We start from the raw sequence: 54964 nt of genomic DNA, 5'->3' as shown, positions 1-54964 counted from the left end.
AGCACTTGGCCGCCATCATGGAAAGCGAGGCGCGCATGACCTTCGCGCAAGAGATTTCCGGCGTGGTCACGTGGGAGTGGAATCTGCTGACGGATGCGGTCGCCTACTCGCCCAACGCCGCACGCCTGTTCGGCCGACCGATCCGCACACTGGAAGATTTTTGGCAGTGCGTGCTTCCCGAAGATGTACCTGGCGTGCAGGCGGCCATTGCGCAGAACCTGGCGACAGGCGGCGTCTACGCGCATGAATTTCGCATTGCGGTGGCGCCGGATGCGGTGCGCTGGATCGTCTCGCGCGCCACGCTCGTGCGAGATGCGCAGGATCGGCCCGTCAAGATGATCGGCCTGAGCCTGGACACCACCGAGCGCCACACGGCCGAGGCCGCGTTGCGTGATTCGGAAGCGCTGCTCGCCAAGGCACAGCAGATCGCCCGCTTGGGAAGCTGGGTCTGGGAACCCGGCAGCGACGCCTGCCGCTGGACGGACGAGGCTTACCGCATCTTCGGGTGGGCGCCGCAGGCCACGCCAGTGACCATGGCGCGCTATCTCGACGCCATCGTGCCCGCCGATCGCGCCCGCGTGCAGGCGGTGCTGGACCGGGCCGTCGTCACGCGCCAGCCGTATCGCGTGGAATACACCATTACCCTGCCCGACGGCACGCGTCGCCATCTTCGTGAGGAAGGCGAGGCGCAGGACCCGACAGCGGCGACGCCCACGATGATTGGCGCGGCCCAGGACATCACCGCCGAGGTGGAAGCGCAAGCCGCCTTCCGCGACAGCGAAGCCAAGCTGCGCACGCTGTTCGAGCAGGCGCCGGTCGGCATCGCGCAGGTCAGCCTGGAGGGCCGTTGCCTGCGCGCCAACCCGTGGCTGTGCAAGCTGCTTGGCCAGCCGGAAACAGCGCTGCAGCAGCGCACGCTGCTCGACCTCACGCACCGCGATGACCTCGCCCGCCACCTGCGCCAATACGGCGAATTGCTTGCTGGAACGATGCCCGCGTATGCGCTCACGCTGCAATTGGTACGCGGCGATGGGTCGGCCGTGCCGGTGCGCGTCACCACCTCCTTGGCGCGCGATCCTGCCACCGAGGCGCCGCTGCATCTGATTACCGTGGTCGACACGGTGCCCGAAGCGGGCGCGTCCTAGTCGTCATCGTCACCTGACGTCACAGACGTCAACTTCTGACAATCCCGTCAATCGTTGCGACTTTTTCCGGCACGTCTGGAGTGCCGGCGTAGACTCCGAAGAACTATTAGTTAATTTATACACCTCCAGTAACTTAAGCGTCACCAGGTTTCGCCTGCGGCGCACAGAACAAGGAGATCGGTTTGGCGTCTTCCTCCGCCGCTCGCGCGGCACATCACAAACACACGCTCCAGTGGGGCTACCGCTGGGCACTGTGGGCGGCCATCCTGTGGGGCGCCTGGTACGTGCCGGGCACCGCTGTCTGGCACGAGTCGCCATTCGCTTCGCTCAACCTGTCCGATCCGCATGTGTTCCTGGTTTGCGCTGCCGTCATTACGGCGTTCAACAGCGCGCTGGTGATGCTGTTCCAGTGGGTATGGCTGGCTGCGCTCGGCAAGCTGGGCGACTACTTCCGCACCATGGGGCAGTTCCGCAAGATTTCGCGCTGGTACTTCATTGCCGCGATTGCCGGCGGGCTGATGGCCAACTTCGGCTCGTATCTGGCCATGGGCTACGTGGGTGCGGTGTTCGCGGCTGTCGCAGGCCTGCTGTATCCGGTGGTGGGCGCCACGGTGGCCAAGCTTTGGTACAACGAGCGCATCAGCGCACGGGCGGCGGTGGGCATTCTCATCATCATCGGCGGCGGCGTGGCGATCTATGCCCCGGCACTGATGACCGAATCGCATACCAGCAGCCACCAGTGGATCGGCTACCTGGGCGGCGCCATGGCGGCCATCGGCTGGGGGCTGGAAGGCGCCATCGTCGGCCGCGCCATGGACGTGACCGACCCCGATTGCGGTGTGTCGATCCGCTACACGGCCGAGGCCATCTTCTGGGTCATCTTCGTGCTGCCGGCCATCGCGCTGTTTGCGCACGTGCCGGTGCCGGTGATGGACATCGTCTCCGGCGTGGCGCACAGCAAGGCGCTGCTGTGGCTGGCTGCGGGCGGGCTCACCTTCGCGTTCTGCGCGGTGGCCTGGTACAAGTCGTTCCCGCTGATCGGCGTGGGGCGTGGGCAGGCGCTGGGCGCGTTCTATGCGATGTTCGCCACCCTCTTCACGGCCCTCTTCACGTTGCAGTTTCCGCAGTGGTACTTCCTCATCGGGCTGGCGCTGGTGATCTTTGGCGGCTTCGTGATGGTGTCGGAAAGCTCGGAAAACATGGAAGTGATTCGCGGCGCCACCCCCGCTGCCACAACCACGGAGACACCCGCATGAATCTGCACATGAAGGGCTTCATCCTGCAACTGCTCGCCAACGGCGATGCCCTGTGGGACAGCGAGATCGCCCACCGCACCTGTATCGCCTACGGCAAACCCGAAAGCGATTACTGGATGGGCAGCATCCGCGCCACCCTTGCCGACTTGTACTCCGGCGGCCTCGTGCAAGCGCCCGAAGACACGCTCGACGACGCCACCGGCAAGGTGCACTTCCGCTACGTCCTCACCGATTTCGGCCGTCAGCGTATGGCCGAAACCGGGTTGATCTGACCCACCACCGAAGGAGAGCAAGCAATGAGCAGCTTCTGGGGCTATCCGTATGCAGACGTGCTGGCGACGGTGATGATCGTCGCGTTGAGCGCGCTGGCGCTGTATCAGGCGCGCACCTACGTGCGGCACATCTGACGCCGCATCGGCATCATCGATAAGAAAACGGCCCGCTGACGTTGTCGTCAGCGGGCCGTTTTGCTCGGGTGCCGCTTATGCGCCCAGTGCCGGGTCCGACACGCTCGGGCGATCCGTCTCCACGTGGCCGGCCAGGCGGCGCTGGAAGCCGGCATCCGTGCTGGCCGTGATGGTCAGGTCATACCAGGCGTGCTGGCGGCGCAGGTCCAGGTACACCGAGGCATCATCCCCGCCACGCACTTCGCGCTGCACGCTCTCGCCCGTGTAGGCGCTCTTGATCGTGAACGTCGTGTGCGCGCGACCGTGGTTGATCAGGCGCAGCTCCAGGTTGCCGTTGGCCACGTCGTAGCCTTCCTTCACCTCCAGTGCACGGCGGCCTTGCGGATGCAGCAGGCCCGACAGCGCGAGCTTGCCGGCAAAGCGACGCAGGAAGCCATTCGGGCCGTGCACCGTAAAGTCGTAGGCGCCGCCGGCACCCACCGGCAGCTTGTCCGACAGGCGCTTGCCGGCTTCCACCGTGTAGGTGCGCGGTGCATCCACGCTGCCAGCGGTGTAGACGAGGAAGGCCGCGCCCACGTCGCCCGTGTTGACGAAATCGAGCTGGAACTTGGCAGCGGCCTCGTCGTGGCGGCCACGCACGAACAGTTCGTATGGCAGCGCACGCGCCGGGCGCACGCCGCTCTCCTGCTTGGGCACAGCCTGCAGCAGCGGCGGCAGCGGGATGTAGTCAGCGTGGCGCAGCTTGTCCTTGGGCACATAGGCAGCCGTGCTCGGCAGCGCCGGCACCACCTCGTTGGGCGTGGCGAAGTTGAACGCCGAAGTCAGGTCACCACACACCGCGCGGCGCCACTTCGAGATGTTCGGCGACTTGACGTTGTGCGTGCGCGCGTAGCGCTGCTCGATAAAGCGGATGATCGACGTGTGGTCGAACGTTTCCGAGCAGACGAAGCCGCCCTTGGACCACGGCGACACCACCAGCATCGGCACACGCACGCCCAGGCCGTAGCTGCCGGCGCCGTATTTGCTGTTGCCCCGGAAGTACTCGCCCGTGGTGTCGACGGTCGACAGGCCATTGCTGCCCGACGAGGCGAACGGCGGCACGAGGTGGTCGAAGAAGCCGTCGTTCTCGTCGTAGGTGATGAACACGGCGGTCTTGCTCCACACCTCGGGGTTGGAGGTCAGGATCTGCAGGACCTGGTCGATGTACCACGCGCCGTAGTTGGCCGGCCAGTTCGGGTGCTCGGAAAAGGCCTCCGGTGCGGCAATCCACGACACCTGCGGCAGCGTACCGTTTTGCACGTCGCGCTTGAGCACGTCGAAATAGCCGTCGCCGGCCGACACGTTGGTGCCGGTGCGGGCCTTGTCGTACAGCGGGGTGCCCGGCTGCGCGCTCTGATATTGCTTGAAGTACAGCAGCGAGTTGTCACCGTAGTTGCCGATGTAGGCGTCGCTGGTCCAGCCCCACGAGCCGGCGGCGTTCAGGCCGGTGCCGATGTCCTGATAGATCTTCCACGAGATGCCGGCAGCTTCGAGCACCTCCGGATAGGTGGACCAGCCGTAGCCGGCTTCCGCGTTGTCGATCACCGGGCCGCCGCCGACGTTGTCGTTGCCGACATAGCCCGTCCACATGTAGTAGCGGTTCGGGTCGGTCGAGGTGGGCGTGGCGCAGTGGTAGGCGTCGCAGATGGTGAAGGCGTCGGCCAGCGCGTAGTGGAACGGAATGTCCTGGCGCGTGAGGTAGGCCATCGTGGTGGTGCCCTTGTGCGGGACCCAGCCGTCGTAGCGGCCGCCGTTGACGGCAGCGTGCGTGTCGTTCCAGCCGTGCGGCAGGTCTTGCAGGAACTGCAGGCCGAGGTCCGGCGCGCTCGGGCGGAACGGCAGCACCTCGCCCACACCGGCGGCCAGCGGCTGGTGCCACACGCTCTTGCCGGTGGGCAGCGTGACGGTGCGCGTATCGCCATACCCGCGCACGCCCCTGAGCGTGCCGAAGTAGTGGTCGAACGAGCGGTTTTCCTGCATGAGGATCACGATGTGCTGCACATCCTCGATGTTGCGGTGCGCGTTATGGGCGGGAATCGCCAATGCCTGGCGAATGCCTTCGGGCACCGCACCCATGGCTGCAGAAGCGGCAGCCAGTTGGGCGGCGGAACGGAGAAAACCACGGCGGCTCTTAGAGGTCATGTTCTCTACCTGTTGTCTGTGTTGGGGGGGTTGGGGGGGGAACAACACGGGGTAGCGCCTGACTGATCGGGGCGTCAGTCGACGGTATGCATCACGGGCGGCGCCAGGCCATCGCGCGCAATGGTGGGCAAAGCGGCAGCCTGCGTAGAAGACGGGGACAGAGACAACGTCGATGCCGGCGCCCGCACGACAGCGGGCACATGCGGGTCGGCGGCATCGCAGCCGACCAGTGCAAAGTTGAGCGCCACCGCAACGAGAATCGCAGGGCGAAAAAACGGTCGACTGGCAGCACGGTTTGCATACACGGATGACCTCCAGATGACACCGGCGGCCTGCGCATGCAGCGCGCGCCCGTCACTCAACAGGCGCTAAGGTAGAAAGGAATCGTGTCGGCTACGTGACGGCGACGCACGCCATCAGGCAAACGGGTGGCGGGTCAGTCTGCGGGCCGGTTGGCACGCCGCTCGAGCTGGGTCTGCTCGGCCCGCCAGGCAAGGTAGCCAAGGCCGAGGAAAGGCCACAGCCAGCCGATCCATTGCGACAGGCTGTTGAAATGGACAAAGCGCCCAAGCCGCCAGCTCTGTGCCGACACCCACGAGTACGGGCTCGGCGGCAACACGTTGGACAGAAGAATCAGCGCAATCAGCAGCGTCATCGCCAGCGCGCCGCGCAGCCAGCGCGGCAGGCGCACCAGCAGCACCAGCACCAGCGAGCCCACCACCAGCCCGAAGCGCGCGCCCGACGAGAGCCAATCCCAAGCGCCGGCCAGCGGAAACTGCAGCAGCGTCGCCCCGGCCTTCAACAGCAGCGCGCTCGCCAGCAGTGCTGCCAGCAGACGCAGCAGCGGTGCCCCACGGCGCATGGCCACGGTAGCCAGCAGCCCGGTGCCGATCCAGCTGCAGGCGGTGATGAGCGCTTCCAGCAGTTCCTGGCGCTGCAGCGCCTCGGGGTGTGCCTGCAGGCGGTCATGCCAGTCGAACAGTTCCGGAAACCAGCTGTTGATGACGCTGGTGAGAAACGCATCCGGCGATGGGTCCAGCACGATGCTGCGGATCACCCCGCCCATGCTGAAGAGGAATTCCTGCGGAAAGATCTGCGCAAACGGCCACAGCAACAGCAGCAGGATCGCAAAGGTGGCATGCGGCTCGAACCATCGGCGGCGCAGGCGGCGCAGCCCGCCCCGGTCGATCAACCGCGCAGAGAACGGCAGCATGACGATCGCCCCAAGCAGTGCCCCCAGCGTATTGGTCGCTAGGTCGACGTTGGACGACACGCGCGTCGGCAGATAGGTCTGGATGGCCTCCATCGCGCCCGAAAGCAGCAGCCCGGCCACTAGCCCGATCAGCACCGCGCGCCAGCCGGTGATGCGCGGGTGGAGCGCCAACACCGTCAGCATGCCCAGCGGCATGTAGCCCCAGACGTTCGTGACCACATCGAAGACGGTGTTGTAGCGCGGCAGCGGCGCGCTCAGATAGGCAAACGGCGAGACCCCGGTATCCGTCCATCCCGCGAACGGATACAAACTCGCATAGACCACCAGGAAGACGAAACAGGCCAGCCCGGCGCGCGCGAGCGGCGAGTGGCGATGCGGGATGGGCGTGGAAGGTTGTGTGTGGAGGTCCGGCACCGGCGGGAGCTGCAGTCAAACTTGGGCGCAAGGCCCATGATACCGTCCGACGCCGCCGGACGCGGACGGTTCCCTCTGACGGTGGAGGGCTAGCGAGCGCGCACGGTCGGTTGCGATGCCGCTGTGGGCGTGCGGGCAGTCAGCTGCAGCCCCGCCACCCAGTCGAGCACCTCGCCGATGGCACGATCGGATGCCTGCGTGAGCGCCGCCACGCCGCCGGCCGCATCGGCGCTTGGGGCAGGTGCATCGGCCTGCACCACGCGCTGGTCGACTACCTCGCGCGACTTGAACACGGTCGCCCGCAGGCGTACCACCCCCCGGCTCGCGCCCGGCTGGTCAAACACCTGCGAGAAGTCGACCAGTTCGACACGCAGCATCGGCACCTCCTGCCCGGCATAGCCGACCACCTGGCCGCGTGCGGCGGCGGCGTTGCGCAGGCGGGCGTCGAACAGGCTCACGGGCGACTCAACCCAGCGGCTGTTGGCATAGGCGTCAGTACGCTGGCTCTGCGCATAGGCGAGGCGGTAGTAGATGGCATTGCCGTCCATCCAGCTCGGACCGGCCACATCGGCCACGCGCAGTGCGGTAGGCAGGCGAACACCGCTGGCAGCGGCAGGAGCGAGACCGAAATCGTAGAGTGCAGCCGGCGCAACGGGTGCGCTGGAGCACCCAGTCAGCGCCGTCACGAGCAACAGCGGGGCAGACAGCGCAAGCGCGCGGCTGCGTGTGGGACGCAAGACAGCAGACAACATCGGCATGGATTCTCCTCAGGGCTGGCGGGCAGCGGGCGCCGTGAAACCGGTCTCACCGGGGCCGGGCGCTCCGGGTGCCGGGCCAAACAGCACGCTTTGCGGTCGGGCGTTGAAGCTCGTCACGGCGTTGTCGAAGCCGCGCACGGCCTGACGGGCCTCACGCGCAAAGCCATTGAGCTGCGGCAGTGTTTCGTACGTCAGCACGTTGGCGGCCGACTGCATCGACTGCGTGGCGGTCGCCAGGTCCGAGCCCGCACCAGAAATCGTCGTCAGCAGCGGGCCCTTGGGGTCGGACAGCGTTTGCGACAGCTTGCGCGTAGACGTGATCGTCGCATCCAGGTTGTCGGCAATCTGCGGCAACTTGCGCAGGGTCGGCTCGGCCTGTTTCGCGAGTGTGCTGTAGGCGTCCATGGTCTTCTGGAACGACTGCATCGTGTTGGTGAGCTGCTGGCGGTGCTCGTCGTCAAACATGATCGACAGCGAGTTCAGCGTCTGATCCAGTTTGGAGAGCATCTGGTCGCCGCGCTTGTCCAGTTCATCCAGGAAACCCGCTTCCATGCGGATGCGGGCCGGTTCCTTGGCCGAGGTTTCAAGATGTGTCGGGTTGGGCGTGCGCTTGCTGTTGTCGAAGCCGCGATCGTCCAGCTGCACGTAGGCAAGACCGGTCACGCCCTGGTACGCCAGCCGACCGTAGGTGGTGGTGGTGATGGGCGCATCCTTGTCGACCAGCACGCGCACTACGATCTGCCCCGGCACCTTGTCGTCAAAGCGAATGCTGTCGACCTTGCCGACATCCAGGCCGCGGTATTTCACGGCAGCCTGCGGGTTCAGCCCGTTAACCGTCGAGCGGGTGACCACGTCGTACGGCACGCGCACGGTCTGGTCACGGTTGAACCACGTCACGGCCAGCGCAACAAAAATCACCAGCCCGATCGTGAACAGCCCGGCCAGGAATGCGTGGGCTTTGTTTTCCATCAATCCTCCTGCGTCGAAAGCGAGGCGGCGGCCACCACTTCCGTCATCTCAGGGCCCAATGCCATCAGGGCCCGCTTGCCCCGCTCACCCAGGAAGTACTCCTTGATGAACGGATGGTCGATCTGAATGATCTGTTCCACCGGCTTGGCCGCCAGCACCTTGCGGTCGGCCAGCACGGCAATGCGGTCGGACAGCGCCACCAGCGTATCCAGATCGTGTGTCACCATCACCACGGTCAGGCCCAACTCCCGGCGCAGTTCGCGGATGAGGGCAACGTAATCGTCGGAAGCACGCGGGTCCAGACCCGCGGTGGGCTCATCCAGAAAAACGAGTTCCGGCTCCAGCGACAACGCTCGCGCCAGCGCCACGCGCTTGATCATGCCGCCGGACAGGTCCGACGGCATCTTGTCGGCGTCGGTAGATTTGAGCCCCACCATCTGCAGCTTGAGCATGGCCACGCGCACGATGAAGGCATCGGGCAGCGTGCGCAACTCGCGCATCGGCAATGCCACGTTGTCGATCACCGACAGCGCCGAGAACAGCGCGCCGTGCTGGAACTGCATGCCCCAGCGGTTGCGCATCGACTGCAGATCGTTGCCGATCTGGCAAGTCAGCTCCTCGCCAAAGATGTGGATCGTGCCCGAGGTGGGCTTCTCCAGCCCCACCACCTGGCGCAGCAGTGTCGTTTTGCCGCTGCCCGAGCCCCCCACAATGGAGAGCACCTCCCCGCGAAAAACATCCAGGTTGATGTTGTCGAGCACCGTCACGCTGCCATAGCGCTTGGTGACGTTGCGCACCTCGATCACGCGTTCGCGCGCAGGCGTGAGGGGTGGCGCGACCGGATGATCCAACTGAGCATGGCGGGGTCGCGTCATATGCCGACGTCCTTGAAGAGGATGGCGAACACCGCATCGGCCAAAATCACGATGGTGATCGACACCACCACCGAGGTGGTCGTGCCCTCACCCAGGCTTTGTGTATTTGGCTGGATGCGCAGGCCGAAGTGGCATGCCACCAATGCGATCAGCATGCCGAACACCACGCCCTTGCCAATGCCCAGCCACAGGTTGGCCACCGGCACCGCATCAGGCAGCGAGGTAATGAAATACGTCGGGCTGATATCAAGCTGGAATTTTGCGGCCAGGATGCCGCCGCCCAGCGCCAGCAAGTCCGTCCACGCCACCAGCAACGGCATGGCAATCGCCAGCGCGATCACCTTGGGCAGAATCAGCCGGAAACCGTGCGAAATGCCCATCACGCGCATCGCATCGAGCTCTTCGGTCACCCGCATCACGCCGATCTGCGCGGTGATGGCCGAGCCTGAGCGCCCCGCCACCAAGATAGCCGCCAGCACCGGCCCCAGCTCGCGGATGATGGACATCCCCAAAATGTTGACGATGAAGATGCTGGCCCCGAACACGCGCAACTGGTTGGCCGACAGGTAGCTCAGCACAATGCCGATCAGAAAGCCCACCAGTGCCGTGATACCGAGCGCCCTGTAGCCCGTGCTGTAGACATTGGCGGAAATCTCGCGCCAGGGGCCGAGGTGCGGCGCGCGCAGGAACCGCCCGAAGTCGAACATCAACTGGCCGACCATGGCGATGCCGTCACGGGCGTGATCGAAGAAATCGAACATGCCGTTGCCCAGGATCACCACCGGGTTGATGCGCGGCGCCAGGCGTTTCTTCCAGCCGCCCGGGTCGAGCTTGGCAACGCGGTCGATCATGCGGCGCTGGTCGGGGCGGGCATCGAGGTGTTCGGGCCACTCGTTGCCCCAGGCGCGCCAGAGCAATTGCGCGCCAAAGTGATCGATGCGACCAACTTCGGTCAGGCACCACGCGTTGGCGTTGTCCAGCCCGGCGCGAATCTGCTGGCGCGCGCTGCGCACGCCAGCCCGCTCGGCCAGCGCGAGCGTTGTCCAGTCGCCGGAGAGGAAGGCGACGGACTTCCCGTCGACAACGCGAACCTCAAGCTGGGGCGTACGGCAGGTGATCAAACGGGTTCTCCGGGGGTCGGGTGATGCCGGGTGATGCTGAGTATCGGTCGAATTGTAGCCAACACGCCGCCACACGCTGTCACACTATGGGGCTCACACGCCGCTTGAGGCAAGCTCCGCCCCCCGGTTTGGAGGCCCCGCTCGTACAATGCGCCCATTCCCCGCGCGAATCTGATCGCCCTTTTTTCATGTCTCTTGCCGAACCTTCCGCGCGCTGGCACCTCACGCGCGCGCGCATCCAGCCCAGCGGCCCGGCCGCCGACTGGCCGGTCGAGGTGGTCGAGGCCACCGGCTCCACCAATGCCGACCTGATGGCCGCTGTGCGCGAAGCCGCCTGGCCCGCACACACAGCTGGCGCTGGCCTCGCACCGCTGCTGTCCGCCCGCGTGCTTGCCGCGCAGCGCCAGACCGCCGGACGCGGCCGCCAGGGCCGCCCGTGGGATGGTGACCACGGCCTGACCTTCTCCATCGCCTGCGCCTTTGCCGGTGAACCGGCCCTGCTGGGCGGCCTGAGTCTGGCGGTGGGCGTGGCCGTCGCGGACGCCGTGGCAACCTATGTCGAAACCCATGGCGGCAGCGCACAGGCCTTGGCACTCAAATGGCCAAACGACGTGCAGATCGCCGGGCGCAAGCTGGCCGGCATCCTGGTCGAGACCGTGCGCACCGCGCCCGGACAGACCTGGGCCGTAATCGGCGTCGGCCTGAACCTGGAGCGCCCCCACGTATTGGAGGGCACACTGGGCCGCGAACTGTCGGGCGTGGAAGAACTGGTGGACGCGCCGGAGCCGAACGGGGTGTTGTCCGCGCTGCTCACATCGCTGGGAGAACACCTGCAGCGCTTTGGTGCACAGGGCCTCGCGCCTTTCGTTGCGCCGTTCGCCGCGCGCGATGCGTTTGCCGGTGAGCGCGTGCGCCTGTGGCAGGACGGCACCGTCGTGCTCGAAGGTGTGGCACACGGTATTGATGCGCAAGGGCGGCTGGCGATCGAATCAGGCGGTCGCGTGCAGTGGATCCACAGCGGCGAGGTCTCGCTGCGCAGCGCAAAGGATGCGCAACTGCGGGAGCGGCCATGACACGCCTGAAGGCCCCGTCGGCGCCCACGCGACCGCTGCTGCTGGTTGACGCTGGCAACACACGCATCAAGTGGGCATGGATTGCCAGCGATGTCGATGCACTGCCCGTGGAGCCCGGTGATACGCCGTGGCAGCACGCCGGTGCCCGCTCGCACGATCAGCTTGCAGAACTCGTTGAGGACTGGCGCGATTGCCATGCCCAGGGCGTCGCACCACCCGAAGTGTGGATCAGCGCAGTGGCCGGCCCCGCGCTGCGCGATGCACTCACCGCGCGCATCGCCCGCGTGTTCGACGGCGCACGCGTGCGCATTGCCACATCGGAAGCCGAGACCGCTGGCCTGCGCAATGGCTATCGCGAACCCACACAGCTCGGCACCGATCGCTGGGTTGGCGCGGTGGGCGCACAAAGCCTGTGGCCTGACACCGCCCTGCTGCTGGTAACCGCCGGCACTGCCACCACGCTCGACATCGTCTCGCCCGATGGCTTGTTTGCCGGCGGCCTGATCCTGCCCGGCATCACGCTGATGATGCGCGCGCTCTCGCGCAACACGGCACAGTTGCCCGAGGTCGACATCAGCTACCTCAGCGCGCGCGACGCCGTTGCGCCACCGTGGGCCGACAACACGCAGGACGCCATCGCACTGGGGTGCGTCACGGCCCAGGCTGGCGCCATCGCGCAGACGTGGCAGACGCTGCAATCGCAATACCCTGGCCCGGCCCGCTGCGTGCTGAGCGGCGGTGCGCGTGCTGCCCTTGCCCCGCATCTGCGCATGCCGTTCCAGATGCACGATAATCTCGTGCTGCTTGGCCTGCAGGTGCTGGCGCGCGCAAACCGGGAAGGTGCAGCGACGCTGGCGTGAGGGCCGGCCCACCGTTTCTGTTTTACCGTTGTTGCTGTCGCCGTGTTCCTGCATTCTGAGCCACCGTCCGAATCCCTCTCCGTCCGCACCATGACGCTTCGCCTCGCCCTGCTGCTCTTGCTGCTTGTCAACGGCGTTCTGCTGGCGGCCAATACTGGCGTGTTCGGGCCGAACGTGCCCTCGGCCTGGTTCGAGAGCGACCGCGAGCCCGAGCGCATGCAACGCCAGATCCGTACAGAAGGGATCCGCATTCTTGAGCCTGCACCTGCTGCCAGCGCTGTGGCACCCCAGGCGGCACCGGCATCGTCGCCCGCAGCATCCGGCGCATCGGCAGACCCCAAGGCCAGCGTCGAACGCACGGCGCTTGCTGCAGATACGGCGGGCAGTTGCACCGAACTCGGCGGGCTGACCGACGCTCAGGCCACGCGGGGCCTCGACCAGCTCAAGCAGATCGCCGGCGTACAGGTTGAACGCGTTGCCCGCCAGGAAGACAACCGCTGGTGGGTCCACATGCCCGCCCGCGACACGCGTGACGACGCTGAGCGCAAGGTGGCCGAGCTCAAGCGCCGCAACGTGGCCGATTCGGCCATCGTGCAGGAAGGGAATACGTTTGTGGTGTCGCTGGGCTTGTTCCGCGACAAGGAGCGCGCACAGCAGCGTCTGGATGAGCTGCGCGCCAAGGATGTGCGCACCGCCGTCGTCACGCAAACGCGCCGGCTCGGCGCGCAGACATCGCTGCGGGTAACCACCACCGCCGATGCGGCTTCGGGCGTTGCAGCGCAACTTACCACCCTCAAGAAGACGCTCGGTGCCGAAGAACTGCGCGCCTGTGCCGCCTCTGCGGCAAACGTCACCGCATCGCGCTAAGCGCTCAGGACGTTGCGCGCACGCGCTTGAGCAGCGCGGTGGTTGAGCGGTCGTGCTCGAACGGAATCGCCAGCGCCGTCCCGCCCCAGCTCCGCACCACGCGCGTTTCTTCCAGCGCGTCGATGTCGTAGTCGCCACCCTTGACGTAGATATCGGGGCGCACACGGCTGATGAGCTCGACCGGCGTACGCTCGGCAAACAGCACCACCAGGCTGACCGATTCCAGTGCGGCTAGAACGGCCAGGCGATCATCCTGCGTATTGAGCGGACGATCATCGCCCTTGCCCAGCATGCGCACCGAGGCATCGGTATTCACCCCCACCACGAGCGATGCCCCCAGTGCGCGCGCCTGCGCCAGATACGTGGCATGGCCGCGGTGCAGGATATCGAACACGCCATTCGTGAAGACGATCGGGCGCGGCAGCTTACGCACGCGGGCCTCCACATCGGCGGCATCGCAGATCTTCTGTTCAAAGGCAGGTGCGGGCTGGCGAACGGTCATGGCACAGAAACAATCGGAGTGGAAAACAAAACGGCCCATCGAATCGATGGGCCGCTGGATGCCAGTGGCAAGGATCAGGCAGGTTGTTCGGCCGAGCCGAGCAGACGTGCGTTCAGTTCCTTGCGATAGCGGTTCAGGTCTTGCACGGTTTCAAAGGTGCGCTCGAACAGCAGGCCCATGTTGTGCAGGATGCGCTCGATGACCTTCTTTTCCCAGCCAGCGTCAAACTTGATCTGCTCGTCCAGCCAGTGCTCCAGCCAGTCCGGGTTCGGCAGGCGGGACTGCACGGTGTCTTGCGGGAACAGCGCCTTGTTCACGTGCAGGTTGGTCGGATGCAGCGGCTTTTCGGTGCGGCGGGCCGAGGCCATCAGCACGCCGATCTTGGCGAACGCACTGCGGGCGTTATCACCGAACGTGCCCAGGTACTTCTTCATGTAGCGCAGGTAGGCGCCGCCGTGGCGGGCTTCGTCCTGCGACAGGTGCTTGTAGATCGACTTGATGACCGGCTCGGTGTGCCATTCGGAGGCACGGCGGTACCAGTGGTTCAAGCGGATCTCGCCGCAGAAGTGCAGCATCAGCGTTTCCAGCGGCGGGGCCGGATCGAACTCGAAGCGCACGTTGTGCAGCTCTTCTTCGGTCGGCACGAGCTCCGGGCGGAAGCGGCGCAGGTACTCCATCAGCACCAGCGAGTGCTTCTGTTCTTCAAAGAACCACACGCTCATGAACGCCGAAAAATCGGAGTCGTGGCGGTTGTCGCGCAGGAACATCTCGGTGGCCGGCAGGGCGGACCACTCGGTGATGGCGTTCATCTTGATGGTCTGCGCTTGCGCGTCGGTCAGCAGCGACGCATCGAACGTGTCCCACGGAATATCCTTTTCCATATTCCAGCGGACCGCTTCCAACGACTTGAACAATTCGGGATAGAGCATGGTAAGCCTTTGAATTTGCAGGCGGATTCTAGCAGACATGCTTGACCGCCCCCGGTTTTTCATGGTTACCGGGGCAAAGAACGGTGTCTGCCCGTTTCCTCATCACAACAGGCCTGCCGGTGCCACGCGTACAACGCGGCTTGGCGACCCCCTTGATACGCCGAGTTGTGGCGCATCGCCTCGCGGTATGCCGCGATGTGATCGGCGACCGTCTGGTGACCGTCGGGCCGTCGTCTTCTGTGGGGCGGGCCCGCTCGTCATCTGCAACGGCGGGCATGCCCTCCAGTATAGGAAGCGCTGCGCCTCAGATGGGAGACAAGCGACGGCTGGTGCGCAACGCATACAGCACTTTTGGCGCGGCGCGGCCCCGGGGCGTTATACCCTAGACTGAAGACAAATCATGCATTGCCGCTTACTGCTGGCTTCCGGAGGCTCGCCATGTTGTTTTCCGCCATCGCCGTCACACCGAATCGACGCCCGCATTGGTGTTCGCATTGGCGCCTGCATCCGCGCGCATCTGGCGTGCTGCGTCGGCACCACCTGCTGATCGTGGCAATCGCCATTGCCATCGCCATCATTGCCTTGCTGCTGCCGCGTACCGGACACGCAGCCACCGCAACGCCCGCAGTGCCTGCAGCGCACCCACAGGCTGTCGCCGCGTCGGGCAGTTGCCCCGCCAGCCTGAACTTCCGCGTCAAACGGCTGCAGGACGACGCGCCGCAAGACCTCTGCCAATACGCCGGCCGCGTGGTGCTGGTGGTCAATACCGCCAGCTATTGCGGCTACACGTATCAGTACGAGGGGCTGGAAGCGCTCTATGCGAAGTACCGCGACAAGGGGCTGACAGTGCTCGGCTTCCCGTCCAATGATTTCGAGCAGGAACCCGGCAATAGCAAGCAGATCGCCGATTTTTGCTACAACACGTACGGCGTGAAATTCCCGATGTTCTCGAAGACGGCGGTGGTGGGGCCAGGGGCCTCGCCGCTCTATACGTGGCTGACTGAGCAGACGAAGCAGCCGCCCAAGTGGAACTTCCACAAGTACCTGCTGGACCGCAGCGGTCGCGTGGTGGCGGTGTATCCGAGCAAGGTCGAACCGGGCGATCCGACACTCACCAAGCGCATCGACGCGCTATTGGCGGAACCCGCGCCGCACTGATGGATCAGGCGGCACGCATGGTGTCCGGCACGACGCCGTACAGGAACGCGGCCAGTTCATCGCGGCGTGCATCCACATCGCGCTCGCCCAGGTCGATCAGTTCCTGCGTGTACTCCGGCTCGAACAACAGATAGCTGGCAAACGCCGCACCGCGTGCTTCGGTACCGCCCAATGGCTTGAGCAGCGCACGCACCGTGCTCGGCAAGCGCTGCACATGGCGCGATGCAATCAGCTCGATGCGCTCAGATGGCGCCATCACCAGCACTTCGATCTTGCGCCAGCCGTCGCGCGCGTCGGCAATCTCGGGGTTGCGGCTCACCATGGCGTTGATGTGCTGCAGCCGCTCGATGTCGGCCGACAGGCCATCGAGAAAGATGCTCGCCAGTGCCTGCCCGGCAATCTGCGCCAATGACGGATAGCCGGAAGCCGGCACCGTGTCGTACCACCCCGGTTGCGCACGCGAGGCCGCGCCCACCACCAGAATGCGATTCGCGCCCAGGTGGATGGCCGGGCTCAGCGGCGACATCTGCCGCATCGTGCCGTCGCCAAACCACTCGTCGTTGCCATCGAGCTGCAGCGGCTCCGCCGGAAAGATGAACGGAATACTCGACGAGGCGAGCATGTGCGACACGCCAATCTGATCGGCCACCGCAATCCGCTGCGAACGCCGCCACGGCAGTACCACATGCGGCGACTGATAGAACGTGACATGGCGCCCCGTCGTGTACGAGAGCGCGGTGATGGCCAATGCGCGCAACGCACCAGCATCGAACGCCGCCTGCACCTGCTGGCCGTCGTGCTGCGACGCCAGCAGCTCACGCAGCGGCGTGTTGTCGAACAGCGCGCGCGGCGTATGGCCGGTCAGCCAGCCGAACGCCAATGCGGTCAGCCAGCGCGTGCCGCTTGCGCCAACGCGGCCGACATCGGTGCGATAGACGCGATCTGCGTGCAGGTTCGCCCAGAGCTCTGTGAGTGCCTCCGTGGCCTGCGTGAAATCCTGCGCGCCGCGCGCCATGCCCAGGCTGTTGATGGCCCCGGCTGAGGTGCCACAGATCACGTCGAACGGCGCGTGTACCACGCCCGGCGCATATTCGCGCGCCAGCCGCGCAATGCCGCGCAGCACGCCCACCTGGTAGGCGGCGCGCCCGCCGCCGCCCATCATCAACAGCGCAGTGCTGTCCGTCGACATCGATCAGGGCGTGTCGTTGGCCGGCTTGTGCGGCGCAGTCTTGGCCGGCGCCTTCTTGGCAGCGGTCTTGGCGGGAGCCTTCTTGGCAGCCGCTTTCTTCGTAGCGGGCCCGGCAGACTTGCCTGCGGGCGCCTTGGCCGCCGGCTTGGGTGCCGCCTTGGCTGCCGTGCGCTTCGGCGTGGCCGGTGCGGCTTTCTCTTCGATGTCCTCCGGCGCTGAGTCGAGCCCCTCCGCACCCGGCGCACCACCAAACCCAGGGAAGCCGCCGGGGAAGCCCGGCATCAGGTTCTGCGGCATGGGCATGGCAGCCGCGGCGGAACTGGCGATCTGGTTGAACTGCTGCTGCAGCATGTTCCACCACGGTGACGGGTCCAATGCAGCGGCGGCAGCACGTGCGGTGGCCTGCGCCTGGGCTTGCGCCTCGGCAGCGGACTGCGCCTTTGCCTCGGCCTCGTCATCGTCGGCGTCTTCGGCTTCGATCTCGGGCTCGTCTTCGGCGGTGGGTGCGTCGGCTTCGGTCGCCTTGGTGGTGGCGGTGTGCGGCCACGCCGGCTTGGGCTCGGCGGCGGACTTGGCCGCGGTGCCCGACAGCCCGTCGAACGTGGCTTTCATTGCATCGGGCGACAGCGCCGAGCCGAACGTTTGCAATGCGACCAGCGTAGCGCGCTGCACCTCCAGCCCCTGGATGGCCGTGCGCAGCAGGCTGGCATTCAACTGCAGCCAGCTCTCCACGGCGCGCAGATCGTGGATGCGCTTGTCGAGCTCCTCCAGGTCCATCGGCGGTGCAGCAAAATTGGCCATGTTGGGCATCCCGGCACCTGACATACCGGCCATCCCCGCCAGGCCGCCGCCCCACAGCTTGCGCAGAAATTCAAAACCGCCTTCAGCGAAGTTGGGCATCTGGGTGAACATGGTGTCTCCTACAGGATCGGTCTGGGATCGGGTGCCGCTCAGGCACCGTCGAACGTGGGTGGGCGCTTCTGGCGCAGGCTCGCAATACCCTCGCGCACATCGGGGCCGGCAAACCCCATGAATTCGAGCGCCAGCGAGGTATCAAAGCTCGGCCCGGCCAGACGCAGCCAGTTGTTGAGTGCGTACTTGGTCCAGCGGATGGCTGTTTGCGAACCGGCAGCCAAACGCTCGGCAACCTCGAACGCGCGGTTGATGAGGTCCTTCTCATCCACCGCCAGCGACACGAGGCCAATGCGCTCGGCTTCATCACCCGTCACGGATTCGCACAGCAGCAGGTAGTACTTTGCCTTGGCCATGCCGCACAACAGCGGCCAGACAATCGCGGCATGGTCGCCCGCCGCCACACCCAGGCGCGTGTGACCATCAACGATGCGCGCATCCTTGGCGGCAATCGAGATATCCGCCAGCAATCCAGCGACCAGCCCTGCCCCCACAGCGGGGCCATGCATGGCGCTGACGATCGGCTTGTCGCAATTGATGAGGTTGTAGACGAGGTCGCGCGCTTCATGCCAGACACGGGTGCGCACGGCAAAGTCATCGGCCATCTGCTCGACGAGGTGCAGATCCCCACCGGCAGAGAAGCCCTTGCCCTCGCCACGAATGAGTGCCACGCGCACCGAGGGCTCGGCGGACACGTCACGCCAGATCTCGGCCAGTTCGCGGTGCAGGCTGGCATCGGCGGTGGACAGCTTGCGATTGGCCGATTGCGCGGCACCCATCACGATCTCGAGGATGGGGCCATGCTGGATGAGCGTAAGCGCCTGGTAGCGGGCGAAGCGGGGAGCGAGCGAGGTCATGATGGGTCGGAATGTGAATCAAGCATAGCGGATGAGGCCGCGCCTGCAACGCCAGATGTGCGTCATGGTGACTTTGCCTCGTCAGCCAAATGCCATTCGCCACGGCGTATCTGTGCCATCACGCGGGCGCGCTGGTCCAGGCCCACGTGGTCCTGCCGGCTCATATTGACGACGCCGGTGCTGGTCGGCAGATCACGCACCTGTTCCAGCGCATCGCGCAGCGCTTCACGAAAGGCTGGCGTGCCCGGCTTGGCCCGCTTGAGGGCCACCGGCACGGCGCGCTGCAGCAGCAGGCCGATGTCGCCCGTGTAGGCGGCGAAGATCGACACGGTACGTTTGCCGAACGCGGCCTCGTAGCGGCGGGTGAAATCGAGCGCCTGCGCCTTGGCGGGATTGCTGTCGGGCAACTGCGCGGCAACCATCACCGGCCCGGTGGGCACGTAGGCGCCTTCGCACTCCTTGCCGCACAGCTTGACGAACTCGTTGTTGGACACGCCGTGGTTGAAGTAGATCTTGCCGGTGTAGCCGCGTTCGGCCAGCGCACGTGCCGGCAGCGCGGCCGGCGTGCCCGAGCCGCCGATGACCACCGCATCCGGCTTGCTTGCCAGCAGGTGCAGCACCTGGGCTGTCACGCTGTTGTCGGTGGGCGAAAAGCGCTCGGTATCGGTGATGCGAATGTGCTTGAGATCAGCAAAGCGCTGCACCTCGGTCAGGAAGGCCTCGCCCAGTGCGTTGGCAAACCCGATATAGGCGATGGTCTTCACGCCATGCGCGGCGGCGTGCTCGGCAATGAGCGACGCCATGTGCGAATCCGAATGCGGTGTCTTGAAGATCCAGCGTCGACGCGCATCCATCGGTTCGATCAGCCGGGCGGACGACGCCAGCGAGATCACCGGCGTCTTACCCTCGGCCGCCACGTCGATCATCGCCAGCGTATTGGGCGTGGTGGACGAGCCGACGATCAGGTCCACATTGGACTCGGTCATCAGCTTGCGTGTGTTGGTGACGGCGCGCGTGGTGTCAGAGGCGTCGTCAAGCACGATCACCTCGACCTTCTCGCCTGCGATCTCGCGCGGCCACAGCGTGGTGGCGTTCTTCTCGGGAAACCCCAGCGATGCCTGCGGGCCCGTGGCGGACACCGTCACGCCGATGCGGATGTCCGCCAGCGCGGTGGAGGAAAGCAACGCCAAACCAACCAGTCCGCCAACATATCGCCAATTCGGTCGCTGCATCGGTCGCCGCATGGGTGTCTCCTCCCGTGGTTTTGGGGGAAAGCGTAGCGGTTTTGCGGCGGTTTGGCGATGCGGGCACGCCCGAACGTCCAGCGCCCTCTCAGGCTGCCGCTGTCTGCTCCGGCACGCGCTCGCCCAGCTGGCGCAGTGCATCGCCATAGGCTTGGGTATCCATTTCTGTGCTGGACTTGGCCAGGTAGTACGCCAGCCCAAGGCGCGACGACGTGCGGGTGAAGAGTTGGTAAAAATCGCCCAGGTCATGCAGGCGCGCGACCTTCTGCCACGGGATCACCGCCGTCTTGCCAGAAGGCACCTGCACTGACAGCGCGGCGGGCAACAACGCCCACCGATGAAGCCCTTCCAGACGCGCGACGCTGCGTCGCACCGATCGCCGGGTGATGTTCGCGACAAAGGGATCGGTGACCCGGTCGAGCCGTGCCCTGAGCCATTGCGCGATGCGCAGAATGAAGCGGACCACCGCTGCGCCACAGCGCCACCAGAGCACGCCGTAGATGAGCGCGACCACAACAAAGGGCAGCAGCGTTCCCGCAACGCTCCCGCGAGACGGCATCGTCAGCACCACCAGCGCGGCCCCCGCAAGGGGAAAGACCAGCAGCATGAACGCCAGAAACCGCTGAAAAAACGCATCAATACGCGCCTGCATGGCCACCTTCCTGGCGGCGATCCGCGCGATGCGCTTGGCGGTGATGCGGTCAGCCAGCGCCTGACATTGCTCGGCGCTGATCCGGAAACGTAATTCCATGGCGGTGCCCTCGACTCGGTTCGGCCGTGATTCTAGGGCCACGCACGCCGAATGAGAATCTACGCAGCCAGTGCCGTCAGCCCCGCGCGCGGAAGCGCATCCTGCATCAGCGCGCGCATCGATTCCAGCACAACAGCCTGCGGCATCAGGCCGAAGTTGTGCAGCGCCATGACGTGGTCGACGCCCATGTCGGACAGCCGCGCAAGCTTGTCGGCCACCGCAGCCGGTGTACCGAACAGGGACAGCCCACTCGCCAGCACATCGTCATACGTTTGCCGGCGCGCATAGAGCCGCGTCGCAACGTACAGGTCGAACGGCAGCGCAGCGGCCTCGCGCACCGCCGCCTCCGTCGGGCCGACATGCGTGTGCAGCGCCACCGCCGCCATGCCGCGCATGTCGTGAATGCCAGCTTCTGCCAGACCGCGCCGGTAGTCGTCCATCAGCACGCGAATCTCGTCGAAGCCCTCCACCGAGGCGTAGGGCACGAACAACATGCGCCGCCCCTGCCGGCCAATGTGGTACGCCGCCTCGCGCCGCAGGATCGCCACGTGGATCGGCACCATGGCCTGCACAGGCAGCACGTTCAGGCGCACGTCGCGCAGCGTATGGAACTGGCCCTCGTGACGCACGCGCTCGCCGGCGAGCAAACGTTCGACCAGCATCAGCGCCTCATCAAAGCGCTCGCGCTTGGTGGCCGGGTCAACGCCGTAGCCCTCGAACTCGTGCTTCAGATACCCCGAGCCCACGCCCAGCGACAGCCGCCCGCCCGAGAGCGCATCGACCATCGCGTAGTTCTCAGCCACAGTGGCCGGGTGGTGGAATGTGAGGATGGAGATGGCGGTGCCCAGCCGCAGCCGATGCGTCTGCGCGGCCAGGTGCGACAGGAAGACCGCTGGATTGGGTACGGCGCCGTACTCGTGAAAGTGATGCTCGGCCACCCAGAAAGTGTCGTAGCCCAGCGCCTCGGCGTGGCGCGCCTGGGCGATGACGTCTGCGTAGAGTTGCGGCAGACTGCGTTGCCGGTCCGGATAGTGGTCCTGCACGGAAAAGATCGACAGCTTCATGGCGTCTCCAGGGTTTTCGTGTCTTTTCCAGCGCGCAGGCCGCCGCGCCGGTTGTATCTTTTTGCGTAACGCGTATCTTATAAAGCGACACCCTAGACTTCAAGATGCTCCCTGAAGACACCCTGCCGATTGGCGACGCCGCCGACGAACCGCTCGCCGAAGACACGCCCCCCGAGCGCACCAGCGCCGGCATCCAGTCCGCCGAAATCGCGCTGACGGTGCTCTCGGAGATGGCGCGCACGGGCGGCGCACATGCCGTCTCGGAACTGGGCCGGCAACTCGGCATGCCGCGTGCCAAGGTGCATCGCTATCTGGTGTCGCTGGAGCGCATGGGCTTTGTCGAGCAGGACCCGGCCTCGGCGCGCTACCGGCTGGGCTCGCAGGCATTGCAGGTGGGGCTGTCAGCGCTGTCGGACGTGGACTTCGTACGCGAAGGCAGCAACATGCTGCCCAAGCTGGCCGAGCGGTTGAACGAGAGCGTATTCCTCTCGGTCTGGACCGATCGCGGCCCGGTCATCGTGCGCTGGGAAGATGGCGGCCGGCCGGTCACGGTAAATGTGCGGGTGGGTTCGGCCATGCCGCTGCTGAACTCGGCGACAGGCCAGGCGTGTGCCGCATGGATGCCCGAGATTCAGATCGTTTCGCTCATCGACCGCGAGCTGCGCGGCCCTGGCGCCGGCAAGGCCGGCCTGACCGATTGGCTGAACTGTCGCGCGCGCTGGCAAACGGTGCGGCATGAAGGCGTGGCGCGCATTGCCGGCACGCTCATCAACGGGATCGACTCGGTGGCCGTGCCGGTGCTCGATGCGCAAGGCAAGCTGGCGGGGGCCATCACCGCGCTGGGGTTATCCAGCGTGTTCGATGCCACCCTGGAAGGGCCGGCCTCACGGCTGTTGCGCGAAGCCGGGCGGGCGCTGTCGCTGCGGCTGGGTTATCACGGCCAGGCGATGACGGCCGGTGCGGCGCAACCCAGGCGCGGGCGCCGTGCAAAGGTCGCACCTGAATCAGCGTAGTGCTCAGCTTTGCGTGCCGGGCGCGACGACCTCCTGGTCGATCGCCCCGAAAATCGACACGCCGTTGGCGTCAAACATCTCAATCTTTACCGTATCGCCGTAGCGCATGAACTCGGTCACGGGCGCGCCGGATTCGATGGTCTCCAGCATGCGTTTTTCGGCAATGCAGGCGTACCCCTTGCTGCGGTCCACGTTGGAAATCGTGCCCGATCCGACGATGCTGCCCGCACGCACGTTGCGCGTCTTGCAGATGTGCGCGATCAACTGGCCGAAGTCGAACACCATGTCGGTGCCGCACTCGGGCTGGCCGACCTTCTTGTTATTCCAGCGCACGGTCATCGGCAGGTGCACCTTGCGCTCGCGCCAGGCGTCGCCCAGCTCGTCGGGCGTGACGGCCACGGGCGAGAACGCGGTCGCCGGCTTGCTCTGAAAGAAGCCGAAACCCTTGGCCAGCTCCGCCGGGATCAGGTTGCGCAACGACACATCGTTGGCCAGCACGACCAGGCGGATGGCCTCCGCGGCAACCGCAGGCTCGGTGCCCATCGGCACGTCGCCGGTGATGACAGCCACCTCCGCCTCGAAGTCGATGCCGAAAGCTTCGCTGCGGCAGACGATCGGGTCATGCGCACCAGCCAGGTCATCGGAGCCGCCCTGGTACATCAGCGGGTCGGTCCAGAACTCAGGGGGCATCTCGGCGCCGCGGGCTTTGCGCACCAGCTCCACGTGGTTCACATAGGCGGAGCCGTCCGCCCACTGGTAGGCGCGCGGCAGTGGCGCCATGCAGTTGGCTGCGTTGAACGCGAACGGATGCCGGGCTCGCCCGGTGTTGAGCTGCTCGTACAGTTCCTGCAGTTGCGGTGCATAGAAGCCCCAGTCGTCGAGCGCGCGTTGCAGCGTCCCGGCGATGTGCGTGGCGTAGTGCGCGGTCTTCAGGTCGCGCGAGACCACGGCCAGTTGGCCGTCGCGCGAGCCATCCTTGAGGGTGGCGAGTTTCATGGGCGTCATGTGCAGAGAAAGGCTGCGCGGATGGTACACCTTGCATCGGCTAAACTGGGCCGAACCGATCCACCGCACCCGCCCCATGTCCACGCTGCCCACCGACGCTGATCTCGACCTGGAGACCGATGTTGACGGCGACATCGCGTCCGACCTCATGTCCGACGATATGCCTGCGCGCTCGGGCATCCAGTCCATCGAGGTCGGCTTCCGCCTGCTGGACGTGCTTACGCACACCAATGGCCCGATGATGCTGCGCGACCTCGCGCGCGCGGCGCCCATGAACCCTGCCAAGGCGCACCGCTACTTGGTGAGCTTCGCGCGCCTTGGACTGGTCACGCAAACACCCGAGGGCCGCTACGACCTCGGCCCGTTTGCGCTGGAAATGGGCCTGGTGAGCCTGAACCGGCAAGATCCGATGCGCCGTGCGCGCCCCGCCGCTGCAGCGCTGCGCGACGAAATCGATCACACCATCGGCCTGGCCGTATGGGGCAACCTGGGCCCGGCCATCGTGCACTGGGAAGAGGCCAGCCACCCTGTCACGGTCAGCCTGCGCCTGGGCGATGTGATGCCGATGCTGAACTCGGCCACAGGCCGCGTGTTCGGCGCTTACCTGCCGCGCGCGCAGACGCTGCCCTTCATCCAGCGTGAGCTGGAACGCGCCGCCGCAAAGCATGACAACAGCGCGAACGACAACCCCGAACTGCCGCGCACGCTTGAGGCCTACGACGCCCTGTGCGCCGACGTGCGCGCGCACGGCGCCTCGCGCATCCACGGCGGTGTGCTGCCGGGCATCAACGCGATGTCGCTGCCGGTGTTCGATGCCAACGGCCAGTTGTGCCTCGTCCTGATCGCCCTGGGCGCGCAGAGCACCTTCGACACCACGTGGAGCAGCCCGCTGGAGCGGCGCTTGCGGCAGGCCGCACAACAGCTCTCCTCTGACCTTGGATACGTTGCACCCCTTGCCTCGCAGTCCTGAAGAGCGGACGGCCACGCGCGCACGCCGCTGGCGCCGCTGGGGGCTGATCGCACTGGCTGTGCTGGTTGCGCACGGTATTGCCGTTGTGTGGATCGCGCGCAACCACCAGATGGCGTGGCCGCCGGAGCCGGAACAGATCATCCCGACCTTGCTGCTGCAGCCGGAACCCGTCAAGCCGCCGGTGCCACCCGCCCCCAAGGCGCAGCCGAAACCCGCGCCGCCCAAGCCTCGCCCCGCGCCGCCCGAGCCTGCACACACCCCCGCGCCAGCAGCAGTGCCTGCCTCCGAGAATTCCAACATCCCGGTGGGTGCCGCTGCCAATACCGGCATGATCCGCGATCTAGGCAGTGAAAGCGTTGAAGGCGGTGAGAACAACGCACCGTCGGCACCCGAGGCGCGCTTCTCGCCGCCGCCCTCAACCACGCTGCACTACGCCACCTACGTCAACGGAGTGCGCAATGAAGATGGCGTGATCCGCTGGACTACGGACGGCAAAACTTACACGCTGTCGGTCGAAATTCCGCTGCCGCTGTTCTTCGGGTCGCTCGCCTTCCGCAGCAATGGCGTCATCGATACGTATGGTCTGACACCAGCACGCTACGAAGAAGTGCGCGGGCGCCGACAACCCGACGTGACGACCTTCCACTACGCCCAAGCGACACCCGCCTCCGGCGTAGCGGGCGCCCCAACCATCACATTCACACGTACGCCCAATGTGCTGCCATTGCCGGTGGGCACGCAAGATCGCTTCAGTGTGTTCCTGCAGCTGACGGGACTGGCGCGCGGCAACCCCGAGCGCTTCACCAGCCCGGGCCTGACGCTGGAAATCCCCATCGCCGATACCGACAGCGTGGAAGTTGCGCGCGTCCAGCACGTGGGCGAAGACACCATCGACACCCCCGGGGGCACGATCCATGCGCAGCACTTCATACGGCTGCCACGGCGCGAGGGCGACCAGCGGCGCGTAGAGATCTGGCTGTCTGCCGAGCGCGGCTGGCTGCCGGTGCGCCTGCGCCAGACCGAGCCCAGTGGCATGCAGTTCGAGCTCGTCTATCAATCCCAGGAAGGGGGCCAACCATGAGCGCCAATGCCGTCGCCGGTTCAGGCACCGTGCACGCCAATGGTATCGACATCCACTACCGCATCGACGGTGTCGATGGCCCCTGGGTCATGCTCGCGCACGCGCTGGGCGTCGACCACCAACTCTGGGACGGCATCGCCCAACGCCTTGCCGTGCGCCGCCGCGTACTGCGCTATGACGCGCGCGGGCACGGCAAAACCACCGCCCCACATGGTGCCTACACGCTGTTCCAGATGGCTGACGATGCGGCCTGCCTGCTTGATGGGCTGTCGATTCCACAGGTGCATTTCATCGGCCTGTCGATGGGCGGCATGGTGGCGCAAATCCTCGGTGTGCGGTATCCGCAGCGGCTGCTCTCGCTCACGCTGTGTGACACCGTGTGTGTCACACCGTTGACAGCACATGCGATGTGGGACGAGCGCATCGGCCAGGTCGAGGCGCACGGCATGGCTGGCATCGTCGAGCCCACGCTGCAACGCTGGCTGACCGCGCCCTACCGTGAAGCGCATCGCGACGTGGCCGAGCGCATCCGCACCCTGCTGCGGGCCACGCCGCCGCACGGCTACGTTGGCGCATGCCTCGCCATCAAGGCGCTCGACACGCGTGGCGGGCTCGCTCGCATCGCCTGTCCCACACTTGTCATAACGGGTGAGGAAGATGCCGGCGCCCCGATGGAAGTCGCCCGCGAGATGGCTTCGCGCATTCCCAACGCGCGCTTGAAAGTGATGCCGCGCGCAGCCCATCTCGCCCCCATCGAACAGGACGAGGCCTTCCTCACCGATCTGGATGAATTCCTCCGGCACACGGGATGCGGCAGTCAGGGTGCAACGCCCTGACAGATGTTTGCCGTGCCGGTAGTTGCAGGCGCCACGCACACCGCCCGTCGTCTACCCGCCGAATGGCGGACAACGGCTTGCGCCTTTCGATGCAGACACGGAAAGGTCTTGTTACGCGATAACAACGCCCGTCACACATTCCGCCTCGCGTTCGCGAACTTTATGACCAATGATTAAGCCCAAGGATCAGATGGGGCAAAACACGATCCGGAACGCGGGAAATGATCGGCCCTTGAAGTCAGGATCGCGAGCCCCATCTACCCGGTGCAGCAGTAGAGCAGTCCCACAACAGCAAGACGATTGACGCCTCGGAGGTGCACCATGCAAATGATCTACAACAGCGACAACTACTGTGTTGTCGAGTTCGGTGTAGACGGCCAACACGCCATGCTGGCAGCGGGCGGCTACGAAATCGTGGACAAGAACCTCAAACGTGAAATCTTCCTCGGCGGCGAGCTTGCCGAGCATTTCCGCGAGGATGTGAAACGCTTGATCGCCAGTGAACCGACTGCAGAAGAAGTCGACGACTTCCTCGGCAAGTTCGACTCGGTGATGACGCAACCGGTGACGATGCACTGAACAGCGTGCGCCGGGGGCTGCGGCGAGGTTATCCACTGCGCTAACCGCACTCGCCCAACGAACATAAAAACGCCCGGAGCTTGGCGCAGCCGGGCGTTTTTTCATGTGTAGAGCCACTATCGCATTGATAGCGTCCGGCTAAATGCGGCTTAACACTGCTCCCACGGCATGCCTGCGTGGCGCCAGCCATTGAGCGTGTTGCGATGGCGCGTGCCATCCAGATCGCCCTCAAACCCGTGACGAACGACACGGACATCACGGAACCCCGCGTCTTCCAGCGCATGCGCCGCCGCCGACGAGCGGTTGCCGCTGCGGCAGATCAACACGATCGGGCGCTCGGTACCGTGGCCGGAAAGCTTGCGCACGGTCGGCACGAACTCCGGGTTCACCTCCCAGTGCGGGCCGTCGTTCCACGACACATGGTGTGAGCCGACCGGATGGCCGACAAACAGGTGTTCCATCTCGCTGCGGCAGTCGATGAACAGCGCGGCAGGCGTGCGTTGCAGAAAGGCGTGGGCGTCGGTGGGATCGAGCAGTTGCATGGCGGCTATCAGGGTGGGGCGAATGGCGTGATGTGGATTATAGGAGCGCGATTGCCCACAACGGCGGCAAGTCATTGATGCGACTGGTAAAATTCGCCTTTGGCCGTCGATTTTGTTGTTCTGTCCACGCTTCTGCCCCATCTCGGCCTGATCGGAGTCCCCATGACCGCGCCCCTGCCCTATACCCGTGCCGCCAACCTGCCCGCGCTGCTGCGCGAGCGCATCCTGATCCTGGACGGCGCGATGGGCACCATGATCCAGCGCTACAAGCTGACCGAGGCGCAATACCGCGGCGAGCGCTTTGCCGACCACCCGATCGACGTGAAGGGCAACAACGAGCTGCTGCTGCTCACACGTCCCGAGGTCATCCGCGAGATCCACGAGCAGTACCTGGCCGCGGGCGCAGACCTGATCGAAACCAACACCTTCGGCGCGACGACCATCGCGCAGGAAGACTACAAGATGGCGGACCTGGCCTACGAGATGAATGTCGTGGCCGCCCGCCTCGCGCGCGAGGCCTGCGACAAGTACAGCACGCCCGAGCGCCCGCGCTTCGTGGCCGGCGCCTTCGGCCCGACGCCCAAGACCGCCAGCATCTCGCCCGACGTGAACGACCCGGGCGCGCGCAACGTCAGCTTCGACCAACTGCGCGATGCGTACTACGAACAGGGCAAGGCGCTGCTCGAAGGCGGCGCGGATGTCTTCCTGGTCGAGACCATCTTCGACACGCTCAACGCCAAGGCCGCGCTGTTCGCCATCGATCAACTCTTTGAGGACACCGGCGAGCGTGTGCCCGTGATGATCTCCGGCACCGTGACCGACGCCTCGGGCCGCATTCTCTCGGGCCAGACCGTCGAAGCATTCTGGAACAGCCTGCGCCACGCCAAGCCGATCACCTTTGGCCTGAACTGCGCACTGGGTGCCGCGCTGATGCGCCCGTACATTGCCGAGCTGGCCAAGATTTGCGACGTGGCGGTGTCGTGCTATCCCAATGCCGGCCTGCCCAACCCGATGAGCGACACCGGCTTTGATGAAACGCCGGACGTCACCTCCAGCTTGGTCGACGAATTTGCCGCGGCAGGTCTGGTGAACCTCGTGGGCGGCTGCTGCGGCACGACACCCGAACACATCAAGGCGATTGCCGACCGCGTGGCCAATCGCAAGCCGCGCGGCTGGCCGGGCCAGTACAAAGACGCCGCCTGAGCTTGAACAGACACGCCACCGCCCGCCTGCCCCTTATTTGCATCAGAAGAACATGACCGACCACCCCATGCGCCTCTCCGGCCTCGAACCGTTCAACATCGGCGAGAGCACGCTGTTCGTCAACGTTGGCGAGCGCACCAACGTCACCGGGTCCAAGGCGTTCGCGCGCATGATCCTGAACAGCCAGTTCGACGAGGCGCTGGCCGTGGCGCGCCAGCAGGTCGAAAACGGCGCGCAGGTCATCGACATCAACATGGACGAGGCGATGCTCGACTCCAAGGCCGCCATGGTTCGCTTCCTGAACCTGATCGCCTCGGAGCCGGACATCGCGCGCGTGCCGATCATGATCGACTCGTCCAAGTGGGACGTGATCGAGGCGGGACTGAAGTGTGTGCAGGGCAAGGCGATCGTGAACTCGATCTCGCTCAAGGAAGGCGAGGAACAGTTCGCCCACCACGCCAAGCTCATCAAGCGCTATGGCGCGGCGGCCGTCGTGATGGCCTTCGACGAGCAAGGCCAGGCCGACACATTCCAGCGCAAGACCGAGATCTGCAAGCGCAGCTACGACTTTCTCGTCAACAAAGTCGGCTTTGCGCCGGAAGACATCATCTTCGATCCGAACATCTTTGCCGTCGCCACCGGCATCGAGGAGCACAACAACTACGCGGTCGACTTCATCAACGCGACGCGCTGGATCAAAGAGAACCTGCCGTACGCCAAGGTGAGCGGCGGCGTGTCGAACGTGTCGTTCTCGTTCCGCGGCAATGACGTGGTTCGCGAGGCGATCCACACCGTGTTCCTGTACTACGCGATTCAAGCGGGCATGGACATGGGCATCGTCAATGCGGGCCAGTTGGGCGTGTACGAAAACCTCGACGCCGAACTGCGCGATCGCGTGGAAGACGTGGTGCTCAACCGCCGCCCCGATGCGACCGACCGCCTGCTGGAAATTGCCGACCGCTACAAGGGCGGTGGTACCAAGCGCGAAGAAAATCTCGCCTGGCGCCAGGAGCCGGTGGAGAAGCGCCTGGCCCACGCGCTGGTGCACGGCATCACCGACTACGTGGTCGACGACACCGAAGAAGTCCGCCAGAAAATCTTTGCCGCTGGCGGCCGCCCGATCCAGGTGATCGAGGGCCCGCTGATGGACGGCATGAACATCGTGGGCGACCTCTTCGGCGCAGGGAAGATGTTCCTGCCGCAGGTGGTGAAATCGGCCCGCGTGATGAAGCAGGCGGTGGCGCATCTGATTCCGTTCATCGAAGAAGAGAAGCGCCAGATTGCAGCCGCTGGCGGCGACGTGCGCTCACGCGGCAAGATCGTCATCGCCACGGTCAAGGGCGATGTGCACGATATTGGCAAGAACATTGTCACCGTCGTGCTCCAGTGCAACAACTTTGAAGTCGTGAACATGGGCGTGATGGTCCCGTGCAACGACATTCTGGCGAAGGCCAAGGTGGAAGGCGCGGACATCATCGGCCTGTCGGGCCTGATCACGCCGTCGCTGGAAGAGATGGCCTACGTGGCCTCGGAAATGCAGCGCGATGACTACTTCCGCGTGAAGAAGATTCCGCTGCTGATCGGCGGCGCGACCACGAGCCGCGTGCACACCGCCGTGAAGATCGCGCCCAATTACGAAGGCCCGGTCGTATACGTGCCGGACGCCTCGCGCTCGGTGAGCGTGGCGTCGAGCCTGCTGTCGGACGAAGGTGCCGCGCGCTACGTCGAAGAGCTGCATGCGGACTACGACCGCATCCGCACCCAGCACGCCAACAAGAAGGCCACGCCGATGGTGTCGCTGGCCGCCGCACGCGCCAACAAGACGAAGATCGACTGGTCCAACTACACGCCGCCCAAGCCGAAGTTCATCGGCCGCCGTGTGTTCCGCAACTACGACCTGAACGAACTTTCGCAGTACATCGACTGGGGCCCGTTCTTCCAGACGTGGGACTTGGCCGGCAAATTCCCCGACATCCTCAACGACGAGATCGTCGGTGAGTCGGCCCGCAAGGTGTTCTCCGACGGCAAGAGCATGCTCGCGCGCCTGATCGCCGGGCGCTGGCTCACGGCCAACGGTGTGATCGCGCTGCTGCCGGCCAACACCGTCAACGACGACGACATCGAGATCTATACCGACGAATCCCGCTCGGAAGTCGCGCTCACCTGGCGCAACATCCGCCAGCAAAGCGAACGCCCAATCATCGATGGCGTGATGCGCCCGAACCGCTGCCTGGCAGACTTTATCGCGCCCAAGAGCACCGGCATTGCCGATTACATCGGCCTGTTTGCCGTGACGGGCGGCATCGGGGTCGACAAGCGCGAAGCCGCCTTCGAAGCGGATCACGACGACTACAGCGCGATCATGCTCAAGGCCCTGGCCGACCGCTTCGCCGAAGCCTTTGCCGAATGCCTGCACGCCCGCGTGCGCCGCGACCTGTGGGGCTACGCGCCGGAAGAAACGCTCGACAACGACGCGCTCATCCGCGAGGAATACAAGGGCATCCGCCCCGCGCCCGGCTACCCGGCTTGCCCGGAGCACACCGTCAAACGCGACATGTTCCGCGTGCTCGACGCCAAGGAGATCGGCATGGACCTGACCGAAGCGCTGGCCATGACGCCGGCAGCCTCCGTGTCGGGCTTCTACCTGTCACACCCGGACAGCACGTACTTCACGCTCGGCAAGATCGGCCAGGATCAGGTGGACGATATGGCCGCGCGCAGCGGTGAGGACCGCCTGTTTGTGGAGCGCGCCCTCGCCCCGAATCTCTGATTCTGTGACAAGACGTTTAGAACATGGCGAATCGTTCGCCATGTCTTACGACTGTGAAGCCTTGCTGGCATTGGCTTTGCCGGCATTTCAAGAGGGGTGATGCTTACATTACAAAGGCTTACACCCCCTAACAGTCGTAACCGGAAGGGCTCCATAGACTGAACCCATTCGCTCAACACACAGAGCGATGCCGCGACGAATCCCTCGCGTGGCCGTTCAGAGAACAAAAGGAGTCTCTCCATGAACAAGCTGCTGATCTCCCTGTCCGCCATCGCTATCGCTGCTGCTTCGGCTTACGCCAACGCACAAACCCCGTCGGCCAACGCAGGCGCTGCACTGCCAACCAACGGCACGGCCGCTGTCGCCCCGGCACCCGCCCAAGCCAATGTCGGCACGGGCCTGAAGGCCGATGCCGGCGCCAAGCTCGACACCGACGCTGCCAAGCACCAACTGACCAACAAGGCCGAACACGGCGCCAAGGCTGCGCACGAGCACAAGGCCAAGGCTGAAGCCGGCGCGGACAAGACCGCCGAGAAGGTCGGCAAGTCGGTTAGCAAGACAGAAAAGTCGGCAGAGAAGTCGGGCAAGGCAGCCAAGGCTGATGCCACCGCAGGCCTGAGCGCAGACGCTGGCGCAAACGCCGCCACGACGACGACGAAGTAACACGGTATCGCGGTTGACCGCCGGGCCTCGCGCCCGGCACACCCTGGCCATCACGGGGCGGACATCCTCCGCCCCGTTTTCTTTGGCTTCGCACACGCAGGCACGCCGCTTGCTCAATGGCCCGCATCGACATGTTGCGATCAATGCACATCTTCGAGGCCCCCATGGAAACGCAAGACACGTCCCCTGAACGCGCCAGCAAGAGGCGCGTTGGTTTCGCTCCACAGTCCGATACAATTGCTGTCGTATCGAACCAACAAGCGCAGCGCGCAGACAAGGGCAACCCGCCCGGCGTGCTCATAAGGAGCAGCATGATTCGCGTCCTGATTGCGGATGACCATGAAATCGTCCGTGCCGGCCTTCGGCAGTTCTTGTCCGAAGAGCGGGACATCGAAGTCGCGGGGGAGGCGGCAAGTGGGGAAGAGGTGATGGAGCAACTCCGCACCGGCGCCTTCGACGTGGTCGTGCTTGATATCTCCATGCCCGACCGCAACGGCATCGATACGCTCAAGCTGGCCCGCCAGCGCCATCCGGATCTGCCCGTGTTGATCCTGTCAACCTTTCCGGAAGACCAGTACGCGATCAACCTGATCCGTGCCGGCGCCTCCGGCTACCTGACCAAGGAAAGTGCGCCGGATGAGCTGGTGAAGGCCATCCGCACCGTGTCGCAGGGCCGCCGCTATGTGAGCCCGACAGTCGCCGAACTGCTGATCGGCGGCCTGGAAAAGCCGACCGACCAGCCCCTGCACCAGACACTGTCCAAGCGCGAATTCCAGATCTTTTGCAAGCTCGCGCGCGGGCAATCGGTGTCGATCATCGCGGAAGAACTGTTTTTGAGCGTCAAGACGGTCAGTACCTACCGCACCCGCATCCTGGAAAAGATGGGCATGAAGTCAAATGCCGATCTGACCTATTACGCCATCAAGAACGGCCTGGTGGAGTGACGCTTCACCGGATGGAAAACCAAGGCAAAACGGCCCGGCCAAAGCGCTAACCGACCGGAAACCCTGTTGGCATGTAGGACAACGCCTGATACCCCTCAGGCGGCCCGCTGGCTACCATCAACGCATGCTGGATAAAGCTGTCACCCTCTCCTCCCGTGGATTGCGCGTCCTCCTCATCGAGGACTCCCCCGTGCTTCGCGGCATGGTGCTGGAGTACCTCAAGGCGTCCGCTTTCGTGGCGGTTGTCGAATGGGCCGACACGGAAGATTTGGCCTTGCACCAGCTGGCGCAAGGCCACTACGACGTCGTGATCGTCGATCTGCAGTTGCGTCAGGGGAACGGTTTCAAGGTTCTCCAAACGTTGCGCGATCAAGCATCGCCCAGCGTACGCATCGTCTACACCAATCATGCGCAGGTGCCGACCTATCGGCAGCGCTGCTTTGAAGCCGGCGCCAACTACTTCTTCGACAAATCGCTCGAACTCGACAAGGTGTTCGAGGTCATCGAAGAGCGCGCCGGCCTTGCCCGCCCCAGGCAGCAGACCGCGCACCATCCGCACGCCTGAGACCTGCCCGCTGCCGGCCGCCATGCTGCGAAACCGAACATCGCCCACATTGCTTTCGACCCCCACAAGGAGCGTTTCATGAAGACCCTGTGTGCCGCAATTGCATTGACGTGCATCTTCCTGGCCGGCTGCAACACCATGGCTGGCGCCGGCAAGGACATCCAGAGCGGCGGCCAGAAACTGGAAAACACGGCCGACGACGTCAAGCAGAAGATGTAAGCGCAGCGCTGTAAGGCGCGTATGAAAAAAGCCCCTTAACGTGATTAAGGGGCTTTTTTTCTTTCTACCGCTCAGACCAGCGCGCCGCCCTCGCCCGAGCCCGGCGCCACGCCACCGGGCAGCGTTTGCGGCCCCGCCGGCCCGCTGCCGCTGGCGCCCTCTCGGTAGAACACCGCATCGTTCGGTGGCAGCTCGGCGATGATCGTCACACCACCACCAGGCATTGAATCGATGGTCAACGTGCCGCCCAGTGCAATGGCACGCTGCTCCATGCCCAGCAGGCCGTGATGGCCCACCATGCGGCGGCGTTCGATGTCGGCCGGGAAGCCGCGGCCGTTGTCGCGCACACGCAAGCGCACGCCCTCTTCGCTTGCATCCAGCGCCACGGACACCGTCGTCGCATGCGCGTACTTCGATGCGTTGGTGAGCGATTCCTGCACGATGCGATACAACGCGATGGCCGCGTCGTCAGTGAGCTTGGGCATCTCGTCTGGCAGGCTGACCTCAGTGTGCCAGCCGTTGCGCACGCCAACGTCCTCGGTCAGTTGCGACAGCGCCTCAACCAAACCCAGATTGAGCAGAATGGTTGGGCGCAGGTCTTCGATCAGGCGGCGCTTGATCTGGATGCCCTGGTCCACATGCGACATCACGCGCGTAATTTTTTCGCCCACCGCTGGCTCGATGGACGTGATGCGCGAGCGCAGCCAGTGCAAGTCCATCTTGGTAGCGGTGAGGATCGCGCCCAGCTCATCGTGCAACTCGCGAGCGAGGCGTGTCTTCTCGTCTTCGGTCACGCGCTGCAAGTGGGCGGCCAGGTCGGAAAGCTGACGCGTGCGTTCACGCACCATGCGATCGAGCTTCTGGCTTTCCTCTTCGAGCAGATCACGCTCCTGCTCGGTGGCGGCAAGGCGCTTGGCGTGCTGCATGCCCAGCACCACCAGCAGGATGATGTTGACTGCGGTAATGAGCGCGATGCCGTAGCGCGAGAGCGCCAGATCGCGCTCGGCGTGCTCAAGGCTGCGGGCCACAGTGGCGATCTCGCGCTGGCGCAGGCGGTCCAGGCCCTGCCGCACGGCCTCCATCGATGCCTTGCCGAAATCGGTGCGCACGAGATCAAGTGCCACCTCCAGGTCACGCTTGCCGTAGATCAGCGTGAGTTCCATCTCGGTGAGCTTGCGGCTGACCTGCAGCGCGGTCTCCGAGAACAGCTTGAGCGCCTCCGGATCGTTGGCGTAGTGGTCGCGGATCTCCGCCATCAGCGCGTGGATGTGCGGAATCGCCTTGTTGTACGGGTCGAGGTATTCGTCCTTGCCTGTCAGCAGGAAACCGCGCTGCCCGGCCTCGGCGTTGACAAGTTCGGCGAGCAGTTCATTGATGGCGGTTTCCGCCTGCTGCGACTGAATCACCTGCCGATACCCTTGGCTCAGGCGGATGTTGCCCGTCTCCGAGGCAATCAGCACGCCCAGCGTCAGCAGAATGCCGCCGGCGAGCAGCAGGGTGGAGCGCAAGGATGACCGCATGGCATGCAGACCCATGTGAACGCATGAAACGCATCCGGCCGCCCGACGCGGCGCACGTTGCGTGTGTTTTTTATGTCAACACCCATGATACCCCGTGGGCGAGCCGGGCGACACCTAGGACGCACCCGCCCTGGCACGGCATGTGCGTGGGGATACGCCAGCAGGGGGCTGGCGCAATGCAGCACAAGACGCATCCCCCCTGTGACGAACTCCATTTCTACCCTATCCGGAGGCAACAACATGCTGAAGTGGGCACTCATCTTCGCCATCGTTTCCGTGGTGGCTGGCGTGCTGGGTTTTACCGGCATTGCCGCAGGCGCGGCGAGCATCGCCAAGGTCCTGTTCTTCATCTTCGTCGTGCTGTTCGTGCTGTTCCTGGTGCTTGGCGTCACGATCTTCAAGGCAGTCGATTAGCACAAACGCGCAGACGGGAAGGCGTGGCCCGCGTCTTGCTGGTCCACTCGGCAGGCGGCCCGCCTTTTTTACGATGCGCAGGAGCCGAAACTGCAACTGATCAACCGCGCCACCGGTATGCCCTTCCCGCGGCGCCACAACGAGGAACTTCGCCATGTCTCTCTTTGCCAGCCAACGCATTCGCAATCGGATCGATGACATTGACGACCGTGCGCACCGCGCCATGCGCAGCGCCGCAGACGCCGTAGATGACGCCCGCCACGCCGCACGCCCCGCCGTTGACGACGTGCAAAGCTTGCTGCGCTCACTCGAAAGCGCCATCCATACCTTGACCGACGAGGGCAGCACCGAAGCTCGCCGGGCCAGTCGCACCCTGCACGCGCGTGCCGACCAGTTGCGCCGTGCCGCCAACGACCGCGCCCACCAGGCGCGTGACCGCATGGACTGGGCGCTGAGCCGCACAGAAGACACCATCACCTCGGTGCCATTCAAGTCAGTGGGCGTGGCCGTGGCGATTGGCGCGGCAATCGGGCTGGTTGTGGCCTTGGTCGGCGGCAGCCGGCGCGAGCCCAGCGAGTAACCGACACCCGCCCAACAACACACCCATACTGCAGGAGCCCCCCATGAGTTCCACGCTTGTCGCCGCCCCGGAAAGCAGCTTTCTCACCGATATCAAGACCTTGCGCGAACGTGCCCGCAAGCACATCCAGGAAGGCGCGGTGACCGAAGATTACAAAGCCGATCGAGAAACCGTACTGCGGCTACTCAATGAGGCGCTGGCCACGGAGTTGATCTGCGTGTTGCGCTACCGGCGCCATCACTTCATGGCCAAGGGCATCAACGCTGAGCCCATCGCCGCCGAGTTTCTGGTGCACGCCAATGAAGAGCAGCAGCACGCCGACAGCATCGCCGCCCGCATCGTGCAGCTGGGCGGCGAGCCCAACTTCAGCCCGGAAGGGTTATCCACGCGCAGCCATTCGGAATACGTGGAAGCCGATGGCCTGGTCGATATGGTCAAGGAAAACCTGGTGGCCGAACGCATCGCGATCGACAGCTACCTGGAGATGGTGCGCTACATCGGCGACCGCGACCCCACCACGCGGCGCGTGCTGGAAGAAATTCTGGCCGTGGAAGAAGAGCATGCGGACGAGCTGTCCGACATGCTGCACGAACAGTAAGAACAAGAAACAAGACGGGAGAAGACAGACCAACAGGCGCGCTCGCCCCTTCCCCCGCTCCCGGCCACGGTGGCCGGATGCCCGGACCAACCCGTTTGGCGGCCGGGCATTTTTTTGAGCGACGCTCAGACGCCCCACATGACGGGGGTCTGCTCGACCTGCGACTCCTCCAGCATGTGCAGCAGCGGGTACGCGCGCTGACCGAGGTGCGGCGGCTCTTCTTCGCCGTCTTCGTCCTCCTTGGCCGCCAGTTCAGCCACGTGGATATGCGCCTGATGCGTATCGTCCTTGATGGCGCGCTTGAGGCGGTCGATGGCGTGGGGCATCTCTTCGGGCGTAATGACGCCACGCTCGCCCAGCGTCTTGCCGATCACGCCCAGCAGCACCATGGCGAGGTCCTTCTGCATGGAGAACTTTTGCGAAGCGTGCGAAGTAAAGGTGATCATGATGTTGAGGTTTCCTCGGTTGGATCGATGTTGGGAGCCGAAGGTTGCCACGGCGGAGGGCGGATACGCCTGAGACTGCGGCTCACCTGATAAAATTTCGTACTTTTCCCCGAACAACGCAACTGGCGGCGCCGGAACTGGATTTCAACCTGTTTCAGCACTGTCGGCGTCATGGTTTCTTTATGCTGCCCTCCCACAAACAGACGATCGCCCAATTGTTGTCCGACGCCGTCGGCTCCCTGCTGCCCGAAGGCCAGGCCCGACCGGAGATCGTCCTGGAGCGCCCCAAGCAAGCCGCGCACGGCGACATCGCCTGTAACGTCGCGCTGCAACTGGCCAAGCCGCTGGGCAAGAACCCGCGCGAACTCGCCGGCAGCATTGCCGATGCCATCCGCGCCGATGCTCGCGGCCAGCGCCTGGTCTCCGGCGTGGAAATCGCCGGCCCCGGCTTTATCAACCTGCGCCTGTCGGCCGCCGCGCGTGCCGACGTGATTGCCGCCGTGTTTGCCGAGGGCGACCGCTACGGCGCCGCCAACACGCATGATGGCGCACCGGTGCTGGTGGAGTTCGTCTCGGCCAACCCGACCGGCCCGCTGCACGTCGGCCACGGCCGCCAGGCCGCGCTGGGCGATGCACTGGCGAGCCTGCTCGACTGGCAGGGCCACAAGGTCCACCGCGAGTTCTACTACAACGACGCCGGCGTGCAGATCCAGAACCTGGCCGTCTCCGTCCAGGCCCGTGCGCGCGGCTTCAAGCCCGGTGACGCCAACTGGCCGGAAGCCGCCTACAACGGCGACTACATCGCCGACATCGCCGCCGATTACCTCGCCGGCAAGACTGTACGCGCCTCCGATGGCGAGCCCGTGACGGGCGCGGGCGACGTGGAAAACATCGAAGCCATCCGCCGCTTTGCCGTCACGTACCTGCGCAACGAGCAGGACATCGACCTGCAGGCCTTTGGCGTGAAGTTCGACCGCTACTACTTGGAATCGTCCCTCTACTCCGAGGGCAAGGTGCAGCAGACCGTCGACGCGCTCATCGCCGCTGGCAAGACGTACGAACAGGAAGGCGCGCTGTGGCTGCGCACGACCGATGACGGCGACGACAAGGACCGCGTCATGCGCAAGTCCGACGGCGCCCACACCTACTTCGTGCCCGACGTGGCGTACCACACCACCAAGTGGGGGCGCGGCTTCACGCAGGTCATCAACGTGCAGGGCAGCGATCACCACGGCACCATCGCCCGCGTGCGCGCCGGCCTGCAGGGCCTGAACATCGGTATCCCCAAGGGCTACCCCGACTACGTCCTGCACAAGATGGTCACAGTGATGAAGGACGGCGCCGAGGTGAAGATCTCCAAGCGCGCGGGCTCGTACGTGACCGTGCGCGACCTGATCGAATGGTCCAACGGCGATGCCGAATCCGGCGTCGACACCATCCGCGCCTGCGTGGAAGCCGGCGAGCCGAACTGGCCGTCGCACTTCACGCGCGGCCGTGACGCGGTGCGCTTCTTCCTGCTGTCGCGCAAGGCCGATACCGAGTTCGTCTTCGACGTGGACCTCGCGCTGAAGCAGAACGACGAGAACCCGGTGTACTACGTGCAGTACGCCCATGCGCGCATCTGCTCGGTGTTCGAGCGCGCTGGCGTCGATGCAGCCTCGCTCACCAGCGCCGATCTGGCAGCCGTGACCGGCCCCGACGTCAGCCCACAGGCAACGGCCCTGGTGCAGCGTCTGGCAGCCTTCCCAGACATGCTGGCCGATGCCGCACGCGAGCTGGCCCCGCATGCCGTGGCCTTCTACCTGCGCGACCTGGCAGGCGACTTCCACGCGTTCTACAACGCCGATCGCGTGCTGGTCGACGACGAGACCGTCAAGCGCGCTCGCCTGGCACTGCTGGCCGCCACGCGCCAGGTGCTGCGCAACGGGCTGGCGGTGATCGGCGTCTCCGCGCCTCAAAAAATGTAAAGCCTGCGGTGACGACTGCAGTGACCACATATGGCGCTCTTATAATCGGGCGCTTCTAGAAGGATGGACATGGCACGCAATACGCAATCTTCCCGTGCCCGCTCGCAACGGGGCGGCACGTTTCTGGGGCTGGTGCTTGGCCTGATCGTCGGTTTGGCGATCGCCGTCGTGGTGGCGGTGTACATCACCAAGGCGCCGGTGCCGTTCGTGTCGCGCAACGGCGCACAGCCCAAGCCGAGCGAACCGGGCACCGTGGTCAACCCGCTGCCGACACCCGCGCCGGTGGCTCCGCAGGCCAGCGCCCCGGCAGCCGATCCGAACGCCCCGCTGTGGAGCCGCGTGCCGGCCAAGCCGGTGGACCAGGTGCCGGAACCCAACGCACCGCAACCGGGCACCACTACCCGCCCGACCGAACCCGGCGCGACCATGCAACCGGCCAGCACGCCGGCCGCACGCCCGCCCAAGCAGCCGACCCCGCCTGCAACAACCGCCAACGAGAAGCCGGTCGCCGACCCGATTGCCGAGATCGCTCGCCAGGATGCCGCCAAGACGGGCTATTTCCTGCAAGTGGGCGCTTACAAATCGGCCGACGATGCCGAGCGCCAGAAGGGCAACCTCGCCATGCAGGGCTTCGAGGCCAAGGTGACGCAGCGTGAAGTGAACGGCGCCACCATGTTCCGCGTGCGCATGGGCCCGTACAACTCGCTGGACGAGATGACCGCCGTGCGCAGCCGCCTGCAGGCTTCGGGCGTGGAATCGTCGGTCATCCGCTTTGCCCGCCAGCAGTGACATGAAAACACGCAGCCCGCTTGAACCCGGCGGGCTGTGATCTGTCAGAAGCCTGAGATTCAGTTACGCTGGCACCCGCCCTGGGCTGCACAGATTCGGTTTCCCCGGCTTTCCTGCTTGATTCGCCCAACTCGTCGCACATTCCGTCGCACATTCGCCATGAAAAAACTCGCTGCTTTCCTGATCGCCCTCGCTACCGGCGCCGGTTTCCTGATGACCGCGCCGGCCCAGGCCGCGCCCACCGCTGGCAAGGAATACAAAGTGCTGCAATCGCCGCAGCCGGTGCCCGCGGGCAAGATCGAAGTGACGGAGTTCTTCTGGTATGGCTGCCCGCACTGCTACGACTTTGAGAACACCTGGACGGCCTGGGTGGCCAAGCAAGGCAAGGACGTAGTGATCAAGCGCGTGCCGGTGGCCTTCAACGCCAAGCTGGAACCGCATACCCGCATTTACTACACGCTGGAAGCGCTGGGCAAGCTGGACGCCAAGGATTCCAGCGGCCGCACGCTGCACGACCGCGTATTTGACCAACTGCACAAGAACTACCGCTCGATGTCGGAACTGGACGACATTGCCAAGTTCATGGCCGCCAATGGCGTCGATGAAAAGCAGTTCCGCGACACCTACAACTCGTTCAGCGTGAACGCCAATACCAAACGCGCCGCACAACTGGCCGATCAGTACAAGATCGAAGGCGTGCCGACTATTGTGGTGCAAGGCAAGTACACCACGTCGCCGGCAGATGCTGGCAGCAACGTGGGCGCCGCGCAGACGCTCGACTACCTCGTCCAGCAGGTGCGCGACCGCAAACTGTGATGGATGACCACGCCTGGGGCTTAGCCTCGGGCGTGACACCACCACCGACGCCCGCCTCCGTGCGGGCGTTTTTTGTGCCGACGTTCCCCGCCCCTCTCCGACAGGACATCCGACATGAGTCAAACCGTCTTCATCACCGGCGCTTCCAGCGGCATCGGCCAGGCGCTGGCGCGGCAGTACGCCGCCCAGGGTGCCACGCTGGGGCTGGTTGCGCGGCGCGTCGACGTGATCAACGACTTCGCGCAGACCTTGGCCGCAGGCATCCGCGTGCATTGCTATGCTGCCGATGTGTGCAGCGCCGAGTCGATGCGCACCGCCGCTGAAGCCTTCATCGCAGCGGCCGGCGTGCCCGACGTGGTGATCGCCAACGCCGGCATTTCGGAAGGCACCGACCTGCGCGAACCGGGCGATCTGGCCGCATTTGCCCGTGTGATGGACACCAACTGGATGGGCACGCTCAACACCTTCCAGCCTTTTGTCGAACCCATGCTGGCGCGCGCCAAACCCGGTCAGCCCGGCGGCACGCTGGTCGGCATTGCCAGCGTGGCGGGCGTGCGCGGGCTGCCGGGCGCGGCGGCTTACAGTGCGTCCAAATCTGCGGTGATCAAGCTGATGGAAAGCCTGCGCGTGGAGTTTGGCCCCAATGGTCGGCCGGGCTTGCGTGTGGTGACCATCGCCCCCGGCTATATCCGCACGCCGATGACCGCACACAATCCGTATCCGATGCCCTTCCTGATGCCAGTGGACGTGTTTGCACAGAAAGCTGTGGAGGCGATCCATCGCGGCGTGCGCTTTACCGTGCTGCCCTGGCAGATGGGTATCGTGGCCAAGCTGCTGCACGTGCTGCCGCGCTGGCTGTATGACCTGGCCTTTGCGCGCGCCCCACGCAAACCTCGCAAGCCCGGCAAACCTGAGAATTCCTGATGATGTTTACCGACGCGCTCGGCAACGCGCACGCCCCCGTCGACACCACGCCGCGCATCGCCAGCCTGGTGCCGTCCATTACCGACCTGCTGTTTTCGCTTGACCTGGGCGATCAGCTTGTCGCCCGCACCGGCTTCTGCATCCACCCGCGCGAGGCCGTGCGCAGCGTGCCGAAGGTAGGTGGCACCAAGACCGTCAAGCTCGACAAACTGCGCGAGCTGGCGCCCACGCACGTCATCGTCAATATTGACGAGAACACGCGCCCGACCGTCGACAAGTTGCGCGAGTTCATCCCCAACATCATCGTTACGCACCCGTGTGCGCCGGAAGACAACCGAGCGCTGTACCAGTTGCTGGGCGGCATCTTCCGCCGCGAGGCGCAGGCGCAAACGCTGTGCGACGCGCTCACGCAAGAATTGGACGCCCTGCGCGGCCGCCACTTCCTGCCGCACCGCGTGCTGTACGCCATCTGGCAGGACCCGTGGATGACGGTGTCGCGCGACACATACATCTCGCGCATGCTCAAGCTCATCAATTGCCACACGTGGCCGGACGACCCGGCGCCCGTGCAATGCGGGACGGAGAAGAGCGGTGACTGCGCCCGCCCCAACCGCCCCGACACGCGCTACCCGACCTTCCGCTGGAGCGACGAGGTGGTACGCAGCATCGACTGCGTGCTGCTGTCCACGGAGCCGTACAGCTTTACCGAAGAGCATGTCGATGCGCTGGAAAAGCAGATCGGCAAACCGGTCTATCTGGTCGATGGCGAGATGGTGTCGTGGTACGGCAGCAAAGCCATTGAAGGCTTGCGCTATCTGGCACAGTTCGGAAAGACATTGCGCCTGTAGCGCAGCGATCGCCAAAAACAAAACCCGCCAGCTGGCGGGTTTTCGTTGGTGGTGAAGCAAGTGCTAGCGCAGGAAATTGTAGTCGTACTCCACCTTGGCGATCCGCAGGTGGTACGTCGCATACCACTGCTCACGCCCCATCTTCTGCGCGGTCAGGTGCTCGACCTGGTTCTTCCATTCACGTATCGCTTCCAGCGATGACCAGTACGACACGGTGATCCCCGGTCGCCCCTGCTGCTCCGCCCCTTCGTCGCGCACGGATTCAATGCCCAGAAAGCCCGGCATATCGCGCGCCAGTTCAACCATGCGATCGGCCATTGCACCATACCCATGGTCGCCGTCGGTACGTGTGGACGAGAAGATCACCGCGTAGTACGGCGCGGTGGGCGTGTTGGCAGGAAACGGCAGAACGGCGGCGCTGTCATCGAGAACGTCGTGCTGGTCAGCCATGGCGGGCTCCGGGTTTAAATCAACCGATCAAGCGAGTGCATGAAAGCGGACGATGCCATCTGCGCCGGTCTCGCGCACCAGTTCGCCACGATGCCACAGCGCGTGCAGGTGGGCGAGTGCCTCGCCCATCGCGAACGTCATCTGGTGCACGTCAAACTGGCGCTTGAAGATGACGTTGACGATGTCGCGCGCGGACTGCGGCGCCGCTTTGCACGCAGCCAGCGTGTCGGCCAGGCGGTCGACGTGGTGATCCCGCAGTTGGCGGATGCGCGTATGCAGCCCGCGAAACGGCCGCCCGTGCGACGGCAGGATCAGCACGTCGGCCGGCAGCGGCTCGTACTTGCCGAGCGAATCCAAATACAGCGTCAGCGGATCGGCCTCGGGTTCCAGATCGAACACGCTCACGTTGGTGGAGATGCGCGGCAGCACCATGTCGCCGGAAATCAGCACGTTGGCATCTTCACTGTAGAGCGCGACGTGCTCGGGCGCATGGCCAAAGCCGGTGATGACGCGCCAGGTGTGCTGGCCGATGGTGACGACGTTGCCGTCCATCAGGCGGCGGTACTGGCCCGGCACACCCGGCACCAGCGTGCTGTAGTAGTCCTTGCGGTTGCGGATGCCGTCGATGGAGACCGGGTCCGTCAGGCCGTGGCGCTCGAAGTGGCGCGCGGCGAATTCGCCGCCGGCGTTCGAAGCACCGGTGCCGCCAACCAGCATGCGCGCGAAGGCGTAGTCGCCCAGGCTCATCCACAGGCGCACGTTCCAGCGCTTCTGGTCGCCGCCCTCGCACAGCCAGTTGGAGAGGCCCACGTGATCGGGATGGCAATGCGTCACCAGCACGCGCAGCACCGGCAGGCCGTCGAGGTGGTTCGCAAAAATGGTTTCCCAGTACCCGCGAATGGCTTCGTGGTTGATGCCGCAGTCAACGATGGTCCAGCCGTCCTGCCCGTCCTGGTGATCGCGCAGCAGCCAGAGGTTGATGTGATCGAGCGCAAACGGCAACGGCATGCGCAGCCAGTAGATGCCGGGGGCGACTTCAAACCGCGTGCCGCCTTCGGGAAGCGTGTCGCCAAAGGGATAGTCGAGTTGGTGTTCGAGCGCGTTCATGGGTGTGGTCTCAAGTGCCGCCTTCGGAGGGCAGTCTTCATGCATTGCGGTTTGACGCCATTGACGCTAACGTAAACGTCAATTCGCCGCCGGTCTCCCATCTTAAGCGAAAACTTAAATTGGCTGCCCGATGCGCACCCGCCATCACAGGATCACCCGCCGTATGTCTGCTTCCACCCCGTCTGCCGCTGTTGCACTTGCCGCTGATCTCGAATCCGGCGAAAGCTGCACGCATGACGACGTCAGCTACACCATCACCGATCTCGCACGCGAATTCGACATCACGCCGCGCGCGATCCGCTTCTACGAAGACCAGGGCCTGCTGGCGCCGGATCGCCAGGGCCCGGGCGGACGCCGCCGCGTGTACTCCGCCGGCGAGCGCACGCGACTGAAGCTGACCTTGCGCGGCAAGCGGTTAGGGCTGTCGCTAGGGGAGATCAAGGAGATCCTCGATCTGTACGAATCGCCGCGCGATACGGTGCCGCAGTTGGAGCGCTTCCTGGCGTCGCTGGCGCAGCACCGCGCGGTGCTCACGCAGCAACTCGATGACCTGAACGCCCAGTTGGCCGAAATCGACCAGCACGAGCGCCAATGCCGCCGCCTGCTGGACGATGCCCAGGCAGGCGCCACCAAACCACCGAAGCGACGCAAGACCGCCTGATTCCGCACCCTTATCCGCACCCTTACGTAGTTGACGCTTATTGACGTTTACGTAAACGTCAATACAATACGCGACACCCATCCGGCACTGGTGCGCCTGCCACAAGCTACGCGCACCTCACAGCGCCGAACCCTCACCCAGAGACACCAGCGGCCCCGCCGCTTTCACACAGACATATAAGCCGCCCAAGGAGACCCACCATGATTGAGCTGCCCGGCCTGAAATTCGACTTGGGCGAAGACATCGAGATGCTGCGTTCGGCCGTGCGCGACTGGGCGCAGGGCGAGCTGGCACCGCGTGCAGAAGAGATCGACCGCACCGACCAGTTCCCGATGGACGCGTGGCGCAAGATGGGTGAACTGGGTGTGCTCGGCATCACCGTGGCGGAGGAGTACGGCGGCGCCAACATGGGCTACCTGGCGCACATGATCGCCATGGAAGAAATCAGCCGCGCGTCGGCCTCGGTTGGCCTGTCGTATGGTGCGCACTCCAACCTGTGCGTCAACCAGATCCACCGCAACGGCACGCCAGCCCAGAAGGCGAAATACCTGCCCAAGCTGGTGTCTGGCGAATGGGTGGGCGCGCTGGCGATGAGCGAGCCGAATGCCGGCTCCGACGTCGTCAGCATGAAGCTGCGCGCCGAGCTCAAGGGCGACCGCTACGTGCTCAACGGCACCAAGATGTGGATCACCAACGGCCCCGACTGCGACGTGCTGGTCGTCTACGCCAAGACGGAGCCCGAGCTGGGCGCGCGCGGCATGACAGCGTTCATCGTCGAGAAGGGCATGAAGGGTTTCTCCGTGGCGCAGAAGCTGGACAAGCTCGGCATGCGCGGCTCGCACACGGGCGAACTGGTGTTCGAGAACGTCGAAGTGCCGGTGGAGAACATCCTCGGCCAGGAAAACGGCGGCACCAAGGTGCTGATGAGCGGCCTGGATTACGAGCGCGCGGTGCTCTCCGGCGGCCCGGTCGGCATCATGCAGGCCTGCATGGACGTGGTCACGCCGTACATCCACGACCGCAAGCAGTTCGGCCAGAGCATTGGTGAATTCCAGCTCATCCAGGGCAAGATGGCCGACATGTACACCACGCTGCAGGCGTGCCGCGCGTACCTGTACACGGTCGGCAAGAACCTCGACTCGCTGGGCCGCGACCACGTGCGCCAAGTGCGCAAGGACTGCGCCGGCGTGATCCTCTATACCGCCGAGAAGGCCACGTGGATGGCCGGCGAAGCCATCCAGATCCTGGGCGGCAACGGCTACATCAACGAATTCCCGGTCGGCCGCCTGTGGCGCGACGCCAAGCTGTACGAGATCGGCGCCGGCACGTCGGAAATCCGCCGCATGCTGATCGGGCGCGAGCTGTACGCAGAAACGATGTAAGGCAGGCGCGGGCGGTGGGCTGATGGCACGGGGCCATCGGCCAAACGGATAAGGAGGCGGAACGGTTTCAGGGCGTGAACACGGCAGCAGAGGCCATACAATCTAGGTCTCCCAGGATTGCCGCTTCCCGCCCCTCCCCGCGCACACGCCTATGTCCCATTTCCCCAAGCTCCTGTCCTCGCAGATTGCCTTCGACGTCGCCCGCACGATGCTTGACGGCTTCGACAAGCACTACCGCTTGTTCCGCGAGGTATGCATCCAGGCCAAGGTGGCGTTCGAGCACGGGGACTGGCCCGCCATGCAGCAATTGCAGCGCGACCGCATCGCCTACTACGACGAGCGCGTGCGCGAAGCGTCGGTCATCCTGGAAGACGAATACGACGCCGAGAACATCGACGACGAAATCTGGCGCCAGATCAAGCTGCACTACATCGGCCTGTTGACCAACCATCACCAGCCGGAACTGGCCGAGACCTTCTTCAACTCGGTGTGCACGCGCATCCTGCACCGCTCGTACTTCAACAACGATTTCATCTTCGTGCGGCCGGCCATCTCGACGGAATACATCGAGAACGAGGAGTCGCCCACCAAGCCGACCTACCGCGCCTACTACCCCGGCTCGCGCGACGGCCTGGGCACCTGCTTCGAGCGCATCGTGCACAACTTCCAGCTCAACGCGCCATTTGAAGACCTGGGCCGTGACGTCGGCTACCTGGTGCGCGCGGTGGAAGAGCAGTTCGGCGATTTCCGTATCTCGCCGAATTTCCAGGTGCACGTGCTGTCGTCGCTGTTCTTCCGCAACACGTCGGCCTACATCATTGGGCGCGTGATTAACGGTGACAAGTCCTACCCGCTGGCCGTGCCGATCATGCGCAACGCCGACGGCCAGTTGCGCTTGGACACCGTGCTGCTGCGCCCGGAACAGTTGATGATCCTGTTCTCGTTCACGCACTCGTATTTCATGGTGGACATGGAAATTCCGTCCGCCTACGTGACCTTCTTGCGTGACCTGATGCCGCGCAAGCCGCGCGCCGAAATCTACACCTCGCTCGGCCTGCAGAAGCAGGGCAAGAACCTGTTCTATCGAGATTTCCTGCACCACCAGCAGCACTCGTCGGACAAGTTCATCATCGCACCCGGCATCAAGGGCCTGGTGATGCTGGTGTTTACGCTGCCGTCGTATCCATACGTCTTCAAGGTCATCAAGGACTACTTCCCACCACCGAAGGAAACCACGCGCGAGCTGATCAAGAGCAAGTACCAGCTCGTGAAGCGCCACGACCGCGTGGGCCGTATGGCCGACACGCTGGAGTATTCCGACGTGGCCTTCCCGCTGTCGCGCTTTGACGAAGAGCTGATCAAGGAACTGGAGAAGCACGCGCCTTCGATGGTGGAGTACCAGCGCGCCGAAGACGGCAGCGAAGAGATCGTCATCCGCCACGTCTACATCGAGCGCCGCATGACGCCGCTGAACATCTGGCTGCACGAAGGCACCGATGCGCAGGTCGAGCACGGCATCATCGAGTACGGCAACGCCATCAAGGAATTGATCGCCGCGAACATCTTCCCCGGCGACATGCTCTACAAGAACTTTGGCGTGACGCGCCACGGCCGCGTGGTCTTCTACGACTACGACGAGATCGAATACCTGACCGACTGCAACGTCCGCAAGGTGCCGCAAGCACGCACCGAAGAGGAAGAAATGTCGGGCGAGGTCTGGTACAGCGTCGGCCCGCACGACATCTTTCCGGAGACATACGGCACATTCCTGCTGGGTGATCCACGCGTGCGTGCGGCCTTCCTCAAGCACCACGCAGACTTCTTCGATCCGGCCATGTGGCAGTCCTACAAAGACCGCCTGCTGTCCGGGCACATTCACGATTTCTACGCGTATGACGCAAGCGAACGCTTCGTCAACCGATACGGCGCCGGCGCGCAGGGGACAGCAGCCGAACACCCTACCGAACAGGTCACAACAGCGCTGCAACGCGCCGCCGCCTGACGCTCTCAACACGACGGGAAACCATGCCACACCGCATCAAAGAACTCTTCGAGAACAACCGCAAGTGGGTCGAGCGCGTCAGCGCCGAAGACCCGGAATTCTTCTCGAGCCTGGCCAACCAGCAGAACCCGGAATACCTGTGGATCGGCTGCTCGGATTCGCGCGTGCCCGCCAACCAGATCATCGGCCTGCCGCCGGGCGAAGTGTTCGTCCACCGCAACATTGCCAACGTGGTGGTGCACTCAGACTTGAACTGCCTGTCGGTACTGCAGTTTGCGGTGGAAGTGCTGAAGATTCGACACATCACCGTCGTTGGTCACTATGGCTGTTCGGGCGTGAAGGCTGCGCTGACCAAGCAGCGTTTCGGGCTGGCGGACAACTGGATTCGTCACGTGCGTGACGTGGCTGAACAGCATGAGACGTACCTCGGCACAGTGGTCAATGACCAATCGCGGCATGACCGCCTGTGTGAGTTGAACGTGATCCACCAGGTCAACAACGTGTGCCTGACGACGATCGTGCAGGACGCGTGGGATCGTGGGCAGCCGCTGACGGTGCACGGCTGGATCTATGGCGTGAAGGATGGGATGTTGCGCAATCTGGGCATGGCGGCAAGTTCGAATGAGGAACTGCATGCGCAGTTGGCTGATGCTTGGAAGAACTACGGGAAGGAAGGGAGTGTGCCTACGCCGGTTGGGTTTTGAGTTTGTTGCTTAGGGGTGGTTTTTTTGGTTTGTGGTCCATCCCTTGTTTCACCCCCTGCCGGGGGCGACTCACTTTCTTTGTCTTGCCAAAGAAAGTAAGCAAAGAAAGGCGCGCCCAAGATGGCGAAACACTCCTTGAATTTATGTCGCAGGGAGGGAGGGGAGGCAAACTCGCTTCGCTCAGACAAGCCTCCCCTCTTTTTCCTCCCTGCAACAGAAATTCAAGGCGCCATCTAGGGCATCAACGGCCACACCATCGCAGCAACAACGCAGTAGCGAGTGCGCGGCAAGACGCAGAGCGAAGCAAACGGCAACACAGCAACACAGCAACACAGCAACACAGCAACACAGCAACAAACAAGAGCCTGACAGGGCACGCAAATCAATGGTTTGGCCGTTGACGTTCCTGCCCTAGATGGCGCCTTGAATTTTTGTAAGCGGGCGGAAAAAAGACGGGGAACTGTCTGAGCGCAGCGAGTTTTCCCCGTCTCCGCCCGGTTACACAAATTCAAGGAGGGGGTCGCCATCTTGGGCGCGCCTTTCTTTGCTTACTTTCTTTGGCAAGACAAAGAAAGTGAGTCGCCCCCGGCAGGGGGTGAAACGGGGGATGCACCACAAAACACAAACCCCAAAGCAAGAGACACGCAGCCCCTGCGCCACAAGTGCAGAACCATGTCGACAGCACACCAGGAGATCACCATGTCCGACCGCATCATCATCGCCTCAGCGGCCCGCACCCCGATGGGCGCATTCCAAGGCGAACTCGCCAGCCTCACCGCCCCGCAACTGGGCGCCGCTGCCATCCGTGCGGCAGTCGAGCGAGCGGGCCTGAAGCCGGAGCAGATCGAAGAAGTCATCATGGGTTGCGTGCTGCCCGCCGGCCAAGGCCAGGCACCGGCCCGCCAGGCCGCATTGGGCGCGGGCCTGCCGCTGTCGGTTGGCTGCACCACGGTCAACAAGATGTGCGGCTCAGGCATGCGCGCAGCCATGAACGCGTATGACGCACTGCTCGCGGGCTCGGTCGACGTCGTCGTTGCAGGCGGCATGGAAAGCATGACCAACGCGCCGTATCTGATCCCGAAAGGCCGCGGCGGCTACCGCATCGGCCACGGCATGATCTACGACCACATGATGCTCGACGGCCTGGAAGACGCGTATGACAAAGGCCGCGCCATGGGCACCTTCGGTGAAGACTGCGCCGAGAAGTACGGCTTCACACGGGAGGCACAAGACCACTTTGCGATGACGTCCGTGCGCCGCGCGCAGGAAGCCACCGAATCCGGCGCATTCCGCTGGGAAATCGCGCCCGTGACCGTGTCGAGCAAAGCCGGTGACACCGTCATCGACACCGACGAAGGCCCGCGCCGCATCAAGGTCGACAAGATCCCCACGCTCAAGCCCGCGTTCAAGAAAGATGGCACGGTGACGGCCGCGTCCTCGTCGTCGATCAACGACGGTGCTGCGGCCCTGGTGATGATGCGCGAGTCGACCGCCAAGCAGCTCGGCATCACGCCGCTGGCGGTAATGCTGGGGCACACCACGCATGCGCAGGCGCCGGGCTGGTTCACCACCGCACCGGTCACGGCCATCGACAAGCTGTTCAAGAAGCTCGACTGGAACAGCAGCAACGTCGATCTGTTCGAGATCAACGAAGCCTTTGCCGTGGTGCCGATGGCCGCCATGCACGACCTGCACATCCCGCACGAGAAGGTGAACGTGAACGGCGGTGCATGCGCGCTGGGCCACCCGATCGGCGCCTCAGGCGCTCGCGTGATCGCCACACTGCTGGGCGCGCTGCAACACCGCGGCGGCAAGCGCGGCGTGGCGAGTTTGTGCATCGGTGGCGGCGAGGCCACCGCTGTGGGCATCGAACTCTATTGAGCGAAAGGCCAGCACGATGACGAACGCAACCTCCCGCCGCACGCGCACCGCACTCGTTCTGGGTGCATCGCGCGGCATCGGCCTGGAAACCGTGAAGCAGTACCGTGCGGACGGCTGGCGTGTGATCGCCACCGTGCGTACGCAGCAGGCTGCGCAAGATCTGCAGGCCCTGGGCGCCGAAACGCATGTGCTGGACCTGACCGACGCCAATGCCATCGCCGGCCTCGCCTGGAAGCTCGACGGCGAGGCGCTGGACGTAGCGATCTACGTGGCGGGCATCTATGGCCCGCGCACGCAGGGCGCCACGCCGGTCAGCCAGGCCGACTTTGATGCCGTGATGCACACGAACGTGTGGGCGCCGATGAACGTGTTGCCGGCCGTGCTGCCGATGGTGGAGGCCGGACGCAACGGTGCAAATGAAGTGGGCGGCGTGTTGGCCGTCATCTCCAGCCGCATGGGCAGCATTGGCGATATGGAAGGCAACGGCGGCTGGCTGTATCGCACCAGCAAGGCCGCGGTGAATGCGGTGCTGCATGCGCTGTCGTTCGACGCCAAGAACGCCACATGCCTGACCTTCCACCCAGGCTGGGTGCAAACCGACATGGGTGGCGCCGGAGCCGCCATCACACCGCAGCAAAGTGTGGCTGGCATCCGCAGCGTGATCGCATCCGCCACGCGCGCCGACAACGGCGCGTTCCGCAATTACGATGGGAGCGTCATTGAATGGTGAGCTTCCCGACCGACCAGCGCGCGGCCATGCTTGCACTCAAGGGCGTGGGGCCGACGATCGTCGCGCGTCTTGAGCAAATGGGCTACTGCCACCTCAAGCAACTACGCGAGGCCAGTGTGGACGAAATCGTGCGCACTGGCGCAGCCCTCACTGGCTCAACCTGCTGGCGCAACAGCCCGCAGGCACGCAGCGCCATCGGTGCCGTCGTGGCATTGGCCCAAACCTGGTAGACCGCCATGCTGCTGAACCCCGAACAGGAAATGATCCGCGATGCCATCCGCACCTTCGTGCGCGAGGCAATCACCCCGCACGCCGCCGCGTGGGATCGCGATGCAACGTTCCCGAAAGACGTACACCGCCAACTCGGTGAGCTGGGCGCCTATGGTGTGGCCGTGCCGGAAGAGCTGGGCGGCGCCGGGCTCGACTATCTGTCGCTCGCGCTGATCCTGGAAGAGATTGCCGCTGGCGATGGCGGCACCTCCACTGTCATCAGCGTGAACAACTGCCCGGTGTGCAGCATGTTGATGGCGTTTGCGAACGACGCACAAAAGCAGCAATGGCTCGTGCCACTGGCGCGCGGCGAGATGCTCGGCGCGTTCTGCCTGACCGAGCCGCACGTCGGCTCCGATGCCTCGGCCCTGCGCACCACTGCCACGCGGAATGGCGACCACTGGGTACTCAACGGCGTGAAGCAGTTCATCACCAGCGGCAAGCACGCCGACGTGGCGATCGTCATGGCCGTGTCGGATAAGGCTGCGGGCAAGCGCGGCATCAGTGCATTCCTGGTGCCGACCAAGACGCCGGGCTACGTCGTCGCGCGGCTCGAAGACAAGCTCGGCCAGCACTCCTCCGACACGGCGCAGATCGTGTTGGAAGACTGTCGCATCCCCGCCGATTGCCTGTTAGGGGAAGAAGGCGCGGGCTACAAGATGGCGTTGTCCGGATTGGAAGGCGGGCGCATCGGCATTGCGGCACAGAGCGTGGGCATGGCGCGTGCAGCCTTTGAGGCAGCACTGGCGTATGCCAAGGAGCGCGAGAGCTTCGGCCAGCCACTGTTTGCGCACCAGGCCGTGCAGTTCCGCCTGGCCGAGATGGCCACGCGCATCGACGTGGCGCGGCAGATGGTCTGGCACGCTGCCAGCCTGAAAGACGCGGGGCTGCCGTGCCTGAAAGAGGCAGCCATGGCCAAGCTCAATGCCAGCGAGATGGCCGAGCGCGTGTGCTCCGATGCCATCCAGGTCTTCGGCGGCTACGGCTACGTGAACGACTTCCCGGTCGAGCGCATCTACCGCGACGTACGCGTGTGCCAGATCTACGAAGGCACCAGCGATATCCAGAAAATCTTGATCGCCCGCGCCTTGGCGTAGGCATTTTTGGGGAAGCCGCAGCACAACAAGGGGAGCACATCATGAACGGGGCCATCGATTTCTACTTCGACTTCTCATCGCCGTACGGCTACTTCGCCAGCACGCGCGTGGAAGAACTCGCCCAGCGGTACAACCGCGCGACGGCGTGGCACCCGATCCTGCTGGGGGTCGTATTCAAGACCACCGGCGGCTCCCCGCTGCCACAAGTGCCGCTCAAGGGCGACTACGCATGGCGTGACTTCGAGCGCACTGCGCGCTTCAACGGTATCGAATACCGCAAGCCGACGCACTTCCCACTGCCCACGCAATACGCGGCGCGCGCCACGCTGTGGGTGCACGACCACCACGGCGGCGATCGCGCCATCGACTTCGCCCGTGCCATCTACCGCGCACTGTTTGTCGATGACATCAATATTGGTGAGCCGGTCGAGGTGATGAAGATTGCCGACGCGATGGGTATCGACGGCGCGGCACTCAATGCCGGCGCAAGCACGCAGCAGATCAAGGACCAGCTCAAGGCCGAAATCGACCTGGCGATGTCGCGTGGCGTGTTCGGCTCGCCTTACGTGATCGTCGACGGCGAGGCGTTCTGGGGCTTCGATCGTTTCGACCAGATCGAAGCCCTGCTTCGCGACGGCCGCGTCTGAACCGAACAGGAGAACGCCATGGCCATGAAGAAGGGATTCCGCGCGCTGGTGGACGAAGCCATGGCGCAGGTACAAACGCTCTCCGTGGACGAGGCGCGCGCCCTGCTCGATGCCCCGCACGTGCAGTTTGTCGATGTGCGCGAGATCCAGGAGCTGACGCGCGAAGGCGTGATTCCGAACGCGCTGCACGCCCCGCGCGGCATGCTGGAGTTCTGGGTTGATCCGGACTCCCCGTATTACAAGCCGGCCTTTGCAGCAGACAAGACCTTCGTCTTCTTCTGCGCGGCCGGCTGGCGCAGCGCGCTGGCCACCAAGACCGTGCAGGACATGGGATTGGAGCGCGTTGCACATATCGAAGGTGGATTCACCGCCTGGAAGGCGGCCGGTGCGCCGGTCACCGCTTACGAAAAACCAACGAAGAAAGCATGACTGCAGTCTCTCAATCCGCCTCAACAGAAACTCGCCACCCACGCTTTGACGCGATCCTCTTCGATTGCGACGGCGTGCTGGTGGACAGCGAACCCCTCGTCAACAAACTGATCTGGCAGATGCTGAATGAACTCGGCATCGAGATCAGCCAGGAAGACTCCATCACGCGCTTTCTCGGCAAGGCCATCCGCGAAGAGCTGGATGCGATTGCCGAGATGCGCGGCGCACCGTTGCCGCCAAACTGGCTGTCCACCTTCCACGCACGGCGCAACGCGCTGCTCGAAGCCGAGGTCGAAGCGGTGCCGCACATTGCGCACGCCATTGATGTGCTCTCCAAGCTTGGCCTGCCAATGGCCGTGGCCTCTGGCGCCGATCGCGTGAAGGTGGAACTGCAACTCAATCGCACCGGCTTGATCGAGCACTTCCAGCCGACGGATGTGCGCATCTTTTCGGCCACCGAGGTCGCGCGCAGCAAGCCCGCGCCCGATGTGTACCTGCTGGCGGCCAGCAGTCTGGGGGTCGCGCCATCGCGTTGCCTGGTGATTGAAGACAGCCCCACGGGCGTGA

Annotated in this window: 58 protein-coding genes (2 of these 58 cut by a window edge); 37 read left to right on the top strand and 21 right to left on the bottom strand. The window is 64.6% G+C overall.

The genetic code is table 11. The annotated features are described in order from the left end of the window. The 3 genes from R2N11_RS11150 to R2N11_RS11140 all read left to right on the top strand — a co-directional run. Nucleotides 1-1145: the 3' portion of a PAS domain-containing protein gene (locus R2N11_RS11150; RefSeq protein WP_316681133.1), read on the top strand. 301 nt of this gene lie to the left of the window's left edge; the window shows 1145 of its 1446 coding nt (coding positions 302-1446); its start codon lies beyond the left edge, outside the window; its stop codon occupies nucleotides 1143-1145. Nucleotides 1146-1327: 182 nt separating this feature from the next. Continuing rightward, nucleotides 1328-2401, top strand: coding sequence for a DMT family transporter (locus R2N11_RS11145; RefSeq protein ID WP_316681132.1), 1074 nt, complete (start codon nucleotides 1328-1330; stop codon nucleotides 2399-2401). Next, entirely contained in the window at nucleotides 2398-2673 is a 276-nt protein-coding gene (locus R2N11_RS11140; protein WP_199027969.1) for a hypothetical protein, read from the top strand. Before R2N11_RS11145 ends, R2N11_RS11140 begins: the two co-directional genes overlap by 4 nt. A gap of 210 nt (nucleotides 2674-2883) precedes the next feature. On the opposite strand, the gene R2N11_RS11135 is transcribed toward R2N11_RS11140, so the two are convergent. The 7 genes from R2N11_RS11135 to R2N11_RS11105 form a co-directional block, all read right to left on the bottom strand. Further along, a complete protein-coding gene (locus R2N11_RS11135; RefSeq protein ID WP_316681131.1) occupies nucleotides 2884-4989 on the bottom strand; it encodes a phosphocholine-specific phospholipase C in 2106 nt (701 codons plus the stop codon). Nucleotides 4990-5063: 74 nt separating this feature from the next. After that, entirely contained in the window at nucleotides 5064-5294 is a 231-nt protein-coding gene (locus tag R2N11_RS11130; RefSeq protein WP_316681130.1) for a hypothetical protein, read from the bottom strand. 131 nt (nucleotides 5295-5425) lie between these two features. Then, the gene (locus R2N11_RS11125) at nucleotides 5426-6631 is read right to left on the bottom strand and encodes a VanZ family protein (protein ID WP_316681253.1); all 1206 of its coding nucleotides are present in this window, start codon (nucleotides 6629-6631) and stop codon (nucleotides 5426-5428) included. 74 nt (nucleotides 6632-6705) lie between these two features. After that, nucleotides 6706-7374, bottom strand: coding sequence for an ABC-type transport auxiliary lipoprotein family protein (locus R2N11_RS11120; protein ID WP_316681129.1), 669 nt, complete (start codon nucleotides 7372-7374; stop codon nucleotides 6706-6708). A gap of 9 nt (nucleotides 7375-7383) precedes the next feature. Further along, on the bottom strand, nucleotides 7384-8343 hold the full coding sequence (locus tag R2N11_RS11115; RefSeq protein WP_199027980.1) for an MlaD family protein: 960 nt from the start codon (nucleotides 8341-8343) through the stop codon (nucleotides 7384-7386). Further along, a complete protein-coding gene (locus R2N11_RS11110; RefSeq protein WP_199027983.1) occupies nucleotides 8343-9218 on the bottom strand; it encodes an ABC transporter ATP-binding protein in 876 nt (291 codons plus the stop codon). Before R2N11_RS11110 ends, R2N11_RS11115 begins: the two co-directional genes overlap by 1 nt. Then, nucleotides 9215-10339 (bottom strand): MlaE family ABC transporter permease, encoded by a 1125-nt coding sequence (locus tag R2N11_RS11105; RefSeq protein ID WP_199027986.1) that lies wholly within the window; start codon nucleotides 10337-10339, stop codon nucleotides 9215-9217. The genes R2N11_RS11110 and R2N11_RS11105 overlap by 4 nt, the downstream gene beginning before the upstream one ends. Before the next feature lie 188 nt (nucleotides 10340-10527). Here R2N11_RS11105 and R2N11_RS11100 point away from each other — a divergent pair, with 188 nt between their 5' ends. The 3 genes from R2N11_RS11100 (at nucleotide 10528) to R2N11_RS11090 (ending at nucleotide 13139) form a co-directional block, all read left to right on the top strand. After that, nucleotides 10528-11412, top strand: a complete 885-nt coding sequence (locus R2N11_RS11100) for a biotin--[acetyl-CoA-carboxylase] ligase (RefSeq protein WP_316681128.1) — start codon at nucleotides 10528-10530, stop codon at nucleotides 11410-11412. After that, the gene (locus R2N11_RS11095; RefSeq protein WP_199027991.1) at nucleotides 11409-12272 is read left to right on the top strand and encodes a type III pantothenate kinase; all 864 of its coding nucleotides are present in this window, start codon (nucleotides 11409-11411) and stop codon (nucleotides 12270-12272) included. The genes R2N11_RS11100 and R2N11_RS11095 overlap by 4 nt, the downstream gene beginning before the upstream one ends. 90 nt (nucleotides 12273-12362) lie before the next feature. Continuing rightward, nucleotides 12363-13139 (top strand): SPOR domain-containing protein, encoded by a 777-nt coding sequence (locus tag R2N11_RS11090; RefSeq protein WP_316681127.1) that lies wholly within the window; start codon nucleotides 12363-12365, stop codon nucleotides 13137-13139. Between the two features lie 4 nt (nucleotides 13140-13143). On the opposite strand, the gene rfaE2 is transcribed toward R2N11_RS11090, so the two are convergent. Together rfaE2 and R2N11_RS11080 are read right to left on the bottom strand one after the other, a co-directional pair. Beyond that, nucleotides 13144-13641, bottom strand: coding sequence for a D-glycero-beta-D-manno-heptose 1-phosphate adenylyltransferase (gene rfaE2 / locus R2N11_RS11085; RefSeq protein ID WP_199027994.1), 498 nt, complete (start codon nucleotides 13639-13641; stop codon nucleotides 13144-13146). A gap of 74 nt (nucleotides 13642-13715) precedes the next feature. Beyond that, a complete protein-coding gene (locus tag R2N11_RS11080) occupies nucleotides 13716-14570 on the bottom strand; it encodes a ferritin family protein (protein ID WP_430715436.1) in 855 nt (284 codons plus the stop codon). Nucleotides 14571-15008: 438 nt separating this feature from the next. On the opposite strand from R2N11_RS11080, the gene R2N11_RS11075 reads away from it, so the two are divergent. Next, the gene (locus tag R2N11_RS11075) at nucleotides 15009-15728 is read left to right on the top strand and encodes a glutathione peroxidase (protein WP_316681126.1); all 720 of its coding nucleotides are present in this window, start codon (nucleotides 15009-15011) and stop codon (nucleotides 15726-15728) included. 4 nt (nucleotides 15729-15732) lie between these two features. Here R2N11_RS11075 and R2N11_RS11070 read toward each other — a convergent pair whose 3' ends face one another. From R2N11_RS11070 to R2N11_RS11045, 6 genes are all read right to left on the bottom strand, one after another. Next, nucleotides 15733-16917, bottom strand: a complete 1185-nt coding sequence (locus R2N11_RS11070) for a patatin-like phospholipase family protein (protein WP_316681125.1) — start codon at nucleotides 16915-16917, stop codon at nucleotides 15733-15735. 3 nt (nucleotides 16918-16920) lie between these two features. Further along, nucleotides 16921-17829, bottom strand: a complete 909-nt coding sequence (locus R2N11_RS11065; protein ID WP_316681124.1) for a PhaM family polyhydroxyalkanoate granule multifunctional regulatory protein — start codon at nucleotides 17827-17829, stop codon at nucleotides 16921-16923. Nucleotides 17830-17867: 38 nt separating this feature from the next. Continuing rightward, nucleotides 17868-18686, bottom strand: a complete 819-nt coding sequence (locus R2N11_RS11060) for an enoyl-CoA hydratase/isomerase family protein (RefSeq protein ID WP_199028004.1) — start codon at nucleotides 18684-18686, stop codon at nucleotides 17868-17870. A gap of 62 nt (nucleotides 18687-18748) precedes the next feature. Continuing rightward, nucleotides 18749-19918 carry an ABC transporter substrate-binding protein gene (locus R2N11_RS11055; protein ID WP_316681252.1) on the bottom strand — a complete coding sequence of 390 codons (1170 nt, stop codon included), beginning with the start codon at nucleotides 19916-19918 and terminating at the stop codon, nucleotides 18749-18751. Nucleotides 19919-20018: 100 nt separating this feature from the next. Further along, the gene (locus tag R2N11_RS11050; RefSeq protein WP_199028006.1) at nucleotides 20019-20681 is read right to left on the bottom strand and encodes a hypothetical protein; all 663 of its coding nucleotides are present in this window, start codon (nucleotides 20679-20681) and stop codon (nucleotides 20019-20021) included. Between the two features lie 59 nt (nucleotides 20682-20740). After that, nucleotides 20741-21745: an LLM class flavin-dependent oxidoreductase gene (locus R2N11_RS11045; protein ID WP_316681123.1), complete on the bottom strand. Its 1005-nt coding sequence runs from the start codon at nucleotides 21743-21745 to the stop codon at nucleotides 20741-20743. Nucleotides 21746-21849: 104 nt separating this feature from the next. On the opposite strand from R2N11_RS11045, the gene R2N11_RS11040 reads away from it, so the two are divergent. Then, nucleotides 21850-22758 carry an IclR family transcriptional regulator gene (locus R2N11_RS11040; RefSeq protein WP_316681122.1) on the top strand — a complete coding sequence of 303 codons (909 nt, stop codon included), beginning with the start codon at nucleotides 21850-21852 and terminating at the stop codon, nucleotides 22756-22758. Between the two features lie 3 nt (nucleotides 22759-22761). On the opposite strand, the gene R2N11_RS11035 is transcribed toward R2N11_RS11040, so the two are convergent. Next, nucleotides 22762-23754: a fumarylacetoacetate hydrolase family protein gene (locus R2N11_RS11035; RefSeq protein WP_316681121.1), complete on the bottom strand. Its 993-nt coding sequence runs from the start codon at nucleotides 23752-23754 to the stop codon at nucleotides 22762-22764. Nucleotides 23755-23839: 85 nt separating this feature from the next. Here R2N11_RS11035 and R2N11_RS11030 point away from each other — a divergent pair, with 85 nt between their 5' ends. From R2N11_RS11030 to R2N11_RS11015, 4 genes are all read left to right on the top strand, one after another. After that, nucleotides 23840-24733: an IclR family transcriptional regulator gene (locus R2N11_RS11030; RefSeq protein WP_316681120.1), complete on the top strand. Its 894-nt coding sequence runs from the start codon at nucleotides 23840-23842 to the stop codon at nucleotides 24731-24733. Continuing rightward, nucleotides 24699-25814, top strand: a complete 1116-nt coding sequence (locus tag R2N11_RS11025) for a DUF3108 domain-containing protein (protein WP_316681119.1) — start codon at nucleotides 24699-24701, stop codon at nucleotides 25812-25814. Before R2N11_RS11030 ends, R2N11_RS11025 begins: the two co-directional genes overlap by 35 nt. Beyond that, nucleotides 25811-26650 carry an alpha/beta fold hydrolase gene (locus R2N11_RS11020; RefSeq protein WP_316681118.1) on the top strand — a complete coding sequence of 280 codons (840 nt, stop codon included), beginning with the start codon at nucleotides 25811-25813 and terminating at the stop codon, nucleotides 26648-26650. The genes R2N11_RS11025 and R2N11_RS11020 overlap by 4 nt, the downstream gene beginning before the upstream one ends. Before the next feature lie 321 nt (nucleotides 26651-26971). Next, nucleotides 26972-27229 carry a BTH_I0359 family protein gene (locus R2N11_RS11015; RefSeq protein WP_021196257.1) on the top strand — a complete coding sequence of 86 codons (258 nt, stop codon included), beginning with the start codon at nucleotides 26972-26974 and terminating at the stop codon, nucleotides 27227-27229. A gap of 149 nt (nucleotides 27230-27378) precedes the next feature. Here R2N11_RS11015 and R2N11_RS11010 read toward each other — a convergent pair whose 3' ends face one another. Further along, on the bottom strand, nucleotides 27379-27771 hold the full coding sequence (locus R2N11_RS11010) for a rhodanese-like domain-containing protein (protein ID WP_199032550.1): 393 nt from the start codon (nucleotides 27769-27771) through the stop codon (nucleotides 27379-27381). A 162-nt stretch (nucleotides 27772-27933) separates the two neighbouring features. Here R2N11_RS11010 and R2N11_RS11005 point away from each other — a divergent pair, with 162 nt between their 5' ends. From R2N11_RS11005 to R2N11_RS10980, 6 genes are all read left to right on the top strand, one after another. After that, nucleotides 27934-28974 (top strand): homocysteine S-methyltransferase family protein, encoded by a 1041-nt coding sequence (locus R2N11_RS11005; protein WP_316681117.1) that lies wholly within the window; start codon nucleotides 27934-27936, stop codon nucleotides 28972-28974. Between the two features lie 52 nt (nucleotides 28975-29026). Then, nucleotides 29027-31744 carry a methionine synthase gene (metH, locus tag R2N11_RS11000; protein ID WP_316681116.1) on the top strand — a complete coding sequence of 906 codons (2718 nt, stop codon included), beginning with the start codon at nucleotides 29027-29029 and terminating at the stop codon, nucleotides 31742-31744. Nucleotides 31745-31984: 240 nt separating this feature from the next. Next, the gene (locus R2N11_RS10995; RefSeq protein ID WP_316681115.1) at nucleotides 31985-32407 is read left to right on the top strand and encodes a hypothetical protein; all 423 of its coding nucleotides are present in this window, start codon (nucleotides 31985-31987) and stop codon (nucleotides 32405-32407) included. A gap of 311 nt (nucleotides 32408-32718) precedes the next feature. After that, nucleotides 32719-33351, top strand: a complete 633-nt coding sequence (locus tag R2N11_RS10990) for a response regulator (RefSeq protein WP_009277190.1) — start codon at nucleotides 32719-32721, stop codon at nucleotides 33349-33351. Nucleotides 33352-33475: 124 nt separating this feature from the next. Beyond that, nucleotides 33476-33916 carry a response regulator gene (locus R2N11_RS10985; protein ID WP_199032554.1) on the top strand — a complete coding sequence of 147 codons (441 nt, stop codon included), beginning with the start codon at nucleotides 33476-33478 and terminating at the stop codon, nucleotides 33914-33916. Between the two features lie 78 nt (nucleotides 33917-33994). After that, nucleotides 33995-34135: an entericidin A/B family lipoprotein gene (locus tag R2N11_RS10980; protein WP_199032555.1), complete on the top strand. Its 141-nt coding sequence runs from the start codon at nucleotides 33995-33997 to the stop codon at nucleotides 34133-34135. Between the two features lie 71 nt (nucleotides 34136-34206). Here the strand turns inward: R2N11_RS10980 and R2N11_RS10975 are convergent, their stop codons facing one another. After that, nucleotides 34207-35655, bottom strand: coding sequence for a sensor histidine kinase (locus tag R2N11_RS10975; protein ID WP_199032556.1), 1449 nt, complete (start codon nucleotides 35653-35655; stop codon nucleotides 34207-34209). 240 nt (nucleotides 35656-35895) lie between these two features. On the opposite strand from R2N11_RS10975, the gene R2N11_RS10970 reads away from it, so the two are divergent. The 3 genes from R2N11_RS10970 (at nucleotide 35896) to R2N11_RS10960 (ending at nucleotide 37247) form a co-directional block, all read left to right on the top strand. Beyond that, the gene (locus tag R2N11_RS10970) at nucleotides 35896-36069 is read left to right on the top strand and encodes a DUF1328 family protein (protein WP_316681114.1); all 174 of its coding nucleotides are present in this window, start codon (nucleotides 35896-35898) and stop codon (nucleotides 36067-36069) included. Nucleotides 36070-36223: 154 nt separating this feature from the next. Then, nucleotides 36224-36649: an ElaB/YgaM/YqjD family protein gene (locus R2N11_RS10965; protein ID WP_316681113.1), complete on the top strand. Its 426-nt coding sequence runs from the start codon at nucleotides 36224-36226 to the stop codon at nucleotides 36647-36649. A 43-nt stretch (nucleotides 36650-36692) separates the two neighbouring features. Beyond that, the gene (locus R2N11_RS10960) at nucleotides 36693-37247 is read left to right on the top strand and encodes a ferritin-like domain-containing protein (RefSeq protein ID WP_199032559.1); all 555 of its coding nucleotides are present in this window, start codon (nucleotides 36693-36695) and stop codon (nucleotides 37245-37247) included. Nucleotides 37248-37372: 125 nt separating this feature from the next. On the opposite strand, the gene R2N11_RS10955 is transcribed toward R2N11_RS10960, so the two are convergent. Continuing rightward, a complete protein-coding gene (locus R2N11_RS10955; protein WP_199032560.1) occupies nucleotides 37373-37693 on the bottom strand; it encodes a DUF1840 domain-containing protein in 321 nt (106 codons plus the stop codon). A 182-nt stretch (nucleotides 37694-37875) separates the two neighbouring features. On the opposite strand from R2N11_RS10955, the gene argS reads away from it, so the two are divergent. The 5 genes from argS to R2N11_RS10930 all read left to right on the top strand — a co-directional run bounded on the left by argS (nucleotide 37876) and on the right by R2N11_RS10930 (nucleotide 43037). Further along, entirely contained in the window at nucleotides 37876-39660 is a 1785-nt protein-coding gene (argS, locus tag R2N11_RS10950) for an arginine--tRNA ligase (protein ID WP_316681112.1), read from the top strand. A 69-nt stretch (nucleotides 39661-39729) separates the two neighbouring features. Next, nucleotides 39730-40449 carry an SPOR domain-containing protein gene (locus R2N11_RS10945; protein ID WP_316681111.1) on the top strand — a complete coding sequence of 240 codons (720 nt, stop codon included), beginning with the start codon at nucleotides 39730-39732 and terminating at the stop codon, nucleotides 40447-40449. A 159-nt stretch (nucleotides 40450-40608) separates the two neighbouring features. Continuing rightward, the gene (locus tag R2N11_RS10940) at nucleotides 40609-41265 is read left to right on the top strand and encodes a thiol:disulfide interchange protein DsbA/DsbL (protein ID WP_199032594.1); all 657 of its coding nucleotides are present in this window, start codon (nucleotides 40609-40611) and stop codon (nucleotides 41263-41265) included. A gap of 114 nt (nucleotides 41266-41379) precedes the next feature. Next, entirely contained in the window at nucleotides 41380-42189 is an 810-nt protein-coding gene (locus R2N11_RS10935; RefSeq protein WP_199032593.1) for an SDR family oxidoreductase, read from the top strand. Next, nucleotides 42189-43037: a helical backbone metal receptor gene (locus tag R2N11_RS10930; protein WP_316681110.1), complete on the top strand. Its 849-nt coding sequence runs from the start codon at nucleotides 42189-42191 to the stop codon at nucleotides 43035-43037. Before R2N11_RS10935 ends, R2N11_RS10930 begins: the two co-directional genes overlap by 1 nt. Before the next feature lie 63 nt (nucleotides 43038-43100). Here the strand turns inward: R2N11_RS10930 and R2N11_RS10925 are convergent, their stop codons facing one another. Both R2N11_RS10925 and R2N11_RS10920 read right to left on the bottom strand, forming a co-directional pair. After that, nucleotides 43101-43487 (bottom strand): antibiotic biosynthesis monooxygenase family protein, encoded by a 387-nt coding sequence (locus R2N11_RS10925; protein WP_199032591.1) that lies wholly within the window; start codon nucleotides 43485-43487, stop codon nucleotides 43101-43103. Between the two features lie 27 nt (nucleotides 43488-43514). After that, nucleotides 43515-44594, bottom strand: a complete 1080-nt coding sequence (locus R2N11_RS10920; RefSeq protein WP_199032590.1) for an MBL fold metallo-hydrolase — start codon at nucleotides 44592-44594, stop codon at nucleotides 43515-43517. 163 nt (nucleotides 44595-44757) lie between these two features. Here R2N11_RS10920 and R2N11_RS10915 point away from each other — a divergent pair, with 163 nt between their 5' ends. The 11 genes from R2N11_RS10915 to R2N11_RS10865 all read left to right on the top strand — a co-directional run. Further along, nucleotides 44758-45255 (top strand): MerR family transcriptional regulator, encoded by a 498-nt coding sequence (locus R2N11_RS10915; RefSeq protein WP_199032589.1) that lies wholly within the window; start codon nucleotides 44758-44760, stop codon nucleotides 45253-45255. Between the two features lie 200 nt (nucleotides 45256-45455). Next, the gene (locus tag R2N11_RS10910; RefSeq protein ID WP_316681109.1) at nucleotides 45456-46637 is read left to right on the top strand and encodes an isovaleryl-CoA dehydrogenase; all 1182 of its coding nucleotides are present in this window, start codon (nucleotides 45456-45458) and stop codon (nucleotides 46635-46637) included. 151 nt (nucleotides 46638-46788) lie between these two features. Then, nucleotides 46789-48639, top strand: coding sequence for a bifunctional isocitrate dehydrogenase kinase/phosphatase (gene aceK, locus R2N11_RS10905; RefSeq protein WP_199032587.1), 1851 nt, complete (start codon nucleotides 46789-46791; stop codon nucleotides 48637-48639). Between the two features lie 23 nt (nucleotides 48640-48662). After that, on the top strand, nucleotides 48663-49343 hold the full coding sequence (gene can, locus R2N11_RS10900) for a carbonate dehydratase (RefSeq protein ID WP_199032586.1): 681 nt from the start codon (nucleotides 48663-48665) through the stop codon (nucleotides 49341-49343). A 699-nt stretch (nucleotides 49344-50042) separates the two neighbouring features. After that, a complete protein-coding gene (locus R2N11_RS10895) occupies nucleotides 50043-51224 on the top strand; it encodes an acetyl-CoA C-acetyltransferase (RefSeq protein ID WP_199029674.1) in 1182 nt (393 codons plus the stop codon). Between the two features lie 16 nt (nucleotides 51225-51240). After that, nucleotides 51241-51954, top strand: a complete 714-nt coding sequence (locus tag R2N11_RS10890) for an SDR family oxidoreductase (RefSeq protein WP_316681108.1) — start codon at nucleotides 51241-51243, stop codon at nucleotides 51952-51954. Continuing rightward, nucleotides 51948-52184 (top strand): helix-hairpin-helix domain-containing protein, encoded by a 237-nt coding sequence (locus R2N11_RS10885; protein WP_233176844.1) that lies wholly within the window; start codon nucleotides 51948-51950, stop codon nucleotides 52182-52184. The genes R2N11_RS10890 and R2N11_RS10885 overlap by 7 nt, the downstream gene beginning before the upstream one ends. 6 nt (nucleotides 52185-52190) lie before the next feature. Continuing rightward, complete coding sequence (locus tag R2N11_RS10880) at nucleotides 52191-53321, top strand: acyl-CoA dehydrogenase family protein (protein ID WP_316681107.1); 1131 nt, start codon at nucleotides 52191-52193, stop codon at nucleotides 53319-53321. Nucleotides 53322-53362: 41 nt separating this feature from the next. Beyond that, on the top strand, nucleotides 53363-53968 hold the full coding sequence (locus tag R2N11_RS10875) for a 2-hydroxychromene-2-carboxylate isomerase (RefSeq protein WP_316681106.1): 606 nt from the start codon (nucleotides 53363-53365) through the stop codon (nucleotides 53966-53968). An 18-nt stretch (nucleotides 53969-53986) separates the two neighbouring features. Further along, a complete protein-coding gene (locus R2N11_RS10870) occupies nucleotides 53987-54397 on the top strand; it encodes a rhodanese-like domain-containing protein (RefSeq protein ID WP_199029596.1) in 411 nt (136 codons plus the stop codon). Continuing rightward, nucleotides 54394-54964, top strand: the 5' portion of a protein-coding gene (locus R2N11_RS10865) for an HAD family hydrolase (protein ID WP_199029598.1). It continues 128 nt past the right edge of the window; the window shows 571 of its 699 coding nt (coding positions 1-571); its start codon is at nucleotides 54394-54396; the stop codon falls past the right edge of the window. Before R2N11_RS10870 ends, R2N11_RS10865 begins: the two co-directional genes overlap by 4 nt.

The organism is Ralstonia flaminis (assembly GCF_958415495.1).
Classification (GTDB): domain Bacteria; phylum Pseudomonadota; class Gammaproteobacteria; order Burkholderiales; family Burkholderiaceae; genus Ralstonia; species Ralstonia flaminis.
Note: the sequence above shows the minus strand (reverse complement) of the source record. Positions and strands in the feature narration are given on the sequence as shown.

Excerpts from the sequence above, each read along its gene's own strand:
- R2N11_RS11140 (WP_199027969.1), top strand. The coding sequence starts at position 2,398 with ATGAATCTGCACATGAAGGGCTTCATCCTGCAACTGCTCGCCAACGGC.
- R2N11_RS11135 (WP_316681131.1), bottom strand. The coding sequence starts at position 4,989 with ATGACCTCTAAGAGCCGCCGTGGTTTTCTCCGTTCCGCCGCCCAACTG.
- R2N11_RS11120 (WP_316681129.1), bottom strand. The coding sequence starts at position 7,374 with ATGCCGATGTTGTCTGCTGTCTTGCGTCCCACACGCAGCCGCGCGCTT.
- R2N11_RS11115 (WP_199027980.1), bottom strand. The coding sequence starts at position 8,343 with ATGGAAAACAAAGCCCACGCATTCCTGGCCGGGCTGTTCACGATCGGG.
- R2N11_RS11110 (WP_199027983.1), bottom strand. The coding sequence starts at position 9,218 with ATGACGCGACCCCGCCATGCTCAGTTGGATCATCCGGTCGCGCCACCC.
- R2N11_RS11100 (WP_316681128.1), top strand. The coding sequence starts at position 10,528 with ATGTCTCTTGCCGAACCTTCCGCGCGCTGGCACCTCACGCGCGCGCGC.
- R2N11_RS11095 (WP_199027991.1), top strand. The coding sequence starts at position 11,409 with ATGACACGCCTGAAGGCCCCGTCGGCGCCCACGCGACCGCTGCTGCTG.
- R2N11_RS11090 (WP_316681127.1), top strand. The coding sequence starts at position 12,363 with ATGACGCTTCGCCTCGCCCTGCTGCTCTTGCTGCTTGTCAACGGCGTT.
- rfaE2 (WP_199027994.1), bottom strand. The coding sequence starts at position 13,641 with ATGACCGTTCGCCAGCCCGCACCTGCCTTTGAACAGAAGATCTGCGAT.
- R2N11_RS11080 (WP_430715436.1), bottom strand. The coding sequence starts at position 14,570 with ATGCTCTATCCCGAATTGTTCAAGTCGTTGGAAGCGGTCCGCTGGAAT.
- R2N11_RS11075 (WP_316681126.1), top strand. The coding sequence starts at position 15,009 with ATGTTGTTTTCCGCCATCGCCGTCACACCGAATCGACGCCCGCATTGG.
- R2N11_RS11070 (WP_316681125.1), bottom strand. The coding sequence starts at position 16,917 with ATGTCGACGGACAGCACTGCGCTGTTGATGATGGGCGGCGGCGGGCGC.
- R2N11_RS11065 (WP_316681124.1), bottom strand. The coding sequence starts at position 17,829 with ATGTTCACCCAGATGCCCAACTTCGCTGAAGGCGGTTTTGAATTTCTG.
- R2N11_RS11060 (WP_199028004.1), bottom strand. The coding sequence starts at position 18,686 with ATGACCTCGCTCGCTCCCCGCTTCGCCCGCTACCAGGCGCTTACGCTC.
- R2N11_RS11055 (WP_316681252.1), bottom strand. The coding sequence starts at position 19,918 with ATGCAGCGACCGAATTGGCGATATGTTGGCGGACTGGTTGGTTTGGCG.
- R2N11_RS11050 (WP_199028006.1), bottom strand. The coding sequence starts at position 20,681 with ATGGAATTACGTTTCCGGATCAGCGCCGAGCAATGTCAGGCGCTGGCT.
- R2N11_RS11045 (WP_316681123.1), bottom strand. The coding sequence starts at position 21,745 with ATGAAGCTGTCGATCTTTTCCGTGCAGGACCACTATCCGGACCGGCAA.
- R2N11_RS11040 (WP_316681122.1), top strand. The coding sequence starts at position 21,850 with ATGCTCCCTGAAGACACCCTGCCGATTGGCGACGCCGCCGACGAACCG.
- R2N11_RS11035 (WP_316681121.1), bottom strand. The coding sequence starts at position 23,754 with ATGAAACTCGCCACCCTCAAGGATGGCTCGCGCGACGGCCAACTGGCC.
- R2N11_RS11030 (WP_316681120.1), top strand. The coding sequence starts at position 23,840 with ATGTCCACGCTGCCCACCGACGCTGATCTCGACCTGGAGACCGATGTT.
- R2N11_RS11020 (WP_316681118.1), top strand. The coding sequence starts at position 25,811 with ATGAGCGCCAATGCCGTCGCCGGTTCAGGCACCGTGCACGCCAATGGT.
- R2N11_RS11015 (WP_021196257.1), top strand. The coding sequence starts at position 26,972 with ATGCAAATGATCTACAACAGCGACAACTACTGTGTTGTCGAGTTCGGT.
- R2N11_RS11010 (WP_199032550.1), bottom strand. The coding sequence starts at position 27,771 with ATGCAACTGCTCGATCCCACCGACGCCCACGCCTTTCTGCAACGCACG.
- R2N11_RS11005 (WP_316681117.1), top strand. The coding sequence starts at position 27,934 with ATGACCGCGCCCCTGCCCTATACCCGTGCCGCCAACCTGCCCGCGCTG.
- metH (WP_316681116.1), top strand. The coding sequence starts at position 29,027 with ATGACCGACCACCCCATGCGCCTCTCCGGCCTCGAACCGTTCAACATC.
- R2N11_RS10995 (WP_316681115.1), top strand. The coding sequence starts at position 31,985 with ATGAACAAGCTGCTGATCTCCCTGTCCGCCATCGCTATCGCTGCTGCT.
- R2N11_RS10990 (WP_009277190.1), top strand. The coding sequence starts at position 32,719 with ATGATTCGCGTCCTGATTGCGGATGACCATGAAATCGTCCGTGCCGGC.
- R2N11_RS10985 (WP_199032554.1), top strand. The coding sequence starts at position 33,476 with ATGCTGGATAAAGCTGTCACCCTCTCCTCCCGTGGATTGCGCGTCCTC.
- R2N11_RS10980 (WP_199032555.1), top strand. The coding sequence starts at position 33,995 with ATGAAGACCCTGTGTGCCGCAATTGCATTGACGTGCATCTTCCTGGCC.
- R2N11_RS10975 (WP_199032556.1), bottom strand. The coding sequence starts at position 35,655 with ATGCGGTCATCCTTGCGCTCCACCCTGCTGCTCGCCGGCGGCATTCTG.
- R2N11_RS10970 (WP_316681114.1), top strand. The coding sequence starts at position 35,896 with ATGCTGAAGTGGGCACTCATCTTCGCCATCGTTTCCGTGGTGGCTGGC.
- R2N11_RS10965 (WP_316681113.1), top strand. The coding sequence starts at position 36,224 with ATGTCTCTCTTTGCCAGCCAACGCATTCGCAATCGGATCGATGACATT.
- R2N11_RS10960 (WP_199032559.1), top strand. The coding sequence starts at position 36,693 with ATGAGTTCCACGCTTGTCGCCGCCCCGGAAAGCAGCTTTCTCACCGAT.
- R2N11_RS10955 (WP_199032560.1), bottom strand. The coding sequence starts at position 37,693 with ATGATCACCTTTACTTCGCACGCTTCGCAAAAGTTCTCCATGCAGAAG.
- argS (WP_316681112.1), top strand. The coding sequence starts at position 37,876 with ATGCTGCCCTCCCACAAACAGACGATCGCCCAATTGTTGTCCGACGCC.
- R2N11_RS10945 (WP_316681111.1), top strand. The coding sequence starts at position 39,730 with ATGGCACGCAATACGCAATCTTCCCGTGCCCGCTCGCAACGGGGCGGC.
- R2N11_RS10940 (WP_199032594.1), top strand. The coding sequence starts at position 40,609 with ATGAAAAAACTCGCTGCTTTCCTGATCGCCCTCGCTACCGGCGCCGGT.
- R2N11_RS10935 (WP_199032593.1), top strand. The coding sequence starts at position 41,380 with ATGAGTCAAACCGTCTTCATCACCGGCGCTTCCAGCGGCATCGGCCAG.
- R2N11_RS10930 (WP_316681110.1), top strand. The coding sequence starts at position 42,189 with ATGATGTTTACCGACGCGCTCGGCAACGCGCACGCCCCCGTCGACACC.
- R2N11_RS10925 (WP_199032591.1), bottom strand. The coding sequence starts at position 43,487 with ATGGCTGACCAGCACGACGTTCTCGATGACAGCGCCGCCGTTCTGCCG.
- R2N11_RS10920 (WP_199032590.1), bottom strand. The coding sequence starts at position 44,594 with ATGAACGCGCTCGAACACCAACTCGACTATCCCTTTGGCGACACGCTT.
- R2N11_RS10915 (WP_199032589.1), top strand. The coding sequence starts at position 44,758 with ATGTCTGCTTCCACCCCGTCTGCCGCTGTTGCACTTGCCGCTGATCTC.
- R2N11_RS10910 (WP_316681109.1), top strand. The coding sequence starts at position 45,456 with ATGATTGAGCTGCCCGGCCTGAAATTCGACTTGGGCGAAGACATCGAG.
- aceK (WP_199032587.1), top strand. The coding sequence starts at position 46,789 with ATGTCCCATTTCCCCAAGCTCCTGTCCTCGCAGATTGCCTTCGACGTC.
- can (WP_199032586.1), top strand. The coding sequence starts at position 48,663 with ATGCCACACCGCATCAAAGAACTCTTCGAGAACAACCGCAAGTGGGTC.
- R2N11_RS10895 (WP_199029674.1), top strand. The coding sequence starts at position 50,043 with ATGTCCGACCGCATCATCATCGCCTCAGCGGCCCGCACCCCGATGGGC.
- R2N11_RS10890 (WP_316681108.1), top strand. The coding sequence starts at position 51,241 with ATGACGAACGCAACCTCCCGCCGCACGCGCACCGCACTCGTTCTGGGT.
- R2N11_RS10885 (WP_233176844.1), top strand. The coding sequence starts at position 51,948 with ATGGTGAGCTTCCCGACCGACCAGCGCGCGGCCATGCTTGCACTCAAG.
- R2N11_RS10880 (WP_316681107.1), top strand. The coding sequence starts at position 52,191 with ATGCTGCTGAACCCCGAACAGGAAATGATCCGCGATGCCATCCGCACC.
- R2N11_RS10875 (WP_316681106.1), top strand. The coding sequence starts at position 53,363 with ATGAACGGGGCCATCGATTTCTACTTCGACTTCTCATCGCCGTACGGC.
- R2N11_RS10870 (WP_199029596.1), top strand. The coding sequence starts at position 53,987 with ATGGCCATGAAGAAGGGATTCCGCGCGCTGGTGGACGAAGCCATGGCG.